The following is a 55,259-nucleotide window of genomic DNA, read 5'->3' as shown; positions in this document are numbered from 1 at the left end:
CCAACTCCTTGGCGACCCGCCCCATGGAGACCGCGCCGAGCCCGTCCGCCGCCGCGACCGCGACCGCCGCGTCGACGATCCGCGTCAGGCCGATGCCGGGCTTGGGTCCCTTGGCCGGGCGATCACGCAGACCCCAGGCGGCCTCGATGCTCGCGGGCAGCCCCGTACCGCCGGCGCCGCCCTTCCCACCGTCACCCTCACCGCTGCGCGTCATCGTCTCCGCCCTTCTCCGCCCGCACCCCGCTTGACGTCCATCCTAGTAATGCGTAACCCTTACACAGTAGCGCGTATGTCATACGCAGTAGATCAAGGGGGATGTCCATGACCGCACACCCGGCCATCGAGGCCACCGGCCTCGAAAAGTCGTACGGAAACGGAAACGCGCGGGTGCGAGTCCTGCGCGGGATCGATCTCCGCGTCGAACGCGGCACGGTCTTCGCGCTCCTCGGCCCCAACGGCGCGGGCAAGACCACGGCCGTGCGGATCCTCGCCACCCTCACCACCGCCGACAGCGGCACCGCCCGGGTCGCCGGGTACGACGTCGTCGCCGAGCGGCGCCGCGTGCGCGGCGCCATCAGCCTGACCGGGCAGTCCGCCGCCGTGGACGAGAAGCAGACCGGCGAGGAGAACCTCCGCATGATGGCCCGCCTCAGCGGGCTCTCCCGGGCCGACGCCCGGCGCCGGGCCGCCGCGCTCCTCGACCGGTTCGGGCTCGCCGACGCGGGCGGCCGGCTCGCCGCCACCTACTCCGGCGGCATGCGGCGCCGGCTCGATCTGGCCGCCGGGCTGGCCGGCGACCCCCAGGTGGTCTTCCTGGACGAGCCGACCACCGGCCTCGACCCGCGCAGCCGCCAGGAGCTGTGGCAGGTCGTACGGGACCTCTCCGCGCGGGGCGCCACCGTCTTCCTGACCACCCAGTACCTGGAGGAGGCCGACCAGTTGGCGGACCGTATCGCGGTGGTCGACCACGGCCTGGTGGTCGCCGAGGGCACGGCGGAAGAGCTGAAGAGCCGGGTCGCGGACCACCGCCTCGATCTCGTACTGACCAGCCACGAGACCTATCTCCGGCTCGCCTCCCGGGCCGTCCACCACGCGCCCGAGAGCCTCACGCTCGGGCTGCCGACCGACGGCACCGCCGCGCGCGTGCGCGCCCTGCTGGACGAGATCGACCCGGACGGTACGGAGGTGGCGCGCTTCACCCTCCGCGGCGCCACCCTCGACGACGTCTTCCTCGCGCTGACCGGTGCGGCCCCGGCCGCCACCGGCCACCACCAGAACCAGAACGAGCACCAGCACCAGCACCAGCACCAGGAGCAGGACCAGGAGCCCACCCATGTCTGACGCACTCGCGCTCGCGTCCTCCCGTACCCACGCCCTCATCCTGGCCGGCCGCGGCATCCGGCTCAGCAGGCGCAATGTCGACGCCGTCATCACCGCGATGATGCTGCCGATCATGCTCATGCTGATCTTCGTCTACTTCTTCGGCGGCGCCATCGACACCGGTACGGAGTACGTGACCTACGTCGTCCCCGGCGTCCTGCTCCTCTGCGCCGGTTTCGGCTCGGCCGGCACGGCGGTGAGTGTCAGTGAGGACATGAAGGGCGGGATCATCGACCGCTTCCGCTCCCTCGACATCGGCGGCGTGCCGATCCTCGCCGGGCATGTGACGGCGAGCGTCGCCCGTAACGTCGTCTCGACGACCCTCGTCCTCGGTGTCGCCCTCCTGATCGGCTTCCGCCCGTCGGCCACCCCCGCCGCCGCGCTCGCCGCCGCCGGGATCCTGTTCGCCTTCATCGCGGCCATCTCCTGGCTCTCGGCGGCGATCGGCCTGCTCGCCAAGTCGCCCGAGGCGGCGGGCGGGTTCACCTTCTTCATGATGTTCCTGCCCTACCCGAGCAGCGCCTTCGTCCCGATCGACACGATGCCGGACTGGCTCCACGGCTTTGCCGACCACCAGCCGGTCACGCCGGTCATCGAGTCCCTGCGGGGACTGCTGCTGGGGCTGCCGGTCGGCTCGGCGCCCTGGGTGGCACTGGCGTGGTGCGCCGGGCTGCTGGCGCTGGCGCTCGGGCTGTCGGGGGTGCTGTTCCGGGTGCGGACGGCGTGAACGCCCCGGGCGGCCGGGCCGTACGGAACCAGCTCCGGTGCGCGAGCCCCGTACCGCGCGCGGCGAGTTGTCGGTCGGACGTCAGAAGACGTCCGGGCACCAAGGACGCCGCGCCGTACGGAACAGCCCCTCCGCGACCGCCGCCGCCCCCGGCCGCTCCTCCGTCAGCAGACCGAGCGCCGCGAGCCGCAGCGCCGATTCGTCCCCCAGGTACAGCGCGCCCAACTCCCTTACGTCCAGGGCGATGTCCGGCGACTGCGTGGTCGGGGCGCAGACCCCGCCCTCCGCCGTCCCCTCCAGCCGGAACCGCCCGCCCGCCAGACCGTCCTTGTCGTGGATCTCCAGCGTCAGGGCGGCCGGCACGGCGTACGTACGCGCCTCCAGGGCCCGTACGGTGTCGAGGATCCGCACCCACAGGAAGTCCGCCTGCGTCACGATCCGGGCCGCGCGGGGGTCCGGGAGGAACCGGGTCAGCAGATCGTCCGGGGCGCGGAGTCCCGTCCTGACCGTGGTGATCCAGTCGATCGAGCAGACGAAGCGCCACAGCGCGCTCTCCGCCGCCGGGGTCAGCGCGATCAGCTTCCGCACCGACGCGGTGTTCAGCGGCTGCTTGGCATCGCCCCAGTGACCGTCGGAGGCGTAGCTGACCAGGCCCTCGATCTCACCGGCCGCCGAGCGGTACACCGCGTTGAAGGGCTCCGTCCACGGCAGGGAGCTCGCCGCCTGGCCGGTGTCGACGCGCCACCAGTGGTCGTCACGGCTCACCGCGCCGGGCTGACGCACCCGGAAGCGCCGATGGAGCTCCGGGCCGAGCTTCCGTACGTCCGCGAGGTCGATCAGATCGATCCGGCCACCGTCGTCCGGCCCGGCCCACCGGGGATCAAGTCCCGTACGCGCCACGTCGATCGCCCACTCGGTGATCCAGGCGGCGGGGCCGAACCCGTACCGTCCGTAGATCGGGTACTCGGCGGCGATCAGCGTCGCGACGGCGTCCCCGCGCTCCTTCGCCGCCGCCAGATCGGCGGCCATCATCCGGCCGAGCAGCCCGCGCCGGCGGTGGGTGGGCGACACGGTCACGTTGGTGACCGCGTCGGCGGGAACCACGGCGCCGCCGACGACCGTGAGCTCCTGCGCGAAGGACCGGAAGGTGGCGACGCAGCGCCCGTCGTCGAAGACCCCTCGCGTACGGGCCAGATCGAAATGGGCGAGCTTGTCCGCCACGTAATCGTCCGGGACGCGCGGCGATCGGAGGAACCCGGTGTAAACGGCCCGCAACCAGTCGGGAAGCTCGGATTCGGTGACCGTACGGACGTCAAGGCTCATGGCCGTCACGCTAAGCGGTCCCGGCGCCCCGCCGCATCCCGGTTTTCGCGGGCTCCCCGGCCCGGGAAATCCCCTGGCCGAGTATGTCCGGCGTGCCGTCCGCCCCCTCAGAACGCCGCGCGCACCGCGCCGACCTCCACACCGCCGCCCAGCAGCGGCTCCCGCCCGATCCGGCCCAGCACCTCGGCCTCCACGCCCAGCAGTTGGAGCGCCCGCGTCAGCACGGGCCCCATCGCACGGCCCCCGCCGTCGTCGATCTTGAAGGCCAGCGCACGGCCGTCCGGCAGCGCCACCGCCTGGACCGCCTCCGCGCCCGTCTTGGCGAGCGTGCCCGGCATCTCCCTCATCAGCCAGGTGTCGGACCTGCGCGTCCCCCCGACGTACTCGGGGTGGGCGCGCATCGCGTCCGCCACCCGCCGCTCGGCCGACCCCGGCGCCGCGAGGACGAAGTGGCGGAAGGCACGGGCGAGTCCGGTGAGGCTGATCGCCATCAGCGGGGCGCCGCAGCCGTCCGTACCGATCGTGGGGACCCGCTCGGCCGCCGTCTCCTCGATCACCGTCCGTACGAGCCGCTGGAGCGGATGCGCCGGGTCCAGATAGCTCGCCGTCGGCCAGCCGTTGCGCACGCAGGCCGCCAGCATCGCCGTGTGCTTGCCCGAACAGTTCATGATGACCCGGTCCCGCACCCCGCCACCGGCGAGATACGCCTCCGCCTCGATCCGGTCGAGCGGCAGATCGGGCGGCGTCCGCAGGTCGTCGGCCGTCAGCCCGTGCTCGGCGAGCATCGTACGGACGAGAGCGAGATGGAACGCCTCGCCCGCGTGACTCGCCGCCGCCAGCGCCAGCCGCTCCCCGGACAGCTCCACCCCGGCCCGCAGCACGGCCGCCGCCTGCATCGGCTTGTTGCTGGAACGGGGGAAGACCGGGGCCTCGGGGTCACCGAGCTCCAGCTCGACCGAGCCGTCCGCCGCCAGCAGCACCAGCGTCCCCCGGTGACTGCCCTCGACGAAACCGGAGCGTACGACCTCGGCGAGCACCGGCGGCACGGCCGGGGATATGGCGTGGGAACTGGAGGACATCATCGGCCTTCCGGGGCTGGGCGGTACCCGCTCGCGCGGTCCGGTACGGATCCGTACGGATCAACGATGATCCACAGGGCCCGATACCGGGTCCCGATACCGATTCCCGACACGGATGGACACGGAATCACTACGTCAGCAGGTCGTCTACTTGCGCTTCACCCTCACGGTACCTGCGGGCGATCTCCGCGCTGCAGTCGTCCGCCGTCCGCTGCAACTGATGGCGCCGGCGCGAGAGCTGCTGCTCGTTGCGCACCAGCCTCCCCATCGCCGTATGCAGCTCCTCGTCCGTACGGGCCGCCAGATCCGACAGCTCCACCTCGGCGAGCGTCTCGGCCGCCAGCAGGCGGTACTCCTCGCTGCGCGGTGTGGAGAGCGTGACATGGCGGGCGGACGAGCGGTGCCGCGAAGGAGAGTCGGTCAGGATCTCCGACAGCCGGTCGACCACCCGGGTCTCGGGCGCGGTACGGCGGGCCAACTCGGCCCGCAGGATGTCGATCCGGCCCTGGAGCAGCCGTCGCAGATAGCTCAGATCGGCCTCGTCCCGCTGCGAGTCACGGCGCAGCGCGCGCAGTTCGGGCAGCCGCAGCACACCGAAGTCGTACGGCCGGGGCGCGGGCAGCGTGCCCTCACCGCCGGTCCGCTGCACGGGCGGCCGGGGCCCCCCGCTCCCCGGGACCGCTCCTCCCGGCCGCGTCCCCGCCCCGTGGTCCGCGCCCGGACCGGCGCCCGGTCCGCTGCCTGTCCCGGTGGTCGTACGGGTCGTCGGTACGGGACCGGGCGGCTGCCCGGCGCCAGATGTGCTCATCGCGCGTACTTCCCCTCACTCCGCTGGAGAGACCCCTGCCCCGATCCGCTGGGAACCCCCATCCCTCGACAGGTACGCAGAACGCACCGCCTCCGTGCATCGTGCCACTCCCACGACCGCGCGTGCGGGCACTCTGCACCCGTTCGGCCCCCGATAGGTTGGTCCGTATGCGTGCGGTAGTGCAGAGAGTCGACGGCGCGAGCGTCGTGGCCATGACGGAGTCCGGGCCGGAAACCGTCGGCGAGATCATCGGTGAGGGCTTGTGTGTGCTGGTGGGAGTCACCCACGAGGACACGGTGGAGCAGGCGGAACGGCTGGCCCGCAAGCTCTGGTCGATACGGCTGCTGGAGGGCGAGAAGTCCTGTTCAGAGGTGAACGCGCCGCTCCTGGTGATCTCGCAGTTCACTCTCTACGGGGACGCCCGGAAGGGCCGCCGCCCGACCTGGAACGCGGCGGCGCCCGGCCCGGTGGCCGAACCGCTGGTCGACGAGGTGGTGGCGCGGCTGCGGGCGCTGGGCGCGACGGTGGAGACGGGCCGGTTCGGAGCGGAGATGCGGGTCTCGCTCACGAATCACGGCCCGTTCACGGTGCTGCTGGACATGTGAGGCGCTGCGGAAAGCTCAGGGACCGGCGGGGCTACGCCTCGACAACCGTTTCCTGCGCCGCCGCGGTGTCCCCGGCCAGCAGCTCCGCGTCCAGCGGCACATTGCGCTTGATCAGGGCCAGCGCGATCGGCCCCAGCTCGTGATGGCGGGCCGAGGTGGTGATGAAGCCCAGCTGACGCCCCTCGGCGCCGTCCGCGGCGAGCCGGACCGGTGTGCCGTGGCCCGGCAGATGGACCTCGCTGCCGTCCAGGTGCAGGAAGACCAGCCGGCGCGGCGGCTTCCCCAGGTTCTGGACACGGGCCACGGTCTCCTGGCCCCGGTAGCAGCCCTTGTCGAGATGGACCGCGGTGCCGATCAGCCCCACCTCGTGCGGGATGGTCCGGTGGTCGGTCTCGAAGCCGAGCCGCGGCCGGTGCCCCTCGATCCGCAGCGCCTCGTACGCGAGGATCCCGGCGACCGGGCCGTGCGCGGCGGCGTACGACTCCAGGTCGGCGCGGGGCAGGAAGAGATCCCGGCCGTACGGGGTCTCCCGTACGGCCACGCCCTCGGGCACCTCGGCGATGGAGCCCGCCGGCAGATGGACCACGGCGAAGTCGTCCGTACGGTCCGCGACCTCGACCCGGTAGAAGAACTTCATCGACTCCAGGTAGGCGATCAGCGCCTCCTGCGTGCCGGGCTCGACATGCGCCCAGACCGTCGCGCCGTCGTCCACGAGATACAGCGCGTGCTCGATATGGCCGTGCGGCGAGAGGATCAGCGCCTCGGTGGCCCGGCCCGCGGGCAGCTCGCTGACGTGCTGGGTGAGCAGCAGATGCAGCCAGCTCAGCCGGTCGTCCCCGGTGACGGTGACGACTCCGCGGTGCGAGAGATCCACCAGTCCTGTGCCGTCGGCGAGGGCCCGTTGCTCACGGAACAGATCACCGTAGTGGGCGGCGACACCTTCGTCCTGTCCTTCGGCGGCGACGGCTCCGGGCAGTGACAGCAGAGGGCTCTTCATGGTGCTCAGCCTACGACTCGCCGTTCGCGGCGCGGGCGGCGCAGTTCCGGCACCTGCCGAAGATCGCGAAGTGCTTCATGTCCGTCGTGAAGCCGAAGTCCGCACGCAGCTTGGCGGTGAACTCCGCGGCCACCTCGACATCCGCCTCGATGACATGCGTGCAGTCCCGGCAGACCATGTGGATGTGATGGTGCCGGTCGGCGAGGTGGTACGTGGGAGCGCCGTGCCCGAGATGGGCGTGCGAGACGAGGCCCAGCTCCTCCAGCAGCTCCAGGGTCCGGTAGACGGTGGAGATGTTCACGCCGGAGGCGGTCCTGCGCACCTCGCACAGGATGTCGTCGGGTGTCGCGTGCTCCAGGGCGTCGACAGCTTCGAGGACAAGCTGCCGCTGAGGGGTCAGCCGGTACCCGCGCTGGCGCAGGTCGCTCTTCCAGTCGGTGCTCGCCACGCCCCCAGTGTAGGCAGGCGCGGCCGCGCGGGTGGCTCTACTTGAAGAAGGCGATGCCGTCGTCCGGGAGGTCGCCGAGGTCCTTGGCCCATGCCTCGACCTGGTCCGGGGACACGACCTTCTTCAGATGCGCCGACATGTACGGGCGCAGCGGGACCTCGGGGGTGGACTTCTCGCCCACCCACATCAGGTCGCCCTTCACATAGCCGTACAGCCGCTTGCCACCGCTGTAGGGCCCGGAGGCCGCCGTACGGGCCACCGCGTCGGTCACCAGGTCGATCTGCGGCTTCTGGTCGGCCAGCTCCCCGTACCAGACCTCCACCACGCCCTGGTCCCTGACCATCACGACCTCGACCTTGCGGTCCTTGTCGATCCGCCAGTAGCCCGCCTCGGACTCGATCGGCCTGACCTTCTTGCCCTCGTCGTCCAGCACCCAGGTGTGCGAGACGTACTCGACGAAGTCCCGGCCGTCGTGGCTGAAGGTGACCTCCTGGCCGAAGTTGGCCTTCTCGTCACCGGGGAAGTCGAAGACACCGACGCCCTCCCAGTTGCCGAGGAGGAAGGCCAGGGGAACAAGGTCCGGGTGCAGGTCGGACGGGATCTCGATCATGAGCAGCTCAGGCGATCTGTAGGGGTGAGGACGGGGTGACCAGCGTGCGGCGACCGGCGCGGGACGTCAGCGCTGACCCTGGTACAGCTTCTTCACGGCCAGAACGGTGAAGGCGAGCACGCCGACGCAGACGAGGACCAGCAGGGAAGTGAAGAAAGCCTCAAGCACGGCGTGCTCCTCGGATGAGCGGTATGGGCGGTAAGGGCCGGGCCCCAGCCTAATGGGTGGTGGCCCGGCCCTCTCGGCGAGGTACTCCGAGGTACGCGGGGACGCCCGGGGGTGCCCGACCGCCTCGGTTTCGTCGGTCTGCCACCTGACCGGCAGACCGGCGGAGTGGTGGGAGCCGCGCGGATTACAGTTCGGCGTATGCACTCCGCGAAGAAGCTCGTGATCAAAGTGACGGCCGGGGCCGACGCCCCCGAGCGCTGTTCCCAGGCCTTCACCGTGGCGGCGGTCGCCGTGGCCAGTGGGGTGGAGGTCTCGCTGTGGCTGACGGGTGAGTCCGCGTGGTTCGCCCTGCCTGGGCGGGCGGCGGAGTTCGAGCTGCCGCACTCCGCGCCGCTGCCCGAACTCATCGAGGCCATCCAGGCGGCCGGCCTGATCACGCTGTGCACGCAGTGCGCGGCACGGCGGGACATCACGGAGAAGGATGTGCTGGAGGGGGTTCGGATCGCCGGGGCCCAGGTCTTCGTCAGCGAGATCATGGCGGACGGCGTGCAGGCGCTCGTCTACTGACCGCCGCCCCTACGGATGGCCGCGCCTGCCGGGGGCCCGTCTGGCGCCCGGCTCGTCGCCGTGCTTCGCGCCGTACCGCTCCTGCCGCTCGTGGTCCTTCCTGTGGTCCAGCTCGTCCAGCCACTTCTCGGACTCGGTCGGGGCGTCGGCCGGTGGTTCGTCCCACCAGCGGTCGTCGGGGTCCTTCGTGTTGCCGACGATGGCCGCGGCCGGCGGAAGCAGCATCGCCACGATGCTCATGGCCACGGCGGCCGGGACCGAGATGTCGCGCACGAAGGTCCAGGCGGAGACGAAGAGGACCAGGCATCCGCCCATGAGCAGGAAGTACCGACGACGGCGTCGCGCGTACATATGTTCAGCGTACGCCCGGGAATGCCCGGATCGGCCCGGTCCGCGTGAACGGCCGGAGGGCCGCACCCCAGGGGGTACGGCCCTCGGCCGGTGAGCGAGAGCGCTCGGTCCGCGAAGAGCTCAGACCGCGATCGCGACCTCGGAGAGGCCCCCGGTCTGCGCGACGACCGTACGGTCCGCCGTGGCGCCCGGGACGAGGGCGCGCAGCGTCCACGTGCCCTCGGCCGCGTAGAAGCGGAACTGGCCGGTCGCCGAGGTCGGGACCTCCGCGGTGAATTCTCCGGTCGAGTCCAGCAGGCGTACGTAACCGGTGACGGGCTCGCCGTCGCGGGTCACGGAACCCTGGATGGTGGTCTCACCGGGCTTGATCGTCGAAGCGTCGGGGCCGCCGGCCTGTGCTCCACACATACTGTTCAGTCCTCCGGGTCGGGGCGTGATTACTTGTTGGCGCCGAGCTCGATCGGCACACCGACGAGCGAGCCGTACTCGGTCCACGAGCCGTCGTAGTTCTTGACGTTCTCGACACCGAGCAGCTCGTGCAGCACGAACCAGGTGAGCGCGGAGCGCTCGCCGATACGGCAGTAGGCGACGGTGTCCTTGGTCAGGTCCACCTGCTCCTCGGCGTAGAGCTCCTTGAGCTCGTCGTCCGACTTGAAGGTGCCGTCGTCGTTGGCGTTCTTGGACCACGGGATGTTGCGCGCGGTCGGGATGTGCCCCGGACGCTGCGACTGCTCCTGCGGAAGGTGCGCCGGAGCCAGCAGCTTGCCGCTGAACTCGTCGGGCGAGCGCACGTCGACCAGGTTCTGCGTGCCGATCGCGGCGACCGCGTCGTCACGGAAGGCGCGGATCGAGGTGTTCTGGGCCTTGGCCCGGTACGTGGTGGCGGCGCGCGTCGGGACGGCGTCGACCAGGTCGCGGGAGTCCAGCTCCCACTTCTTGCGGCCGCCGTCGAGGAGCTTGACGGAGTCGTGCCCGTACAGCTTGAAGTACCAGTAGGCGTAGGACGCGAACCAGTTGTTGTTGCCGCCGTAGAGGATGACGGTGTCGTCGTTGGCGATGCCCTTGGCCGACAGGAGCTTCTCGAAGCCCTCCTGGTCGACGAAGTCGCGGCGGACCGGGTCCTGGAGGTCCTTCTTCCAGTCGATCCTGACAGCGTTCTTGATGTGGTTCTTGTCGTAGGCCGAGGTGTCCTCGTCGACCTCGACGATGACCACCTTCGGGTCGTCGATGTGGGCCTCGACCCAGTCGGCGTCTACCAGGACGTCGCTGCGGCTCATGCTGTTCTCCTCCGGGGCAGTGGGCGGCGGGGTGCTGCGAGATGCGGGGGGCGCGGCTGCTGCCGCTGCTTCCGGGCACGGGGCCCGGGCCGGCGTACGGCGCGCGGGTGGCCCTGAGAATCTCGAAGGGCCGTACGGGAAACGGGACGCGAAAGTCCCGCTCAGACGGTGCGACAGAGCATGGCGGCGACGCGGCACAGGTCAACTGCCCGCCGCTTCGTGAAGTCCGCCTGTTGCGTCATACGTCCGATCGTAGGGACGTCCCGCCGGACATGTCACCGGCGTGTCACATCATGAGACTCGATCATCCGGAACGCGAGACGATCACCGGGCCGGAGCGGTGTCCGCCGACCGGCCGGCCGTCGGCGTCCCGCTGTCATCTGAGGAGCGGACGCCGACGTCTCACCATCCGGCTACCCGCCCTCCGGACCGCGTTGACTCTTCGGGTGCGTCAGCCGGTGAGGGAGACGTTCGTCCCGGCGCCGGAGAAGTGCAGACCGTCCTCGGCCGCCGTGACCTTGTCGAGCTTGATGGTCGACGGCAGCCCGTCGATCTTCAGGTCGTAATCGACCACGTCCCGCACCTGCTCGTCCATGCCCGGCACCGGCAGTTCCGGAAGGGTCGCGGCCGTCAGCCGGACCGTGTCACCGCCCTCCAGCGTCACCGTGCTGTACGCCGTGACGCTCCGGCCCGCCAGCAGCGCCTTGACCGTGTCCGGGATTTCGATGCCCGCGCCCTCCAGCACGTCCGTCAGCGGCCCCGAGACCTTGACCTGCCCCTTCGCGGCCCGCTCGGCACCGGCGTAGCCGACGGTCGCGCCCTTCGGCGCCGACTTGGCGAGGTCCGCGTACGAGATCCGGGCCGAGCCGTTGGCCTGCCCGGCCACGGCGGAGGAGAAGCTGCTGTCGATCGTGACGTCCTTCAGCTGGGCCTTGACCTCGGTCACCTGGACGTCATGGCCGTCAGCCCTGGCGTTGACGCCGTCGAGGCCGATCTCGACCTCGTCCAGCGAGGTGTTGAGGACCTGAGTCAGGAAGGGGAAGCCCTTGATGGACACGTCGGGCTGGGAGCTCAGCCCCGCGCTCGACCTGACCCGGTCGGCGACCTCGCCCTCGGCGAAGTACACCGCCGCCCGGTCCGCGGCCACGAACAGCCCGCCGAAGATCACGACGAATATCAGCAGTATCCGCAGTCCGCGCATGGTTCGGTGTCCCCTGCCCTGATCGTTTCTGCCCCCTGACGACCACGAACATAACGCCAGTCGGGTCGGCCGCGTGTCGGAGTGACCGACGAACGGCGCGGACGTACGGTTCCCCGCCCGTCCCCGCCTGCTGTGCGCCGTGCGTCACTCGGGGCCCGTCAGATCCGGTCAGAGTCCCGGTCAGGCCAGCATGCGGCCCAGCAGATAGACGGCGGGGGCGGCGGCCGTGAGCGGCAGCGCCACTCCGGCGGTCATGTGCACGAAGCGCGACGGGTAGTCGTAGCTCGCCGCGCGCAGCCCGACCAGCGCGCAGACGCCCGCGCCCAGCCCGAGCAGCGCGCCCTGGCTGCCCAGGTCCGTCATGCCGCCCGCGGCGATCCCGGCGCCCGCGCCGGCCAGCAGGGCCACCACGACGGAGGCGGCTCCCGGCAGCGGCAGCGCGCGGGCCACGGTCGCCGCGGCGACCGCCACTCCGCCGACGACCACCGCGTCCGGCACCGCCGCGAGCTGGCCGGTGGCGAGGATGGCGAGCGCGGCCGAGGCGACGGTGGCCATCAGGCCCGTCATCCGCTCGTCGGCGCTCGCGCGGCTGCGCAGCTGGAGGACGACGACCAGCAGCACCCACACACCGAGCGTGCCGATGATCGCGGCGGGGGCGTTCTCCCGGCCCGCCGCGAGCACGGCGATATCGGCGGTGATCCCGCCGAGGAAGGCGAGCGCGATGCCCTGCCTGGCCGGCCACATGCCGTTCAGCCGGAACCAGCCGGCCGCCGTGACGGCCTGGAGCAGGACGAGCGGAACGAGCAGCGCGTACGGCCCGAGGGCCGCGCCACCGGCCAGCAGCAGGCCGAGCAGGGCGGTCAGTCCGGCGGGCTGGATCCCCGGCGGGATGATCGGTGAGCGGCCCTCGGCGCGGGCGCGCTGGGCGTCGGTGATCCGGGCGTTGCCCATGGTGGTGGGCGCGCTGTAGCCGTCGGCGGAGCCGGTCGAGCCGGTGAGGGGTGTCGCGGCCGGGGCCGGGGACTGGGGCGCGTACGGCGACGGGACGGGCGACGGCACCTCCGGCGGTACGTTCGACGGCACCTCCGGAGGCAGCGGGTAGGCGGCCTGCGGCGGCAGATACGCGGTGTCGGCGGCGGCAGCGGCCTGCTGCGGCTGATACGCGTGGGCCTGGGCCGGAGCCTGGCCCTGCGCGGGCTGGTAGTACGGGCCGGGTCCGCCCTGTGACTGGACGTGCGGCTGGTACTGGGTGTCCCAGGTCTGGCCCTCCCACGTCTGCGCGGCGGGCTCCTGCTGAGCCGGGGGGTGGGGCTGGTACCGGGGCTCGGCCCAGCCCTGGGAGCCACCCGGGTCCTGGTACGCCCCGTTCACGCCGTAGGACGGCTGCTGCGGGCGGCCGTACTGGTCGTACGGGGCCTGGTCTCCGTACGGGCCCTGGCCATGTCCCTGGCCGTGACCCTGCCCCTGCCCCTGGCCCTGGCCGTACCGGTACTGCTGATCGTCGTCGCTCATGTGCTGCGGTTCACCCTCCTGCGAACGGCGGGAGCACCTCGACCGTGCCGCCCTCGGCAAGCCGTACGGTCTCATGCCCACGGGTCCCCACGGGGTCACCGTCGACGATGAAGGAACACCTCTGGAGTACGCGGACCAGCTCGCCCGGGTGCCTCACCCGCGCCGCGGCGAGCGCGTCGGCCAGGTTGTCCGCCGCGTACGGCTCCTCCGCCGTGCCCGCGGCGGCCTTGGCCGCGGCCCAGTAGCGGATCGTGCCCGATGCCATGGCGGCGCTCCTTTCGTCGGCTCCCATGATGGCCGACGGCGCCCGCGCGTCCGTCAGCCACTCCCCGAGACGGGCCAGCAGCGCGTCGTCGGCGGCGTTCTCCGCGTGGCCCATACCCGGTTCGAGCCACAGCTCGGCGGCGCCGGGAGCCGCGGCGCCGGCCAGCGCGCGGGGGTGGTCCAGCGGGAAGTACGGGTCGCGGTCGCCGTGTACGACGAGCAGCGGGACCGGCGCGATCAGCGGGACGGACTCGACCGGGGAGAGCGGCACGGGATCCCAGTCCCGGTCATGGATACGCGTACGCAGTCCGTAGCGGCCGACCAGCCGGCCCAGGGGCCGCGTCACCACCCAGTGCAGCCGCCGCATCGGGGCCGTTCCCCGGTAGAACCAGCGCGCGGGCGCACTCACGGCGGCCACCGCGTCGGTCCGCGCACCTGTGCGCCCCCTGTGCGACGCGGCATGGCGCAGCACCACGGATCCGCCCATGGAGAAGCCGACGGTCACGACACGCGAATGGCCCAGCGCGCGGGCCCATTCCACGGCCGCCGCCAGATCGAGGATCTCGCGGTCGCCGACCGTGGAGCGCCCGCCCGAGCGGCCGTGCCCGCGGAACGAGAAGGTGACGACGGCCGCACGCTGCGCGAACACCCGCGCCGCCCGTCGTACGGCGGGTTTTCCCACCGACCCGGTGAACCCGTGCGCGAGCACGATCGCGGTCCCGCCGTCCGCCCGGAAATCCCGCCCGAAACCCGCCGTACACGGCTCGTACACCGCCTCGATGGGGACCCCGTCCACGGTCCTGAGGACCGTGCGCCGGGTGCCCCGGGCACTCGGAGAATCTGGTGATCTGCGGGATTGACCCCCTGGCGCCGAGCACATGTGGGTTATTCTGCTGCGAAGAGGATCCGGGCAATGTAGCCCCCGGGTCCTTTTGTGTTTCCCGTCCGTTGTTACAGACAGATGACACAGACGGAAGACACGGACATCACGGCTGCGGGCCTCATCAGGGCGAGGGAGCCGCGGCCGGCACCACGCAGGACAAGCAGTGCCGCATACGTCCTCGCAGGGACCGAGGAGGAACCGACGTAATGGGCAAGCGAACCGTGTATGACAACAGTCCGGCCGAGGCAGGTGGGCGGCGATGAGTTCTCTGCTGCTCCTGACCAACGCGCTCCAGCCCTCGACGGAGGTGCTGCCGGCCCTGGGACTGCTGCTCCACAACGTGCGGGTGGCCCCCGCCGAAGGGCCCGCTCTCGTCGACACCCCCGGTGCCGATGTCATTCTGATCGACGGCCGGCGCGACCTTCCGCAGGTGCGGTCGCTCTGCCAGCTGCTCCGGTCCACCGGACCGGGCTGCCCGCTGATCCTCGTCGTGACGGAGGGCGGTCTCGCCGCCGTCACCGCGGACTGGGGCATCGACGACGTACTGCTCGACACGGCGGGTCCGGCCGAGGTCGAGGCCCGGCTGCGGCTCGCGATGGGCCGGCAGCAGATCTCGACCGACGACTCCCCGATGGAGATCCGCAACGGCGATCTGTCGGTGGACGAGGCGACCTACAGCGCGAAGCTCAAGGGGCGGGTCCTCGACCTGACCTTCAAGGAGTTCGAGCTGCTCAAGTACCTCGCACAGCACCCGGGCCGGGTCTTCACCCGGGCCCAGCTGCTCCAAGAGGTCTGGGGCTACGACTACTTCGGCGGTACGCGGACGGTAGACGTCCACGTACGGCGGCTGCGCGCGAAGCTCGGCCCCGAGCACGAGTCGCTGATCGGGACCGTACGGAACGTCGGCTATCGCTTCGTCACCCCGGAGAAGGGCGAGCGCGGCTCGGAGAAGTCCGACCGGGCGTCAGGTGACACCCGGTCGAATGCCGCCGCGGAGCCCGCTCGCAACGGGTCCCACAACGGGTCCCACCCCGAGCCCCGGCACGAGAAGGCCGAGACCTCCGGGGACGACGACATGGCCGCGAGACTGGACGCCGCGCAAGAAAGTGCCGTACGACCTGCCAAGCGGTAGGTCACCACGCGTAGACTCCGCGCGTGGCCAAGGTGACGCGAGACGATGTGGCACGACTGGCGGGTACGTCCACCGCCGTCGTCAGCTATGTCATCAACAACGGACCGAGGCCGGTCGCCCCGGCCACGCGCGAGCGGGTGGTCGCCGCGATCCAGGAGCTGGGCTACCGGCCCGACCGGGTCGCCCAGGCGATGGCCTCGCGGCGGACCGACCTCATAGGGGTCGTCGTGCCGGACGCGAGACAGCCCTTCTTCGCGGAGATGGCGCACGCGGTCGAACAAGCCGCGGCCGAGCGCGGGAAAATGGTGCTCGTCGGCAACTCCGACTACCGCAATGAGCGGGAGGTCCACTATCTGCGGGCCTTCCTGGGCATGCGGGTCTCGGGCCTGATCCTGGTCAGCCAGGGCCCGAGCGAGCGGGCGGCGGCCGAGATAGAGGCCTGGGACGCCCGGGTCGTGCTGCTGCACGAGCGGCCCGAGGGCATCGACGACGTGGCGGTCGTCACGGACGACATCGGCGGCGCCCAGCTCGCCACCCGTCATCTGCTGGAGCACGGCCATCCGTACGTGGCCTGCCTCGGCGGGGTCGAGTCCACCCCGGTCGTCGGCGACCCGGTGACCGACCACGTCGAGGGCTGGCGGCGGGCGATGCTGGAGGCCGGGCGGCCGGTGGAGGGGCGTCTGTTCCGGGCGCTCTACAACCGGTACGACGCGTACGAGGTCGCGCTGGAGCTGCTGGCGGGCCCCGACCGGCCGCCGGCGATCTTCTGCTCCACCGACGACCAGGCGATCGGGGTGCTGCGGGCCGCCCGCGAGCTGCGGATCGACGTCCCCGGCGAGCTGGCCGTGGCGGGCTTCGACAACGTCAAGGAAGCCGGGCTCACGGACCCGCCGCTGACGACGGTCTCCTCGGACCGGCCGGCGATGGCGCGGGCCGCGGTGGATCTCGTACTGGACGACGGGCTGCGGGTGGCGGGGTCGCGGCGGGAACGGGTGAAGCAGTTCCCGTCGGCGCTGATCGTGCGGCGCTCCTGCGGCTGCGGCTAGGCCCTGTCCGGGCGGACAGGGCCTAAGCGGTCGGGGCGGCTGCGGACAAGCCGCTGGGGCCTGGTCCCCGGCGGCCTTTATATAGGGCATACGCGCTTTTGTTGCCCTTCTCAGAACGCCCTCAGCTTGTTCTCATCTACGGCGCGGACAGTCGTTCCCATGACCGACTACTACCGCGGCAGCGGCGACGAAGACAGCACGCAGCAGCACCCCACCCAGGGGTACCAGGGACAGGGGTTCCAGGGCTCGGCGTATCCGCCGCCGCCCGCGTACGGTCCCACCATTCCCGGCGGCGGCACCGCCACCGCCACCCCTCACCGGCGCGCCAGGCGGCCGGTGGCCCTGCTCGCCGCGGTGGCCATCGCCGCGGCGGTCGTCGGCGGCGGTACGGCGGCCCTGGTCGGGAACTACACCGGCGGCGGCACGGACAGCGCCGGCACGACGGTCAGCGGGACGACGGTCTCGCAGAGCAGCGCGGGTACGGTGGCCGGGGTCGCCCAGGCCGTGTCCCCCGCCATCGTCGAGATCAACGCGACCTCCACGAGCGGTGAGGCCACCGGCTCCGGCGTGATCATCACGTCCGACGGCGAGATCATCACCAACAACCATGTGATCGCCGGGGCCGACTCGATAAAGGTCCGGCTCAGCACCGGTAAGAGCTACAACGCCAAGGTCGTGGGCACCGACCCGGACAAGGACCTCGCGCTGATCAAGCTGGAGGGCGCGAGCGGCCTGAAGACGGCCACGCTCGGCAACTCCGACCAGGTGAAGGTCGGTGACCAGGTGGTGGCGATCGGCTCGCCCGAGGGCCTGACCGGCACCGTGACCAGCGGCATCATCTCGGCGCTCAACCGCGATGTCACCGTGTCCAAGGAACAGGACCAGGGCCAGCAGCAGCAACCGCCGCGGGGCGGGGGCAACTGGCCGTTCGAGTTCGGCGGGCAGCAGTTCAACGGGGACACCGGCTCCTCGAAGACCACGTACAAGGCGCTCCAGACGGACGCCTCGCTCAACCCGGGCAACTCGGGTGGCGCGCTGATCAATATGAACGGCGAGATCATCGGCATCAACTCCGCGATGTACGCGCCGAGTTCATCGGCAGGGGCCGGTAGCTCCGGCGCCGGCAGCGTGGGGCTGGGCTTCGCCATCCCGGTCAACACCGTCAAGTCGGACCTCGCGGCACTGCGCTCCGGCGGCACCAGCTGAGCGCCGGGACGTGGCGCGAGCCGCCGCGGGAGGGGCGTGCGACGCTGGTAGTACGCGTCGCGCGCCGGCCATGCGACCGTTGTCCGACCGTTCCGCCGAGCCGACTGACGAGGTAGCAGCGACATGAGTCCCGCCGAAGGCGATCCCCAGCGGATCCTGATCGTCGACGACGAGCCCGCCGTACGCGAGGCTCTCCAGCGGAGCCTCGCCTTCGACGGGTACGGGACCGAGGTCGCCGTCGACGGCGTCGACGCGCTCGGCAAGGCCGCCGCCTACGATCCGGATCTGATCGTCCTCGACATCCAGATGCCGCGGATGGACGGTCTGACGGCGGCCCGCAGGCTCCGGGGGAGCGGCTCGAAGGTGCCGATCCTGATGCTGACGGCCCGCGACACGGTCGGTGACCGGGTCACGGGGCTGGACGCCGGCGCCGACGACTATCTGGTCAAACCCTTCGAGCTGGACGAACTGTTCGCCCGGATCCGCGCCCTGCTGCGACGCAGCTCGTACGCGGCGGCCACGGCCGGCGAGCAGCCCGACGACGATGTGCTGGCCTTCGCCGATCTGCGGATGGACCTGACGACGCGCGAAGTGATGCGCGGAAACCGGCGGGTGGAGCTGACCCGTACCGAATTCACCCTGCTGGAGATGTTCCTGGCGCACCCGAGGCAGGTGCTGACCAGGGAGCAGATCCTCAAGGCCGTGTGGGGCTTCGACTTCGAGCCGAGCTCCAACTCCCTGGATGTGTACGTGATGTATCTGCGCCGGAAGACCGAGAGCGGCGGCGAACCCCGGCTGGTCCACACGGTGCGGGGCGTGGGGTACGCGCTGCGCGCCGACACGGGGAGCGCCCCGGGCGGCGGGGCGGGCGCGGGGACGGGCGGCTCGGCGTGACCGGTCCGACGGGCTTGCTCCACCGGCTCCGTACCCTGCCACTGCGCTCCCGGCTCGCGCTGCTGGTCGCCACGGCGGTCGCGGTGGCGGTCGCGGTCGCGGCGGTGGCCTGCTGGCTGCTGACCCGCGCGCAGTTGGAGAGCGAGCTGGACAACTCGCTCAGGAACACCAGCGCCGGAGATCCCGCGGTACGGGACGCGCTCAACAACTGTGGCGCCCCGGTCAGTTCCGAGAACAGGGCCGGCTTCGCCTATGTCCAGGTGGTCCTGAGCGACGGCAGCCGCTGTGTGGCCTCGTTCTCGGAGCCGGTGAAGGTGCAGCCGCAGGATGTGGCGGTCGCCACCGGCACCCTGCGTCAGTCGCTCCACAACAGCGTCACCGACAGCGGCGCCAAGGTCCGCGTCTTCACGAAGGTCACCCCCTACGGGCCCGGCACCCAGGTCGCCGTGACCGTGTCCCGTCCCCTCACCGAGATCGACGCCTCCCTGAACCGGCTCGCCCTGCTGCTCACCGCCGTCGCCGGCGTCGGTGTGATCGGGGCGGGCGCGGCCGGGCTCTGGGTCGCCAGGTCGGGGCTGCGGCCCGTCGACGGTCTGACCCGGGCCGTCGAGCATGTGGCGAGGACCGAGGATCTCGCTGTCCGTATCCCCGTCGAGGGCGAGGACGAGATCGCCCGGCTGTCCCGCTCGTTCAACTCCATGACCGCCGCCCTCGCGTCGTCCCGGGACCGGCAGTCCCGGCTGATCGCCGACGCGGGGCACGAGCTGCGGACCCCGCTCACCTCGCTCCGTACGAACATCGAGCTGCTCGCCCGCAGCGAGGAGACGGGCCGGGCGATCCCGCCCGACGACCGCAAGGCGCTCATGGCGTCCGTCAAGGCGCAGATGACCGAGCTGGCCGCGCTCATCGGCGATCTCCAGGAGCTGTCGCGCCCGGAGGCCGCGGATCCGGGGCCTCTCCAGGTCGTGGCGCTGCACACCGCCGTCGAGAGCGCCCTGGAGCGGGCGCGGCTGCGCGGACCCGATCTGGCCATCAGCGCCGAGCTGAACCCCTGGTACGTACGGGCCGAGCCGGCCGCCCTCGAACGGGCGCTGGTCAACGTCCTGGACAACGCGGTGAAGTTCAGCCCGTCCGGCGGCTCGGTGGAGGTCTCGCTGAGCGCGCGCGGCGAGCTGACCGTACGGGACCACGGCCCGGGTATCCCGGCCGACGAACTGCCGCATGTCTTCGAACGGTTCTGGCGCTCGCCGTCGGCACGTGCGCTGCCCGGCTCGGGTCTCGGGCTGTCGATCGTGGCGCGTACAGTCCAGCAGACGGGCGGCGAGATCGCGCTGCGCCACGCGGCGGGCGGCGGGACGGTGGCGGCGATCCGTATCCCAGGGGCGCCGACGCCACCGCCGGAGACCCCCGGTCTCGGCTGAGCCCCCTGTCTCGGCTGAGCCCCCCGGAACCGGCTGGGATCTCTGTGCGGCCGGTTCCGGAGGGTTTCGCTTCTCGCCGCGTCAGCCGTTCCTACCGCGTCAGCCGTTGTGGCGGATGAGCGACTCGACCAGTCCGGGCCGGGTCGCGGGGAAGTCCAGCGGTACGATCCCGAGCCCGCGCCAGCCGCTCGCCTCGGCCCCGTCGAGGAAGGTGTGGACCTGCGGGTTCAGCCGGTCGGAGTTCCAGCGGGGCGGCAGCAGGGCGGCCGTGCTGACGTAGTTGATGTACATCTTCCCCGGCTGCTGGGCCGCCTTGCGGAAGTGCGCCTCGATCTTGGGGTACTTGGCGCCGGGCTCCGCCTGGTAGTCGTCCTGGATGTCGAAGAGCCCGCCGTCCCCGTAGCGCACCCCCGGCAGTCCCCCGTTGTCCGCGAGCAGGACGACCCGTCCGCGCGCCTCGCCGAGCGTCGGGAGGTTGCCGTCCAGCCGGAAGAGGGAGCGCCAGCCCTTGCCGTCGAGATAGGTGTCGAAGATCCGCCGGAACTCCGCGTCGCTCTCCCCCGAGTACTCCTGCTTGACGCGCATCAGGACGGTCTCGGAGGGGTTGGCCCGGAGGAAGTCCCGGCAGGCGTTCAGCACATCGTCGAAGTTCAGGTTCTGGTAGAACGCGGCGTGGTGGATGGTGAACGCGTTCTCGAACGCGCGGCAGCGGACGTCGAGGAAGCGCACGCCGCTGTTCAACTGCTCGGCGATGGTGGTGTCCTGGCAGGCCACCCAGAGACCGCCGGTGCGCGCGCCGGAGTTGTGCGTGCCGGGGATGGTCAGCCGCTGTACGGGGGTGGAGTCGGCGAAGCCGCCCATCCAGTCGTACGTGGCGAGCGTGCGTCGTGGCGCGGCCTCGGCCGGGGCCGCGCCGATCAGGGCGGCGGAAACAGCGAACGCGCCGGCCAAGAAGCTCCGGCGCGTACCGGTATGCGTGCTCATGCGAGGGTGCCTCCGTCAGGCGTGGGGGGTCAGCCCTCGGATTATGACCGGTACACGACACGCAAGGAACAGCGCGGAAGGTCAGTCTTCCCGTCAGCCCTCGAAGTCGACCGAACCGCTCACGTGCGCCCAGCGTTTGTCCTCGGCGCCGGTCCGCTCCAGCTCGGCGGTGGCGTACCGGAGGGCGTCGCTCCCGAGGAGCAGATGCAGCGGGGGCTCGTCCTCGTCGGCGATGCCGATCAGGGCGCGGGCGGCCTTGACGGGGTCGATGGGCTCCTTGCCGCTGCCGGCACGCAGGCGCTCGGTCATCGCGCCGACGGTCGGCCGATAGGCGTCGCCGAAGGACGGCACCTCCATCGAGGAGCCGGCCCAGTCGGTACGCATGCCGCCGGGCTCGGCCACGGTCACCTTGATCCCCAGCGGCGCGACCTCCTGCCGGAGCACGCCGGAGAAGCCCTCGACGGCGAACTTGGCGCTCTGGTAGGCACCCAGACCCGGCGCGGTGATCCGGCCGCCGACGGAGGCGATCTGGATGAAGTGGCCGCCGCCCTGGCGCCGCATCACCGGCAGGGCGGCCTTGGTGACGAGGACCGTACCGAAGAACACGGCCTCCACCTGGGCGCGGAAGTCGTCCATGGCGACCTCCTCGATGGGGGCCATATTGGCGTAACCGGCGTTGTTGACGACGACATCGATCCGTCCGAAGCGCTCGACGGCGCTCCGTACGGCACTCTCGGCCAGCGCCTGGTCCGTGACGTCCAGGGCCACGGGCAGAACGCTGTCCCCGTACGTGCCGACCAGCCCGGCAAGCGTCTCGGTACGGCGCGCGGTCGCGACGACGCGCTTGCCGGCCGCCAGGGCCTCCTCCGCGAGGGCGAGTCCCAGACCCCGGGAAGCGCCGGTGATGAACCAGACCTGCTCGGACATGCTGCTCTCCGTTCACGAGTCATAACGCACGATGCTTGCGTTAAGCGTAACGCATGACACTTGCGTTATGCGACCGTAGGGTGAGGGCATGGAAACCATTGAGCCCGGCTTCCAGCGGGCCCGCACCCCGGAGCGCAAGCGGCAGCGCGCCGACGATCTCCTCGACGCCGCCCGCCGGCTGGCCCGGGACGAGGGTGTGCGAGCGGTGACCCTGACCGAGATCGCCACCAGCGCCGGCGTGCATGTGTCCGCCGTGCGCAGGTACTTCGAGTCACGCGAGGAGATCTTCCTGCGGCTCGCCGAGGAGGGCTGGCGGGAGTGGGCCGAGGCTCTACGGGACCGGCTCGTCCCGGGGGCGACGGTCACGCCGTACGGCCTGGCGACGGCGCTGGCGGACACGCTCGGCGAACGTCCGCTCTTCTGCGACCTGCTCGCCCACGCCCCGCTCAGCCTGGAACGGGCGGTCTCCGCGGATGTGGTGCGCGCCTTCAAGCTCAGCGCCGTGGCGGCGGCCCACGACCTCGCGGAAACGCTGGCCACCGCGCTCCCGGATCTCGGCCGGGACGCCGCCCTCGACCTCGTGACGACGGCCATGGCGCTGGCGCAGTCCCTCTGGCAGATCTCCCACCCACCGGAGACCCTCGCCACGCTCTACCGCGAGGACCCCCGCCTGGCCCACGCCGCCGTGGATTTCACACCACGCCTGACGCGCCTGCTCCATGCGACGGTGCTGGGCCTGATGGCCGCCGGGGCCGGGGCCGGGACCGAGGCGTAGTCGGGGTCACCCGCGGCCGGCGGGCCGACGGCCCGCACGCCGAAGGGCGGTGAGCCCATGGCCCACCGCCCCTCGGTGTTACGCGACGTCCGCCGGCGCTACTTCAGGATCGTGATCCTGTTCGCCGCCGGCGGGGCCAGCGGCGCCTGCGCCGAGGAGTTCGCCGCCAGGTAGGCGTTGAAGAGGTCCAGGTCCGACGGGCCGACCAGCTTGTTCTTGCCCTGGGCGAACACCGTGAAGCCGTCGCCGCCGCCGCCGAGGAACTCGTTCATCGCGACGCGGTACGTCTTCGCCGGGTCGATCGCCTCACCGTTCAGCTTCACCGTGTCGGTGAGGACACGGTCCGCGCCCGTCTTCCTCAGGTCCAGGGTGTACGTGAAGCCGTCCGACACCTGAAGGTACTTCGGGGAGGCGGCGTTCGGGCCGCTCACCTGCTGCTGGAGCGCGGTGATGAGCTGAGCACCCGTCAGGTCGAGCACATTCATCATGTTGGTGAACGGCTGGACCGTGAAGGCCTCGCCGTAGGTCACCACGCCGTCGCCCTCCTTGCCCGACGCCGTGTAGACCAGGTCCGCCCTGATGCCGCCCGGGTTCATGAAGGCGATCTGCGCGCCGCCCTTGTCGGCCGGCGCCGTGCCCGCGAGCTGGGCGTCCGCGATCACATCGCCGAGCGGGGTCTCCTCGGTCGTCGCGCCGCGGCCGTTGATGTCCGCGGAGATGAAGCCCTGCGGGGCGCCGGCGATCGGCGCGGCCAGCTTGTTCCAGTCCTCGATCAGCGTGGTCATGTCCTTGGCCTTGGCCTGGTCACGGCTGACGATGTGGTTCGCCGACTTCACGCTCGTCCGCACGATGTCGTTGGTGCGACGGTCGTAGGTGAGCGTGGTGTCCGTGTAGAGCTTGCCGAACGACGAGGCGGACGTGACCAGACGCGGGTTGCCGGACGGGTCCGGGATCGTGCACGCGTACGCCTGGTGCGTGTGGCCGGTCACCAGCGCGTCGACCTTCGGCGAGATGCCCTTGGCGATGTCGACGATCGGCCCGGAGATGCCGTCACCGGCGCCGGGGCTGTCGCAGTCGTAGTTGTACGCGGTGGACGCGGGCGCGCCGCCCTCGTGGATCAGCGCGACGATCGACTTGACGCCCTGCCGGTCCAGCTCCTGCGCGTACTTGTTGACCGTCTCGATCTCGTCGTGGAACTTGAGTCCCTTGACGCCCTCGGCGGTCACGACGTTCGGGGTGCCCTCCAGGGTCACTCCGATGAAGCCGATCTTGACGCCGTTCTTCTTCCAGACCGTGTACGGCTTGAGGACCGGCTTGCCGGTCTTCTCCGACGTCACATTGGCGGCGAGGTACGGGAAGTCGGCGCCCTTGAACTTACGCCCCTTCTGGTAGCAGCCCTCGGTCGGGTGGCAGCCGCCGTTCTGGAGGCGGGCCAGCTCGGTGGCGCCCTCGTCGAACTCGTGGTTGCCGACGGTCGTCACATCGAGGTCGATCTTGTTGAGCGCCTCGATGGTGGGCTCGTCGTGGAAGAGGCCGGACAGCAGCGGGCTCGCGCCCACCATGTCGCCGCCGGCCGCCGTGATGGAGTACTCGTTGCCCTTGCGCGCGTTGCGCAGCGAGGTCGCGAGGTACTCGATACCACCGGCGGGGGAGGTCTTGGTCGTACCGTCGGCCAGCTTCTCGGTGACGTTGGCGGCGGAGCCCGTGGGCGCCTCCAGGTTGCCGTGCAGGTCGTTGAAGGACAGCAGCTGTACGTCAACGGTGTTCGGCTTGTGACCGCCGTTGCCCTTGTCCTGGCCGGCCATGGCCGGCAACGCGGCGACGAGCGCGCCAACGGTGGCGAGGCCCGCGGCGGTGGCGAGTATCCGCCTCGCCTTGCGCTTCTTGTGCGGTCTCGGTGACATTGGTCCCCTTGTGAATCGTGCTGTGAGCTGTGCGCGCTGCGGCGCCGGGTTTTTCAAGATCGCGCGTCTCTTGAGAATCATGAAAAGTCAGACTCTGATGAAGACTGCGAGCGGCAGCCTAGAGTCAACGCGCGTAGCACGACAGGGGGTGCTGGGTTACAAGCTGGTTGCCGTTACGCGTGCGGCAGCTGTCGTGGCCGGGGCCATACCACCTCCCCCCGCACGCCGGGCCGTACCCTCGACCCATGACTGACGCAGTAGCCCACGAGCCCGGCCGGCAGATCCAGACCCTCGACGCGCTCACCCCCCAGCAGGCCGAGGACGTACTCGCCCTGCTGGCGGAGGCCGCCGCCTCGGACGGGGTGCAGGCGGTCTCCGAGCAGGGCCGGCTCCAGTTGCGCGGCGGGCGCCGGGAGGGCGTACGGCACTTCCTGCTGACCGTCGACGGCGAACTCGTCGGCTACGGACAGCTGGAGGACACCGACCCCATCGAGGCCCCGGCCGCGGAGCTGGTCGTACGTCCCGGGCTCCGTGGCCGGGGCCATGGCCGGGCGCTGGGTACGGCGCTGCTGGGCGCGTCCGGGAAGCGGCTGCGGGTGTGGGCGCACGGCGGCAGGTCGGCCGCCCGGCATCTGGCCCAGGTGCTCGGGCTGACCCTCTTCCGTGAACTGCGCCAGCTGCGGCGCCCGCTGGTCCCGCCGGCGATCCCCGAACCGGTGCTGCCCGCCGGGGTCACCGTCCGTACGTTCGTCCCCGGCCAGGACGACGCGGCCTGGCTCGCGGTCAACGCCGCGGCCTTCGCCCACCACCCCGAGCAGGGCGCGCTGACCCAGCGGGACCTGGACGACCGTACCGCCGAGCCGTGGTTCGACCCGAAGGGCTTCTTCCTGGCCGAGCGCGACGGCGAGCTGGTCGGTTTCCACTGGACCAAGGTGCACGCCGAGGAGCAGCTCGGTGAGGTGTACGTCCTCGGCATCAGGCCCGACGCGCAGGGCGGCGGGCTCGGCAAGGCGCTCACCGCGATCGGGCTGCGGCATCTGGCGGCGCAGGGGCTGCCGACCGCGATGCTCTATGTGGACGCCGACAACACGGCGGCCCTGACGGTGTACGAGCGGCTCGGCTTCAGCACGCACGAGGTCGATCTCATGTACCGCACGGAGTCCTGAACCCGCGGATACAGGGAGTTAAGGGGCGGCGTCCTTGACGCCGCCCCTTTCTTGCAGGACCCTTTCACTACTTCCCTAGTGAAAGGGTGGTTGCGGGTGATCGAATACCGCATCGACCGGCGCAGCGGGGTGGCCACCTACCTCCAGATCGTCCAGCAGACCAAACAGGCCCTGCGTCTGGGCCTGTTGGAGCCCGGCGACAAACTGCCCACCGCGCGCGAGGTGGTGGCGGCCACCGCCATCAACCCCAACACCGTGCTCAAGGCGTACCGCGAGCTGGAGCGCGAAGGGCTGGCCGAAGGGCGCCGCGGGCTCGGCACATTCGTACGGGGCACCCTCGGCCGGGGCTCGGCCGACAGCGCGCTGCGGACGGAGCTGGCCGCCTGGGCGGACCGCGCCCGCGCCGGGGGACTCGACAAGGAAGACGTGACCGCGCTCTTCACCTCCGTGGTCGAAGAGCGCTTCGAAGAACACAGCAAGGGGGACGACGCATGACTGTGGCGGCGATCGAGGCGACCGGCCTCGGCAAACGCTTCGCGGGAGGCAGACGGCGCGAGCGCTGGGCGCTGCGCGGCTGTTCGTTCCGGATCCCCGCCGGGCGCGTCTGCGCCCTCGTCGGCCCGAACGGCGCCGGCAAATCCACGCTGCTCGCCCACGCGGCCGGGCTGCTCGCTCCCACCGAGGGATCCGTACGCGTCCTGGGCACGGCACCGGCCGACGCCCGCGCGCACCTCGCGTATGTCGCCCAGGACAAACCGCTGTACCCGCAGCTGACGGTCGGTGAGACGCTGCGCATGGGCCGCGAGCTGAACCCGGAGCGCTGGGACGCGGGCGCCGCCGAGCGGATCATCGAGGGCGGCGGCCCGGGGAGCGCGCTCGATCACGGCCTGCGGGTCAGGTCGCTCTCCGGCGGCCAGCGCACCCGCGTCGCGCTCGCCCTCGCGCTCGGCAAGCGGCCCGAACTGCTGCTGCTGGACGAGCCGATGGCGGATCTCGACCCGCTGGCGCGCCATCAGCTGATGGGCGCCCTGATGGCGGGCGCGGCGGAACACGGCACCACCGTCGTGATCTCCTCGCACATCCTCACGGAACTGGCCGACGCCTGCGACTATCTGCTGCTCGTGGACGGCGGCCGGGTGCGGCTCGGGGGCGAGGTGGAGGACATCCTCGGCGCGCACCGGCTGGTGAGCGGGGCGGCCCGGGATCTGGACGATCTGGCGCCGCACACAGTCGTCGAGTCCCGTACGGCGGGGCGCGGACGGACCGCGCTGATCCGGCCGGAAGGACCGCTGGACAGCGCCTGGCAGACCACCGAACCCTCCCTGGAGGAACTGCTGTTGGCGCATCTGCGCTCCCCGGACGCGCCCGTCCTGCTCACCCCGAGCGCCGAACCTCCCCCGGGCGACGGGAACGGGAACGGAACCGGCGAGCGCGGCCGTACGGCGGTGGCGGCATGAGCGCACCGATCCTGCGCGGCCCGGCCTGGGTCGCCGTACGCCAGCACCGGCGCGCACTGTGGGCGGGACTGGCGCTCCTGGTGCTCACGATCGGAGTCCAGGCCGCGGCTCGGCTCTGGGTGAATTCGGCGGAGACCACCGGCAGCTGCGACAGCGGGGAGCGGAAGGCCTGTGCCGCCCTTTCGACCGCGGACGGCTGGTATCGCTGGGCTGAGACCTACGGCGGAGCGGCCGTCGTCCTGCTGCCGCTGCTCGTCGCGGCGTTCGTCGCGGGCCCGCTGATCGCGCGGGAGCTGGAATCCGGAACGTACAAACTGGCCTGGACCCAGTCGGTGCCGCCCGCCCGCTGGCTCGCCTCGAAGCTCGCCGTGTCCGCCGCTGTCACCGTCGTCGGCACGGCCCTCCTCGTCATTACGTTCCGCTGGACCAGGTCCTATGTCCGGCTCGGCTGGGTCTTCCCGCGCAGCTGGAGCGACGGTGGCTACCCCGCCCTCGGCCCGACCGCCATCGCCTATGTCCTGCTGGCGGTCGCCGTCGGCGCCCTCGTCGGCATGCTCACCCGCCGTACCGTCGTGGCGATGGCCGCCGGCGTGCTCGCCACGGGAGCGGTCGTGGCCGTATTCGACGTGGTGCGCCCCTTCCTGTGGCCGGTCGTCACGGCCTCGGGCGGGGCACGCTTCCCGGATGACGCCTGGCACGTGCAGCAGGGCGTCATCCTCGCCGACGGCAGCCGGATGACCAACGAGGAATGCTGGGACATCGGACTCTCGACGTCGCCGTGCGCGAAGTCCCCGAGGGACGCGTTCTTCACCGACTTCCACCCCGCCTCCCATTTCTGGCCCCTCCAGCTCATGGAGACCGGGATCGTCCTGGTCCTGGCCGCCGTGGTCGTCTTCGCGGCCTTCCGGGTGCTGCGCCGCAGCCACGCCTGACGTCCGGGTCCGACGCCCGCGTCCGAGCACCGGCCCGAGGCGGTGGCCCCCACCCGGGGCCACCGCCTCACCCAGCGCTACGGTGGGGTTCCCCAGAGGCACACATCGCCCCCGGGGAGCCCCGTCCCGCTTCCCTTCACGTCATGTCGCCGTTACCAGCCATTCAGACGCTCTTGCGACCCTCTCTGAATGCAGCCCGCTGTGCCCCCCACGCCGAACGGCAGGACCAACGGCAGGATCCATCTCGCCCCTGCTCTCTCCGACGCGCCCGTCGTGCCCTCGGCGCGGAACAATAGGGACATGAGCCAGCAGCCCGCCGAGGTACCGGTCCAGCACACTCAGCCGTCCGTAGGCTTCATAGCCGCCCACCGGCCGCACACCGTGGCCGCGACCAGCTCCGACCTCGAACCCGATCTCGACGCCGATCTGGACGCGTACGAGGAGGAGCCCGGCCCGGACGGCACCGACCTGCCCCAGGGCAGGTTCCTCGACCGTGAGCGCAGCTGGCTCGCGTTCAACGAACGGGTCCTGGAACTCGCCGAGGACCCCACCACACCGCTCCTCGAACGGGCTAACTTCCTCGCCATCTTCGCGTCCAACCTGGACGAGTTCTTCATGGTCAGGGTGGCCGGCCTGAAGCGGCGCATCGCGACCGGTGTCGCCACCCGCTCCGCCTCCGGCCTCCAGCCGCGCGAGGTGCTGGATCTGATCTGGACCCGCTCGCGCGAGCTCATGGCCCGGCACGCCGCCTGCTACCAGCAGGATGTCGCCCCTGCCCTGGCCGACGAGGGCATACACATCATCCGCTGGCCCGAGCTGACCGAGAAGGAGCAGGCGCGGCTCTTCACGCTCTTCCGCCAGCAGATCTTCCCGGTCCTCACGCCCCTCGCCGTGGACCCGGCGCACCCCTTCCCGTACATCTCCGGCCTCTCGCTCAACCTGGCCGTGACCGTACGCAACCCGGTGAGCGGCCACCGTCACTTCGCGCGGGTCAAGGTGCCGCCGCTGCTCTCCCGCTTCCTGGAGGCGTCCCCCTCGCGGTACGTGCCGCTGGAGGACGTGATCGCCGCCCACCTGGAGGAGCTGTTCCCCGGGATGGAGGTGCTGGCGCACCACATGTTCCGGGTCACGCGCAACGAGGACCTGGAGGTGGAGGAGGACGACGCCGAGAACCTCCTCAAGGCGCTGGAGAAGGAGCTCATGCGGCGCCGCTTCGGCCCGCCGGTCCGGCTGGAGGTCGAGGAGGACATCGCCCCGGACATCCTCGACCGGCTGGTGCGCGAGCTGAAGGTGACCGACGCGGAGGTCTACCCGCTGCCGGGGCCGCTGGATCTCACCGGGCTCTTCGGGGTCGCCTCGCTGGACCGGCCCGAGCTGAAGTACCCGAAGTTCATCGCGGGGACGAACCGCCAGCTCGCCGAGGTGGAGTCCGCCTCCGCGCCCGACATCTTCGCGGCCCTGCGCAACCGTGACGTGCTCCTGCACCACCCGTACGACTCGTTCTCGACCTCCGTCCAGGCGTTCCTGGAGCAGGCCGCGGCCGACCCGGACGTCCTGGCCATCAAGCAGACGCTGTACCGCACGTCCGGCGACTCCCCGATCGTGGACGCGCTGATAGACGCCGCGGAGTCCGGCAAGCAGGTCCTCGTCCTCGTCGAGATCAAGGCCCGCTTCGACGAGCAGGCCAACATCACCTGGGCGCGCAAGCTGGAGGAGGCCGGCTGCCATGTGGTCTACGGCCTGGTCGGACTGAAGACGCACTGCAAGCTCTCGCTGGTGGTACGGCAGGAGGGCGAGTCCCTGCGCCGCTACAGCCATGTCGGCACCGGCAACTACCACCCGAAGACGGCGCGGCTGTACGAGGACCTCGGCCTGCTCACCGCGGACCAGCAGGTCGGCGCGGATCTGTCCGACCTGTTCAACCGGCTGTCCGGCTACTCGCGCCGGGAGACCTACCGGCGGCTGCTGGTCGCCCCGAAGTCGCTGCGCGACGGGCTCATCTCCCGGATCAACAAGGAAGTGGCGCACCACCGCGCCGGCCGCCCGGCCTCCGTCCGTATCAAGGTCAACTCGATCGTGGACGAAGCGTTCATCGACGCCTGTTACCGGGCCTCGCAGGCCGGGGTGCCGGTGGACATCTGGGTCCGCGGGATCTGTGCCGTACGCCCCGGGGTCGCCGGCCTCTCCGAGAACATCCGGGTCCGCTCGATCCTCGGCCGCTTCCTGGAACACTCCCGGATCTTCGCCTTCGGCAACGGCGGGGAACCCGAGGTCTGGATCGGCAGCGCCGACATGATGCACCGCAATCTGGACCGCCGTATCGAAGCCCTCGTCCGGATCACCGATCCGGCCCACCGCGCGTCGATAACCCGGCTGATGGAGACAGGGATGTCCGACACCACGTCCTCCTGGCACCTCGGCGCGGACGGCAACTGGACCCGGCACTCCACGGACGCGGAGGGCCAGCCGCTGCGGAACGTACAGGAAATGCTCATAGACGCCCGGAGGCGCCGGCGTGCAGCACCATGAAGTGGACACCGACCGGCTTACCGCGTCCGGCCCCGACGGGCTGACCGCGGGCGAGGTCCTGGCCGGCTATCTGCACTCCCACGCCGGTGACTTCCTGCGCGGCCTGCGGCTGTACGGGGAGAGCGGCGCGGACACGGCGGCGGCCGACTCGGCCGCCCTGACACTGCGCGGCGCGGCGCGCCGGATCGGGGGCGGTCTGCATACGTTCCGGCCGCTGCTGGACCCCGGCTGGGCCGACCAGCTCCGTACGGAACTGGGCTGGCTGTCCGGCACGCTGGCCCAGGAACACGCCTGCACGGCCCGGTTGCACCGGCTGGTGGGAGCGTTGGCCAGGCTCTCGGGCGCGGCGCCCGTGCCCGTCGCCGTACCGGCCTCCGCGCTCGGTTCCGTACCCGGCGCGCGGGCGGGGGCCGACCCCGGCGGGCCGCCCGGGACGCTCACCGTCGGCGCGTCCCGCGCGGGCGCGCTGCTGGAGCGACAGCTGACCCTCGCCCGGACGCGTGCCCACTCGGCGGCGCTCCAGGCGCTCGGCTCGTCCCGCTTCCACGCGGTGGCGGACGCGGTGGCCGTACTGGCCTCCGAAGTACCGCTGGCACCGCTCGCGAGCGCCCCGGCCGTCGAGGTGCTCGCCGGACCCGGCGAGGCCACCGAGCGGCAGCTGCTGGACGCCGTCGCCGCCCTGCCGCTGGCGCGGGCCGCCCATCCGTACAACGCGGAGGCGCTGGTCCACGGCCTGGCGACCTCGTCGGAGGGCGAGACGCAGGACGCCCCCTGGCATCAGGTACGGCAGTTGCTGCGGCTGCACCGGTACGCCCAGGAGGTGTGGTGCCCCGGCGGCGCCCCCGACCCGGTGCTGCTGGGCGCGGGCCAGGCGCTGGACCGGCACCGCGACGCGGCCGAGGCGGCGGCTGCCGCGGCGAACGCGGCCCGCACCCCGCGGATCGCGCCGACCACGGCGTACGCCCTGGGCGTGCTGCACGCGGACCAGCGCCATGAGGTGGAGGCGGCGCGCTTCGCGTTCCAGCAGGTGTGGCAGCAGGCGGCGGTGGCGCGGTGAGCACGACGCCGGGCACCGGACCGGGCACCGGGCCCGAGGGCCGCTCCGGGCCCGAGCGGCGCGGGCAGGGCCTCGTCCGCGCGGGCGGGTGCGTGCTCTGGCGCCGCTCGCCGTACGGGGACGGCGGTACGGAGATCTGTCTCGTGCACCGCCCCAAGTACGACGACTGGTCCCACCCCAAGGGCAAGCTCAAGCGCGCGGAGGACCCGCTGGCCGGGGCGCTGCGCGAGGTCCTGGAGGAGACGGGCCACCACTGTGTGCCCGGGTCCCGGCTCGGCACCGTGCGCTATCTGGCACAGGGCCGCCCCAAAGAGGTCACGTACTGGGCGGCCGAGGCGACGGAAGGGACGTTCATCCCGAACGACGAGGTCGACCTCATAGCGTGGCTGACCCCGCCGGAGGCCCGCGACCGGCTGACGCAGCCCCGCGACCGGCTGCTGGTGGACGCGCTCCTGAACGCGCTGCACGCGACGTAGGGCCTGTCCGGCGAGTACGTCCGAAGCAGCCCCCCGGCACGGCTTATCGCCCCTCCCGCCACGGAGCGCACTCGTACCCCGTACGCACCCCCCGTAGGCCGGCCGGGTGACCCCCACGCCCGCCAGAACCACACCGCCCCGCGAGGTTCACCTTCCGTTCACTCGCCCCCGTCGGCGGCTTCACCTGATCTGCCTAATTTCGGCCTTACACGGTGACGGTGACAGTGCCGCACCAGCCACCCCGACGCACGCCGCCGTAAAAAGACTCGGACCGGCGGCTCCTGGAAGGAAACACCCGAAGTGAAGCTTCAGCGCAAGAACGGGCTGCGCGCCACCGCGCTCGGTGCCCTCGCCGTCTCCGGCGCCCTGGTTCTCACGGCGTGCGGTTCGGACAACAACGCCGAGGGCGGCGACGCGTCCTCCAAGCCCTCCGCCGCGACGAGCGCGGTGTGCAAGGACGCCAAGGGCCAGCTGCTCGCGTCCGGTTCCAGCGCACAGAAGAACGCCATGGACCTCTGGGTCAAGAACTACATGGCCAGCTGCACCGGCGTCGAGGTCAACTACAAGTCCTCGTCGTCCGGCGAAGGCATCGTCGCCTTCAACCAGGGCACGGTCGGCTTCGCCGGCTCCGACTCGGCGCTGAAGCCCGAAGAGGTCGCCGACTCGAAGAAGGTCTGCACCGGCGGCCAGGGCATCAACCTGCCGATGGTCGGCGGACCGATCGCGATCGGTTACCACCTGGAGGGTGTGGACAGCCTCGTCCTCGACGCCCCCACGCTCGCCAAGATCTTCGACAGCAAGATCAAGAGCTGGGACGACGCCGCGATCAAGGCGCTCAACCCCGACGCCAAGCTCCCCAAGAAGCCGATCCAGGCCTTCCACCGCTCCGAGGACTCCGGCACCACGCAGAACCTCGGCAAGTACCTGGGCGCCACGGCCGCGTCCGACTGGAAGTACGAGGCCGAGAAGAAGTGGCCCGCCCCCGGCGGCCAGGCGGCCTCCGGCTCCTCCGGTGTCGCCACCCAGGTGAAGCAGGTCGACGGCTCGATCGGTTACTTCGAGCTCTCCTACGCCACCTCGCAGCAGATCTCGACGGTCAAGATCGACACGGGTGCCGCGGCCCCGGTCGAGGCGACCTCCGAGAACGCCTCCAAGGCCATCGCCGCCGCCAAGATCAAGGGCACCGGCAAGGACCTGGCTCTCGACCTCGACTACGCCACCAAGGCCGACGGTGCCTACCCGATCGTCCTGGTGACCTACGAGATCGCCTGTGACAAGGGCAACAAGCCCGAGACCCTGGCCACGGTCAAGTCCTTCCTGACCTACACCGCCAGCGCCGACGGCCAGAAGCTGCTCTCCGAGGCCGGCTACGCGCCGATCCCGGCCGAGATCAACGCCAAGGTCCGCGAGACGGTCGCCTCCCTCTCGTAACCACAGAACAACAGGTGACGGCCGCCGGTCCGGGGGATCTCTCCGGACCGGCGGCCTCCACCTCATCCGGTGCACCGCCGCCAGGGGAGCCAGCACTCCCCCACACAGACCGGAAAGACCATGGCTTCCACCACATCGATAGACACCCCACCGCCCCCGCAGCCCCCACAGGTCGCCCCGCCGAAGGCCGGCACCTCCACCGGGCGTGCGGGCGACAAGATCTTCTCGGGCCTCTCCAAGGGCTCGGGCATTCTGCTGCTCGTCATCATGGCGTCGATCGCGGGGTTCCTCGCCTACCGCGCCGCCATCGCCATCTCCAAGGACGAGGGCAACTTCTTCACGACCTTCGACTGGAACCCCGCCGCGTCCCCGCCGGTCTTCGGCATCGCGGTCCTGCTCTTCGGCACGGTCGTCAGCTCGATCATCGCGATGGTCATCGCGGTTCCGATCGCTGTCGGCATCGCGCTGTTCATCTCGCACTACGCGCCGCGCAAGGTGGCCGCGCCCCTCGCCTATGTCGTGGACCTGCTGGCCGCCGTGCCGAGCATCATCTACGGCATCTGGGGCGCGCTCGTGCTCGTGCCGTATCTCGGCGGCCTCAACGCCTGGCTCGACCAGTACTTCGCCTGGACGTACATCTTCGACCAGACCCAGCCCGGCGTGGCGCGCAATATGCTCACCGTCGGCATTCTGCTGGCGATCATGATCCTGCCGATCGTGACCAGCGTCAGCCGGGAGGTCTTCCTCCAGGTCCCGCGCATGAACGAGGAAGCGGCGCTCGCCCTGGGCGCCACCCGCTGGGAGGTCATCCGGCTCTCGGTCCTGCCCTTCGGACGCTCCGGAGTCATCTCCGCGTCGATGCTGGGCCTGGGCCGCGCGCTCGGCGAGACGATGGCCGTCGCCACGGTCCTCTCGCCGAACTATCTGATCTCGCTCCATCTGCTCGACCCGGGCGGCGGCACGTTCGCCCAGAACATCGCGGCGAAGTTCGACGAGGCCGATGAGTTCGGGCGCGACGCCCTGATCGCCTCCGGTCTGGTCCTCTTCGTCCTCACCCTGCTGGTGAACGGCGCGGCCCGTCTGATCATCGCGCGCCGCAAGGAGTACTCGGGGGCCAACGCATGAGCCACGCAGCTGTTCAGGACACACCGACCCCGTTGCCGCCCTCCGGCGGGCGGGGCAGCCTCAGCGAGCGCAGGCTCCCCCGCTGGGCTCCGGCCGGCTTCGCCCTCCTCGGCGTCCTCGTCGGCGCGGGCACCGGCACCGCCGCCGGTCTCGACAGCAAGGTCCAGTGGGGCCTGATCGCGGTCATCGCCTTCATCGTCATCTCGTACGTCGTCACGACGACCGTCGAGAACCAGCGCCAGGCCAGGGACCGGCTGGCCACCAGCGTCGTCTGGGTCTGCTTCGTCCTCGCCGTCATCCCGCTGTTCTCACTGCTCTGGACGACCATCCGCCGCGGCGTGACAGCCCTCGACGGGTACTTCCTGTCCCACTCCATGGCCGGTGTGCCCAGCACCGAGGTGGGCGGTGGTGTCTACCACGCGCTCGTCGGCACGCTGGAGCAGGTCGGCATCGCCACCGTGATCTCGACGCCGATCGGCCTGCTGACCGCCGTGTATCTGGTCGAGTACGGCAAGGGCGCGCTGGCCAAGGCCGTCACGTTCTTCGTCGACGTCATGACCGGTATCCCGTCCATCGTCGCGGGTCTCTTCATCCTGTCGATCATGCTGATGACCAAGACCCAGCCGTCCGGTCTGATGGGCGCGTTCGCGCTGGCGATCCTGATGATCCCGGTCGTGGTCCGCTCCACCGAGGAGATGCTCAAGCTCGTACCGAACGAGCTGCGCGAGGCGTCGCTCGCCCTCGGCGTACCGAAGTGGCGCACGATCCTCAAGGTCGTCCTGCCGACCGCGATCGGCGGTATCACCACCGGCGTGATGCTCGCGATCGCGCGTATCGCCGGTGAGACCGCGCCGATCATCCTCCTCGTCTTCGGCAGCCAGCTGATCAACCCGAACCCCTTCGACGGTGCGCAGTCCTCGCTGCCGTTCTACATCTACGAGCAGTACAAGGCCGGCGAGGTGGCCTCGATCGACCGTGCCTGGGCAGCGGCCCTGGTGCTGATCGCGTTCGTCATGATCCTCAACCTGGTGGCGCGCGGCATCGCCCGCTGGAAGGCCCCGAAGACCGGCCGCTGAGGCCCGATATCCGGCTCCGCCGCGCGGGGCCACGAAAGAAGCAGTGATTGACATGGCCAAGCGAATCGACGTCAGCGGTCTGACCGCCTACTACGGCTCCCACCGGGCCATCGACGACATCTCGATGACCGTGGAGCCCCGCTCCGTGACGGCCTTCATCGGCCCGTCCGGCTGCGGCAAGTCCACCTTCCTGCGCACCCTCAACCGCATGCACGAGGTCACCCCCGGCGGCCGGGTCGAGGGCAAGGTCATGCTGGACGACGAGAACCTGTACGGGGCGAACGTCGACCCGGTCGCGGTGCGCCGTACCGTCGGCATGGTCTTCCAGCGTCCGAACCCGTTCCCGACGATGTCGATCTTCGACAACGTCGCGGCGGGCCTGCGGCTGAACGGCAAGGTCCGCAAGAGCGAGCTGGCCGAGGTCGTGGAGAAGTCCCTCAAGGGCGCCAACCTCTGGAACGAGGTCAAGGACCGCCTGAACAAGCCCGGTTCCGGCCTCTCCGGCGGCCAGCAGCAGCGGCTGTGCATCGCCCGCGCGATCGCGGTCGAGCCGGACGTCCTGCTGATGGACGAGCCGTGCTCCGCCCTCGACCCGATCTCCACCCTCGCCATCGAGGACCTGATCGGGGAGCTGAAGGAGCGCTTCACGATCGTCATCGTGACGCACAACATGCAGCAGGCGGCGCGGGTCTCGGACCGTACGGCGTTCTTCAACCTGGCCGCCGTCGGCCAGCCCGGCAAGCTCATCGAGATAGACGAGACCGAGCGGATCTTCGCCAATCCGTCCGTGCAGGCGACCGAGGACTACATCTCGGGACGCTTCGGATAGGCGACAGCCGTCCTGCGGTGCTGCATGGCGGTGCCACCGCACGGCGAAGGGCCCGCCCCCTCTCCCAGGGGGGCGGGCCCACTTCTTTGTACGGCGCGGATTTGTACGGGCTTCCTCGTACGGCTTCCTCGTACGGCTTCCTCGTACGGCTTCCTCGTACGGGGTTCTTCGTACGGGGTTCTTCGTACGGTGCGGCTCGGCCGTTCGCCGCGGCGCGGCTCAGCCGAAGGCCAGGTTCACGATCCAGAAGCTCAGCGCCGCGACCAGGGCCGCCGCCGGCATCGTGATGAACCAGCCGAGAACGATGTTCTTGGCGACCCCCCAGCGGACCGCGTTGACCCGCTTCGTCGCCCCGGCGCCCATGATCGCCGAGGTGATGACATGCGTCGTGGAGATCGGCGCGTGGAACAGGAACGCCGAGCCGAACATGATCGACGCGCCGGTCGTCTCCGCCGCGAACCCCTGCGGCGGGTCCAGCTCGATGATCTTCCGGCCGAGCGTCCGCATGATGCGCCAGCCGCCCGCGTACGTACCGAGGGACAGCATCAGCGCGCAGACGATCTTCACCCAGACCGGGATCGCGTCGCCGGAGTCCTCCACATCGGCGATGACCAGGGCCATCACCACAATTCCCATCGTCTTCTGTGCGTCCTGCAGACCGTGCCCGAGCGCCATACCCGCCGCCGAGACGGTCTGGGCTATCCGGAAGCCGCGCTTGGCCTTGTGCGGGTTGGACCTGCGGAACATCCACATGATCGCGACCATCACCAGATATCCGGCGACCAGACCGACGACCGGGGAGACGAACATCGGGATGACGATCTTCTCCAGCACCCCGGTCCAGATGACCTCGGTCCCACCGGCCAGCGCCGCGCCCACCATGCCGCCGAACAGCGCGTGGGAGGACGAGGACGGAAGCCCGAAGTACCAGGTGACCATGTTCCAGACGATCGCGCCGACCAGCGCGGCGAAGAGGATGCCCATCCCCCGCGATCCGTGCGGCGTGGCGATCAGGCCCTCGCTGACGGTCTTGGCGACCCCCTGGCCGAGGAACGCGCCCGCGAGGTTCATCACCGCGGCCATCGCCAGAGCCGCACGCGGGGTCAGTGCCCGGGTGGAGACCGAGGTGGCGATGGCGTTGGCGGAGTCGTGAAAGCCGTTGGTGTAGGTGAAACCGAGCGCGACAGCGATGGTCACGATCAGCGCGAAGGTGTCCACGTGGTTCAGGACTCCTTGACCGCGATGGTCTCCACCGTGTTCGCGACGTGCTCGAACGCGTCGGCGGCCTCTTCGAGCACGTCGACGACCTGCTTGAGCTTGAGCACCTCCATCGCGTCGTACTTGCCGTTGAAGAGATGGGCCAGCAGCTTGCGGTGGATCTGGTCCGCCTGGTTCTCCAGCCGGTTGACCTCGATCCAGTACTCGGTGAGGTTGTTCATCGTCCGCAGATGCGGCATGGCCTCGGCGGTCAGCTCGGCGGCGCGGGCGAGCACCTCGATCTGCTGCTCGACACCCTTGGGAAGCTCTTCGATGTTGTACAGGACGACGAGATCGACGGCCTCCTCCATGAAGTCCATGATGTCGTCGAGCTGGGACGCGAGGCTGTAGATGTCCTCACGGTCGAACGGCGTGATGAAGGAGGAGTTGAGCTGGTGGAAGATCGCGTGAGTGGCGTCGTCGCCCGCGTGCTCCGCCGCCCTCATCCGCTCCGCGATCTCGGCCCTGGCGGAGGAATCCGCCCCGAGGAGTTCCATCAGGAGCTTGGAGCCCGTGACGATGTTGTCCGCGGACGCGGCGAACATGTCATAGAAGCTCGTCTCCCTGGGGGTCAGACGAAATCGCACCTGGGGTCCTCGGGTTACATGGGTTTCGGTCAGGGGTGATGCTAGGCGCAACATCCGGCCACGGCTAACCGGCAAGTTCCCAGTGTCACCCATGGTGGCAAGCCCGTGTTCACAGGCCCCTGCCCCAGGAACCGGAGACGGGTAACATATACCCAGGTAGGGTATACACCCCTTTTCGGACAGCATCATCGGCACCACATCAATCGGCACCAATCATCGGTATCAGCTGACAGCACAACGGAGGACGCGATGACGACCACTGAGGCGGCCGGCGCGACGGGCACCGCCGACGCCGTCACCACCGATCACGACCGCGGGGTGCACGGCTACCACAAGCAGAAGGACGAGCACCTCAAGCGGCTGCGCAGGATCGAGGGCCAGATCCGCGGCCTCCAGCGGCTGGTCGACGAGGACGTCTACTGCATCGACATACTGACCCAGGTCTCCGCCTCGACGAAGGCACTCCAGTCCTTCGCGCTCCAGCTCCTCGAAGAGCACCTGCGCCACTGCGTGGCCGACGCCGCGGTCAAGGGCGGGGAGGAGATCGACGCGAAGGTGGAGGAAGCGACGAAGGCGATCGCACGGCTGCTGCGCACCTGACGCACCTGTGACATACCCGACACGTCAGCTGTACGTGATGTGCGCGACATACCTCGCGACATACCGGACGTACGTGACGCCGGCCCGCCGTTCCTGACGCCGGCCGCCCCGCGGGCCGGGGGCGGCCCCGGCGGTCGCTCCCGCGGTCACTCGCCGCAGGCGTCTCTTCGCCGCGGGCCGCGTGACGTGCCGGGATGGCGAGGGGCGGCGGGCCGTTCGGCCCTCACGTTCAGCACCTCGTCGATACGGTCCGGGCTGAGCCGTTCCCCGTCCGCGGCCGACGCCGCGATCATCAACTCCCCGCACCATTCGATCTCGGCGAGGGCCACGTGGTCCTGGACGTTCGGCGTGCGCAACAGAGCCACGTGCATTCACCTCTTCCTACCGGTGTCGACTTCCTAGCGTAGGGAGCGTGATACACACCGCGCATGGCACGTCCGGACCATTTCCGCCTTGGTCCTCTGTGGTTACGGCTTGATTTGATCTTGCCGATTCAGCCGGACCCGGGCTCAGGACTTGATCTCGCCGGCGAAGATGTCGTCCTGCGGCGGCAGCGTGACGGCGACCCGCTCCCCGAACGCGTACAGCAGCGTCGTCGAGGCGACCGCGACCGTACGCCCCTGGTTGACATAACTGAACCGGTGCCTGACCTTGCGCAGCCGCCCGGCGTCGTCCAGATACGCGTCGAACGGCACCGCGTCCTCGCCGAACCCCTTCGCCGCCGCGCCCAGCGCCCCGCGCGCGAACGCCGACGCGGCCTTCGCGGCCCGCCCGATGTCGGTGACACCCTTGTAGTGCCACACGCGCGTGCCGGCGAGATCCTGCTCGGCGACAAAGGTCACATCCCTGGCGGCGCGCAGCAGTTCGGCCGCGGTCAGCGGATCCGTCGCCCCGCCCGTGACCAGATTCCCGTCCTCCAGCGTGGTCGAGTCGACCCTGACCCACTTGTCGGCGGGCACCCCGGCCCCGCGGTTCTTCATGTACAGCGCGCTGGGCGAGAGCAGTTCGGTGATCGGCCGGTGCTCGCTCGCGCCCGCGGGCTCCTTGGGCAGTACGACCCGGAGCCGCCCCATCCGCTTGCCGAAGTCGTAGCCGCCCTCGCCCCGGATGGTCACGCGCGTCCCGCCGGCCGCCATCTCCATGGACGTCGTGGCCTTCGAACTGCCCGCCGCGAGCAGCGCGTCGGCCGCCCTGCGCACGGCGGCGGGATCACCGCGCGGCCGGTCGTCGGCCGCGGCCCCGCCGCTCCCGGAACAGCCGGCGGTCGTGGCCACGACCCCCGCCATGGTCACGACGGCGAACGCCACGCCCCTGCGTCTGTGCTGCTGCACCACCATCGCCTGCCAACCCCCAACACCTGACCGCCGCTTGTCCGAAGCCCACCCGTTCCGGATAACGACGCCCGGCGTTCCTCGTCACGCCGGTCCCGGTTACGGGACGCGCACACCCCGGTACCGTGGAGATGTGTGCGAGCAAGACACTTCTGATCCCCCCACCGCCGCCTCATCTCCGGCCTCCTCCAAGGCCACTTCCGATTCCCCCCGGGCCGCTTCCCGCTCCGCCCCGCCACCCCACGAGGCCACGACCGTCGAGCGCGGCTCGTTCTGCACGGCGCGCTGCACCTGCGGCTGGTCCGGCCATGCCCGCAGATCGCGCGACCTCGCCCGTACCGACGCCGCGAACCACGCCGCGAACCGGACGGCGGAGAGCTGAGAGCTGAGGCGGATGGAACGGCGCACGCTTCTCACCGCCGCGGCGGGCCTCCTGGTCACCGCCGCCACGACGACCGCGTGCACCGGCGGCGGTACGGACACGTCGAGTGGCAGGAACGGAACGGGCGCCGGTACCGCCACCGCGACCACCACGAAGCCCACGGCGACCTCCCCGCCCGGCGCCCCGAGTTGGGACGCGCTGGCGAAGGGCCTCGACGGGGATCTCGTACGGCCCGACGACGCCGCGTACGAGACGGCCCGGCAGCTCTACAACACCCGCTTCGACAGTCTGCGGCCCGCGGCCATCGCCTATGCCCGGGGCGAGGACGACATCAGGGAGTGCCTCGCCTTCGCCAGGACGCACGGCACGCCCGTCTCCATCCGCGGCGGCGGCCACTCCTACGCGGGCTTCTCCAGCGGTGACGGCCGGCTCGTCATCGACGTGACGCGGCTCGACTCGCTGCGGGACGCGGCCACGGACGGCACGGTCGGAGCCGGAGCCCGGCTCGCCGATGTCTACCGGGCGCTCGCGGAAGCGGGCCGTACGATCCCCGCCGGGTCCTGCCCCACCGTCGGCATCGCCGGACTCACCCTCGGCGGCGGACACGGAGTCGCCACCCGCGCCTACGGCCTCACCTGCGACAGCCTCGACTCCGTCACCCTCATCACGGCCGACGGCACGCGGCTGACCGCCGACTCCGAGCAGCACACGGACCTCTTCTGGGCACTGCGCGGCGCGGGCAACGGCAACTTCGGGGTCGTCACCGAGCTGCGCTTCCGTACGCACCCGGCGCCCCCGGCCGTCGTCGCCTTCGCGAGCTGGCCGTGGTCGAAGGCCGACGCCCTGCTCGGCGCCTGGCAGGAGTGGGGCCCCGACCAGCCGGACGAGATCTGGTCCTCGCTCCATCTCAACGCGGGTCCTGGCGGCGTCGCCCCGACGCTGTCCCTCTCCGCCTTCTCCCTGGGCGGCGAGGACGAACTGAAGAACGCGCTCGACCGGCTCGCCGACGGCCCGGACGGACCCGGCCCGGCGAGCTCCATCTCGGTCCGGCAGCGCGATTACGGGGAAGCGATGCGGATCTTCGCGGGCTGTTCCGGCTTCACCGAGGAGCAGTGCCGGCTGCCCGGTACGGTCCCCGGCCGAGGTGAAGAGGGCGTGCTCCGGCGCGAGACCTACGCCGCCGCCTCCGACTTCTATATCCGCCCGCTCTCCCCCGCCGGCCGGCGCGCCCTCCTCTCCGCCTCGGAGACCTTCACCCGGCTCCCGGCGTCCGGGGGCGGCAGCGGCTCGCTCACCCTCACCGCGCTCGGCGGCGCCGTCAACCGGGTGGACCCGCTCGCGACGGCCTTCGTCCACCGGGGTTCGCGGGTGCTGGCGCAGAACATCGCCGGCTGGGAGCCGGGCACCTCCGGCTCGGCCCAGCGGGCCTGGCTGAAAAACACTCATGGATCGATGCGCCGGCACGCCTCGGGCGCGGCGTACCAGAACTACACCGACCCGGCGCTGCCCGACTGGCGCACGTCGTACTACGGCGCCGGCGCCGCCGCGGACCGGCTGGCCCGGCTGAAGAGGCGGTACGACCCTGACCGCCTGTTCGACTTCCCGCAGGCGCTGTGAAAGCCGTCGGCTGTTCCCCGTAGCCCGTACGGCTCACCGAGGTGGCCGTAAGGGCCAGTTGACGATGGCCTGTACCTAGCACCCCCGCCGCAATGTCTGCCCGGTCGCGGCACTGGGGCCTGTCAAAGACAGGTCGTGGCAGGCGGGGGCCCGACAAGCAGGGGGGCACATCCCGACTCGCAAGGGCGTAGCCATGCACGGACACGGACCCCGGATAGCCGCGCTCGCCGCGGCCACCGTTCTCCTTATCGCGCTCGGCGGTGGCGCCGCCACAGCTGTGGACAGGCCCACCGACCCGCGTCAGCTGACCCTCATCAACACCGCCGTCGGCAGGGTGCTCGCGGACAGGTTCGGCTATCCGCTCTATATGCGGACGGCCGACGAGCCGGACAACCCGGACTGCACGGGCGAGTGCGCCGACGTCTGGCCGGCCGCGGTCGGTTATCCGACGAAGGGGCGGGGTGTCACCAACGACACCGCGCAGACCGTGCTGAACGCGGAGAACAGCGATCAGCCCCAGGTCATCTACAACACGCACCCGCTGTACTACTACTCGAACGACCGCGCGCACCTGCCCCGCGGACAGCACGTGGACGGCTTCACTCTCATCTCGCCGAACGGCACCGCGATGGACCTGCCGCTGAGTGCGGGCCCGGACCCGGACCCGACGGTGTCGGGGACGATATCGTCCACGTCCAGGGCGAAGCCCGCGGCGACGCCGAAACCCAAGCCGAAGCCGGCCAGGACGACCCGCACTCCGCCACGTGCCGCCACGAAGGCGCCCACAAAGGCGCCTACGAAAGCCCCCACGAAGGCGGCGAAGAAGGCCCCGACGAAGGCCCCGAAGGCTCCCACCAGGGCAGCGACGAAGCCCGCGGCGAAGACACTGCCGAAGTTGCCGACGAAAGCGCCGACAAAGGCAGCGACAAAGGCCGCGACGAAGGCACCGGCGAAGCCCGCCACCAAGCCGGCGGCCAAGCCCGCGACGAAGCCGGCGACCAAGGCACCCACCCCCGCCGCCCGCGTGACCCCCACGCGTACTGCCGCCCCCACCGTCCCCCGTACGGCCACCGCGAGGTCCACCCCCTCGGTCGGGGCCCTGAAGATCACGCCGTCCGGCGCGGCGCGCGGAGGCGCGGACCATATGGCCGCCGTCGACTCGTCGGGCAGCTACGGCGCGGCCGAACTCTCCCTCGCCATCGGCGCCACCGCCGCGGCCTCCGCCGGCACGGTCCTCGTGGTGCGCCGATTCCAGCGCCGTTCGACGGGGGGACAGCACTGACCGGAAAGGCGGGTCGGGGCGGCATATCCAGCAGCGGCGACGGCAGGACCGGCGAGCCGGCCACGGCGGCCGAGCCGGTCAAGCCGGCCAGGTCGAGCGGGTCGGGCAGGCCGGCCACGGCGATCAAGGCCCTCTTCGTCATAGCGGTCCTGTGCGCGACGGCCGCCGTACTGCTGCATATGTTCCCGCTCCGGCCCGCACCACGGACAGGGGCCCTCCGCGAACCGCGCACCGTCGAGGTCACGGACCTGCCGTCGGCCCCGGTACGACTGCGCATCCCGGCACTCGGTGTCCGGGCGGAGGTCCTGCCGCTCGCGCTCGACGACGAGGGCACGCTGGACGCGCCGGGCTTCCGGAACGCGATGAAGGTCGGCTGGTTCGCCCTGGGACCCCGCCCCGGCGAACGCGGCCCGGCGGTCCTGATCGGCCACCGGGACGCCCCGGCGAACCCCGGTACCGTCCCGGTCCGCAACGGACGCGACGACATCAAGAACGCCGTCTTCGCCAAGCTGGGCCGGCTGAGCCCCGGCGACGCGATCGAGACGGAGCTGGGCGACGGGCGGCGGCTGACGTTCCGGGTGACGGCCGTCGATACGTACCGTACGAAACGATTCCCCACGGAACGGGTCTACGGCCCGGTGGAGACCCCGCAGCTACGGCTGATCACCTGCGGGGGAGTCATCGACGCCAACGGCCACTGGGACTCGAACGTGGTGGTCAGCGCGGTCGCGGACTTCTAGAGGAGACCTAGGGCCCGTCTTCAAAGTCCCGCCTGCCTGGCGGGCGGACGGCGCTTCTTCGAAGACAGGCCCTAGGCCGCGAGATTGTTGTCGTCGGGGCGCGGCTCGGGGATTTCGAGCGGCCGCGTCCCGCCGACCGCCCCGGCGCCCGCACCGGCCGCCAGATCCGCCTCGCGGGCGGCCCGCGACCGTACGAACCACCCGCCGCGCGGCGACCGGGCGACCGCCGACACCAGCGGGGTGAGCAGGGCGAGGGCGAGCGGGGTGAGCAGCAGGGCGACCGCCGTACCGAGGGCGAAGCCGCCGATCACATCGGTCGGGTAGTGGACCCCCATGTAGACCCGGCAGAAGCCTTCGAGGAGGGCCAGGCCGATCGCGGCGAGACCGAGCTTGCGGTGGGCGATGAAGACGCCGACGGCGAGGGCCATCGCCATCGTGGCGTGGTCGCTGACGAACGAGTAATCCGTCTTGCCCGCCACCAGGACCTCCAGGCCCTTGTGGTCGAGGAACGGTCTCGGCCGTTCGACGAAGCCCCGGATCGGGATATTGATCAGCAGCGCGATCCCGGCCGCGAGCGGCGCCCAGACCAGCCCGGCGACGGCCGTGACCGAATCCTCCGCGGACCCGCGCTTGCGCACGCTCCACCAGCCCCAGAGCCCGATGAGCACGAGCCCGAGCATGATCCCGTACTCACCGACGAACTCCATCACGCGGTCGAACCACGTGGGGGCGTCCTTCGCCAGTCCGTTGATGTCGTAGAGCAGGCTGACGTCGGGGTTCGACCCATCCAGTACGAGTCCAGCCATCTGCCGCGGCCCCTTGCCTTCTTGTCGCCTGCCGCCTCACACCTTCGTGGGCGATGCCTCTACCAACCTCCGCGGTCAGTACGGAACATGCTGCGTGATCAGTACCGCAGCTGTCGTCCAGGGAACGGCCTACGCGCCGCGTACGTTCCGCTCTCCACCGAACGATCACCATGACGTTATCGAAGAGTGACACATAGTCGCAGCTCAGGGCCGCGCCCGGACGCAGAGATCCGGCCACGGCCGTCTGCCGGACCCTCGGTGATCAGGCGTCGGGCCGGTTCGAGGGCAGGTCGGTGGGCAGCGATTTCGCGCCGTCCTCGGTGACGCGGGTGGCCCCGAAGTAGTCCGGGGTGTCGATCTTGTCGAACCGGATGACGGCCCCGGTATACGGCGCGTTGATCATGTACCCGCCGCCCACGTACAACCCCACGTGCCGGATCGCCCGCGAATTGGTGAGATCGTCCGAGAAGAAGACGAGGTCACCGGGGAGCAGCTCGTCCCGCGAGGGATGCTCGCCGGCGTTGTACTGATCATTGGCCACCCGCGGCAGCTCGATCCCCACGGTCCGGTACGCGGCCTGCGTCAGCCCGGAGCAGTCGAACCGCCCGCCCTGCTCGGCGGTCCCGTTCCCGCCCCAGAGATACGGCGTTCCCAGCTTCTGCTGAGCGAAGTAGATCGCCGCGGCGGCCTGCTTCGAGGGCTCGACCCGCCCGACGGGCCTGGCGAAGCTCTTCTCCAGCGTCCGGATGACCTTGACGTAATTCTGCGTCTCCCGGTATGGCGGCACCCCGCCGTACTTGATGACGGCGTACGCCCCGGCGTTGTACGCCGCCAGCATGTTGCTGGTCGGGTCACCGGGCACGTCCTTGACGTATCCGGCCAGTTCGCAGTCGTACGAGGCGGCCGAGGGAATCGCGTCACGCGGATCCCAGATGTCCCGCTTCCCGTCCTTGTTCCCGTCGATGCCATGGGCTTCCCAGGTACCGGGGATGAACTGCCCGATGCCCTTGGCGTTGGCGGGGCTCTGGGCGGTCGGATTCCAGCCGCTCTCCTGGTACAACTGCGCGGCGAGCAGAGCGGGGTTGATGGCGGGACAGAGATTGCCCCACTGCTGCACGAGCGGCTGATAGGCGGCGGGCACGGCCCCCTTGGCCAGCCCCACGGCCCGCCCGCCCCCGCCCACACCCCCGACGAGCCCGGCGGCGGCGGAGTAGGTCCCGACGACGAGCAGAGCGACAAAACTCAACCCGAGCCCCCCGACAGCGGCTACGAGGAGCCATGTCTTACGCACCGTCACACACCCTCCGCGTCAGGGCCACTGTCGTCGGCCAGTGTAGGCGCGGAGGTGACGGATCAGGAGGCGGCGGACGAGGACGTCGGAAGAGGGACCTTGGATGACCAAAAGTCGTCGTGGACGCCGGGACGCGGGAGGGGAGACCGCCGGAGCAGCCGGAACGGTCCGGGCCGTTGGGCCCGTCCGCAAAGGTGTAACAACGACAGTCATTGCCCGGAGTCACGCTCCGTGATACACAGAGTAACCATACGCGTACTCGCATACCCGATCCGCGACTGATCGGGGCACCGTCGTCGGTCATATGTGCGGGGATCGGGTAAAGAGACCCGCCAAGCGGCTTACGAGGGCGGTTCCATCAGCGAAGATAGAGCGTGACCCGTGCCATGGGGCCCGGGCGTGAACGACCCAACAGGGGCGGTGAGTTACATGTACCTGGCGGCCGAGAAGGGCGACATCACCACCATCATCGGTGGCATCGCCCCGAACTGGGGGCCTTTCGGGACACTTGGCAACGAGGCCCGGATCATGATCGAGGTCGTGATGGCGGTGGCCATCCTGCTCTGCCTCGGCATCGCGATCTGGGGCGCGGCCAAGCAGCGGATCGGAGCGACAGCGCTACGGGACACGTTCAGCGCCGAGCAGGGCAAGGGCCTGATCGTCGCCGGACTCACCGGCGTCTTCATCATCGGTTCGCTGGGCACACTCTTCACGATCGTGTACGGGATGGCCGTCTGACCCGCGTCCACTTCCTCTCGCCCTTCCTCTCCCCGTCCCCTTCCGTCTCCCTCTGTCCGGGCGTGCCCGGGTTCACCCTCAACACCACCCGTCCGTCGCACCCACCGGCTGAGGTTGCGTCTCCCTGATGTCGAGTCACCACACCGCGCCCGCGCGGGAACCAGCACGGCTACCGTCGTACTACGTGGACCCCGCGGACACCGCGGATCCGCACACGGCTGAGGGGGCGTACGCGGCATGAGCTTCGGCGACGAGCACGGCTACGGCGGCGACCCGGGCCGTACGGACGACGGCTTCGGCGGTACGGGCCAGACCCGTACCCGCCTGCCCGACGGCAGAGGCGGCGACACGTACGGCGGCCCCCGCCGCCCGGCACGCGGCTCGCGCTCGCTCATCACGGTCGTGGGCGTCGTGGTCCTGCTCATCGCGGCCATCGCGTTCGCGAACCGCGGCGGCGGGGGCGACGCCTCCGGCGGCGGCAAGGGCGCGGGGTCGGGACCGGGCGCGGACCCGACGGCGGCGACGGGGGTGAAGCCGGTGACGGGGAAGAACGGGGAAGTCCCCTCGGGATTCGCACGGAACGAGCAGGGGGCGGCGAGCGCGGCGGCGAACTACGCGGTGGCGCTGGGTTCCGACGGCATGTTCCGCGCCGCTTCCCGGCAGGACATCATTCGCGCCACGCACGATCCCGCCACGGCTGAGGGCCTCCTGCGCGACCTCGACGAAGCCTACTCGCCTGCCTTCCTCAGGAATGTCGGCCTCAATGAGGACGGTTCCGCGCCTGCGGGCCTCACCTTCGTATCCAGGACCGTGCCGGTCGGTACCGACGTCACCGAAGTAAGTTCAACCGCGGCGACCGTTGAAGTGTGGTTCACCGGGCTCGTGGGGCTGGCCGGCGAGGGCTCGACCAAGCCCGTGACCGAAACCTGGTTCACGATCACGGAGAAGCTCAAGTGGGTCGACGGTGACTGGAAGATCTCCTCTTCGAGCCAGACCGAAGGTCCCACACCGGTCAACGGCGACAACAGAGCCTCCACCGCCGACGAGATCGCCAAGGCCGTTCAGGGATATGGAGGCTTCACCTATGCCCGGTAGCCGCCGTCTCAGTGTTTCCTCGCTCGCAGCGTCCGTGGCCGGTGCGTTCACGCTCCTCACCGCTCTCGCCACCCGCGCGTCCGCCGCACCGACCCCTCCTCCCTCCCCGTCGCCCAGCGCGAGCGACAACCCATGCGACCTCATCGTCGGACTGGCCAAGGACTACTGCGAGGAGGGTGAGAAGGCCGCCGGCGCCCCGCGCAGTGGCATCTCAGACCCCGCCAGCGCCCTCGACCCCCTCTCCTCCCTCGCCCGCGGCTGCGCCGACGCCGCCGCCTGGATCGTCGGCAAGCTCAGCGACGCCGTCAAAGAGACCGCCAACGTCGACTTCACCAACCCCGCGTTCCTCCGCCAGTACGCCGTCGTCTTCGCCGCCTCCACCGTCCTCACCCTCGTCCTCTGGCTCCTCGCCGTCGCCAAGCGCGCCATCCGCGGCGTGCCCCTCACCACCGCGATCTCCGAGGCCATCGGGTTCCTCTGGCTGACGGTCCTCGCCTCCGCCTTCACCCCGCTCATCCTCTTCACGATCGTCTCCGCGACCGACGGCGTCACCCAGGTCGTCTCCGGCTCCACCGGCGGCCAGACCGACGTCTTCTTCGGCGGCTTCGCCGAGGCCCTCAAGAAGGGCGACGACATCGGCGGCGGGCCGATCATGCTGATCGTCGTCTCGCTCGTGTCGATCCTCGCCGCCGGTGTGCTCTGGCTGGAGCTGGTGATCAGGGCCGCGCTCCTGTACGTCGGGGCGCTCCTCGGCACGGTCGTCTACGCCGGGCTCGTCGACAAGAACATGTGGGGGCATGTCCGCCGCTGGGCCGGGATCATGATCGCCGTCATCATGGTCAAGCCCGTCATCGTGATCGTCCTCGGCCTCGCCGGCGCGCTCTCCGCCGACAGCGGCCCCGACGCGGTCTCCGCCGTCGTGTCCGGTCTCGCCATCATCCTGCTCGCGATCTTCGCCTCCGCGATGATCTACCGCTTCGTGCCCGGCTTCGGCGACGAGATCGCGGCCTCCCGTTCCAACCGGAAGCAGGCCACGGACGGCTCCCAGGCCGCCGCCGTCATCAGCTCGCCCGCCGCGCTCGTCTCCCAGGGCATCAAGACCCACAGCAGCCGCAACCACCAGCAGGGCGACGGAAGCGGAGGCGGCCGGCCCGCCAACACCGTCTCCGGCGGCGTCGCCGCGCACAGCTCGCGCGGCTCCTCGTCCGGGGGCGGATCGGGCGGCGGCTCCGGCGGCTCGGGTGTCGGGCCCCTGCCGTCCCCCTCGCCCCCGCCCCGCGGCGGCGGACCGACCAGCGGCACCCCGCACAGCTCACGCGGCACCGGTAACGGCAACAACAGCACAGGAGGTAGAGGGCGTTGACGACCCAGTCACCACCGATCGCGCCCCGTCGCACGTATCTCATCGGCCGCGCCAGGCCGAACGCGATCGTCGGCAAGAACCGCGAGACCGGCGAGATCGCCCTGATCATCGCCGGCGCGTTCGTCGGCATGATGTGCGGTCTGCTGGTCCCCGTCCTGTCGCTGCGGATCGTGACGCTGACGGGCTTCCCGCTCCTCGCGCTCGCCGCGGTGTACGTGCCGTACAAGCACCGCACGTTCTACAAGTGGTTCGAGATCAACCGCAGCTACAAGCGCAGCCTGCGCCGCGGTACGGTCTACCGCTCCGGGGCCATGGAAGCCGGTACGAGCCTCGACGGCCGCGAGGTCGAGGTCGGCCCGCCCCCCGGCATCGGCCGTATCAACTGGCTGGCGGCGCCCTTCGGCCCGGACGAGATCGCCGTCCTGCTGCATGCCGACCGCCGCACCGTCACCGCGGCCATCGAGATCGAGGGCCCCGGCGTCGGGCTGCGCGACAGCGAGGACCAGGAGGCCCTCGTCGACCGCTTCGGCACCCTCCTCAAGCACGTCGCCAACGGCGACGGCTTCGTCACCCGGCTCCAGATGCTCGCCCGTACGCTGCCCGCCGACCCCGACGCGCACGAGAAGGACGTGGCCCAGCGCGGCGACTCCTCCTCGCCCGGCTGGCTCCGGGATTCGTACGACCAGCTCCAGTCGATGGTCTCCACCTCCAGCGAGCAGCACCGCGCGTATCTCGTCGCGTGCATGCACTACACCCGCGAACTGGCCGCCGAGGGCCAGGCCATGGCCCGCGCCGCCCGCCAGGCCTCCGGCGCGAAGAGGCTCGACCGGGACGCGGGCCTCGCCGTCGTGATGGCCCGTGAACTCACCGACATCTGCGCCCGGCTCGCCGAGGCGGACATCCGGGTACGCCAGCCGCTCGGCCAGGGCCGGCTGTCCTCGCTCGTGCACTCGATGTACGACCCCGACCATCCCATCGACCACATCCAGGCCATGACGAAACGAAACGCCTGGCCGGCCGAGCTGGACGCGATGGAACCGACGTACCTCCAGGCCAAGACGCGCGAGTCGTCCACCCGCGCGCCCTGGTGCCACTCCACCGCCTGGGTCAAGGAGTGGCCGATGACCCCGGTCGGCGTCAACTTCCTGGCGCCGCTGCTCGTCCACACCCCGGATGTGATCCGTACGGTCTCGGTCACCATGGACCTCGAACCGACCGAGATCGCCATCGAGCGGATGCTGACGGAGAAGACGAACGACGACGCGGAGGCGAGCCGCGCCGCGAAGATGAACCGCACCGTGGACCCGCGCGACATCGCCGCGCACGGCCGGCTGGACCAGCGGGGTGAAGATCTCGCCAGCGGGGCGGCGGGGGTCAACCTCGTCGGGTACATCACAGTGTCGTCCAGGTCGCCCGAGGCTCTGGCCAGGGACAAGCGGACGATCAGGGCGTCGGCAGGCAAGTCGTATCTGAAACTGGAGTGGTGCGACCGCGAGCACCACCGCGCCTTCGTGAACACCCTGCCGTTCGCGACCGGCATCCGCCGTTAGCCGCGTTTCCCCGCCTCCGACCGACCCGTACCGTCACTGACACCGTCACCGACACCGCCGATAGCCGACGAGCCGAAAGGGGCCTGTGGTGCGAGATCCGCTGTCCGTCCTCACGGATGCCTTCACCAGCTTCCTCTTCGGGAAGGTGGAGACGACCCGGCTGCCCGTCCGTACGTCAACGGGCCAGGCCCAGGCCGTCTATCTGCCGACCGCGGCCCCCGGCCTCGGTGACTCCGGCGTGATCATCGGCCGCGAGGTCTACAGCGGCAAGGGATACATCTACGACCCGTTCCAGCTGTACGGGCAGCAGCTCCCCGCCCCGCACTGGCTCGTCCTCGGCGAGTCCGGCAACGGGAAGTCGGCGCTGGAGAAGACGTACGTCCTGCGCCAACTGCGCTTCCGTGACCGCCAGGTCGTCGTCCTGGACGCCCAGGGCGAGGACGGCGCGGGCGAATGGAACCTGATCGCCCAGGAGCTGGGTATAACCCCCATCCGGCTCGACGCGATGGCGGCCCTGGACGACGGCATCCGGCTCAACCCCCTCGACCCGGCGATCACCACGACCGGTCAGCTCGCCCTGCTCCGTACGATCATCGAAGTCGCCATGGGACACGGCCTGGACGAGCGCTCCGGCTTCGCGCTCAAGGTCGCGCACGCCTATGTCAACGAGACGATCATCGACCGCCAGCCCGTGCTGATGGACATCGTCGAGCAACTGCGCCACCCCGAGCCCGAGTCGGCCGAGGCCATGAATGTCGACCTGGACGACGTACGGGCCTGGGGCCTGGACGTCGCGCTGGTCCTCGACCGGCTGGTCGACGGTGACCTGCGGGGCATGTTCGACGGACCGACGACGGTCGGGATCGATCTGGACGCCCCGCTGATCGTCTTCGACCTCTCGCACATCGACCGCAACTCGATCGCGATGCCGATCCTGATGGCGATCGTGGGCGTCTGGCTGGAGCACACCTGGATCCGCCCCGACCGCAAGAAGCGCATCTTCCTGGTCGAGGAGGCCTGGCACATCATCAACTCCCCGTTCGTCGCCCAGCTCTTCCAGCGGCTGCTCAAGTTCGGCCGGCGGCTGGGTCTGTCGTTCGTGGCAGTGGTCCACCATCTCTCCGACGTGGTCGACGGCGCGGCGGCCCGGGAGGCCGCGGCCATCCTCAAGATGGCGTCGACCCGGACGATCTACGCCCAGAAGGCGGACGAGGCGAGAGCCACGGGCCGGGTGCTCGGCCTGCCCCGGTGGGCGGTGGAGATCATTCCGACCCTCACCCCCGGTATCGCGGTCTGGGACGTCAATGGCAACGTCCAGGTCGTCAAGCATCTGGTGACGGAAGCGGAACGGCCCCTGGTCTTCACCGACCGGGCGATGACCGAGAACTCCCAGGCGTCGGAGGCCGCGGACGCCCTGGAACTGGAAGGCAGACTGCCGGACGATATGCGGGCCGCGGAGTGGGAGGCGGAGCAGCGGGCGGCCCTCCTGGAGAGGCAACGGCAGTTGAACGAGTCCTCCTCCGAGTCGACGGTGGCGTGACCATGTCGCGCCACCACGAAGGCCGGGACTACCGGGGCGGCCCGGGATACCAGGACGGCCAGGGGGGCGCCCGGGGCGGGATCCCCGACGGCCTGCTGGTGGGCCTGCTGGGCTTCCTGCTCGGGCTGGCGCTGCTGGTCTGGACGGCCACCGGGCTGGCAGGGCTGTTCACCCACGGCGCCTGGCCGCAGGGGGTGACCTTTACCCGTACGCCGCTGGCGATACGTCAGCTCGCGCAGGCACCGCACGACATCGCGGGCGCGTGGCCGGAGACCCCGCCCGGCGAACTGTCCGGGTACGGCCTTTTCTGGGGCCTGTTGATCAGTCAGATGATGGTCCTGGTCGTACTCACGGTGTTCGTCCTGGGTGTGACGGCCCGCTATCGGGTGGTACGGGCGCGACGACGGGCGGCCGTACCGAACCGGGCGCCGGCCCCGGCCTCGGCGCCGAGCAAGGAGCAGTACCTGCCGGACGCGGCGACGACGGCCGCACCCGTACCCCAGCCCGTACCGGAGCCGGCACCGACAGCTCCACCGACACCCGACCCCGTCGAGACCGCCACGCCCACGCCCACGCCCTCACCGGCTCCTGTTCCCACGCCCGCTTCCGCTGCCGCCATCGCGCATGCCGCCGCCGTCCCCGCCCCTCGCGTGCGGTACGGCGATCCCCTCACCCGCCGTCCCGCCGCCGTCCAGGCCGTCCTGGACGCCGAGGGCCCCGCACTCGTCGTCACCTCCGACCCGACCGTGTGGTCCGAGACCAAGGACGCGCGGGCCAAGCTCGGCCCCGTCCTCGTCTACGACCCCGGCCATCTCTGCGACACCCCGGCCCGGATCCACTGGTCCCCCACCGCCGGATGCGACGACGCCGCCACCGCCGCCGCCCGCGCCACCGCGCTGCTCGCCCCCGTACGCCCGCACGCCCTGCTGGACGCCGCCATGGCCGATACGGCGGAGACCCTGCTGCGCTGCTGGCTGCATGCCGCCGCGGTGGAGTCGCGGCCGTTCAAGCAGGTGCACCGCTGGGCGCAGGGCGGCAGCGCCCATGAGGCCGTCCGGATCCTCCGTACCCACCCCAAGGCCGCCTCCGGTCTCGCCGGACTGCTGGAGTCCGCACTCACCGCGCATCCCGAACGCCGGGAAGTGGCACAGCAGTTGACGGTCCGTGCGCTCTCGTCCCTCTCCTCGATCCATATCCGCGACGCCTGCACACCCAACCGAAACGATGCCCTCGCGCTGGATTCTTTTGTGAACGAGGGGGGCACCCTGTATGTGGTGGGCGAGCCGATCGAGGATCCGCGCTCCCGCCCGGGTGCGATGCCACTGCTCACCGCACTCGTCTCGAACGTGGTCGAGCACGGCCGCCGCATGGCCGCACGGTCATCTGACGGTCGGCTCGACCCACCAATGACATGCGTCCTGGACGATGTCGCCGCCGTCGCTCCGCTGCCCCAGCTTCCGGAGCTGCTCTCCACCGGTCATGACCGCGGCCTGCCGACCCTGGCCCTGCTCCGGTCGCGGCAACAGGGCGTGGACCGCTGGCCGCACTACGAACTGCCGCTCCCCGACAGCGTCCAGGACCGGACAGGTCCTAGGGGCGGTTGACCGCCCACTCCAGTTCCCGCCCTGGGGCCGCCGAGGGATACCCGTCCAACGCCAGAGACGTGCCGGTCGGTACGAACCCCAGCTTGCGATAGGCGGCCTGGGCCCGCGGGTTCCCCTCGTGGACATGGAGCCGCACCCGCGCGAGCCATGGCTCCTCCAGCGACCACGCCCAGTCGAGGGCCGCGTCGACCAGCGCTCCCAGCAGCCCGGCACCCCGCTGCTCGGGACGTACGAACACCCCCACGAGATGCCCCTGCGCCCGCTCGGACGTGGCCCCCAGGAAGTCCATGTCGCCGGCCTCCTCGATCAGCAGCGTCACCGTGCCCGACCACGTCCCGTCCGGCGCCTCGGCGATGAACTGCCCGGCCCTGGCGGCCCGCTCCTGCCAGAAGGCATCGGGCCGCGCCAGGGCCTGTTCATACGTCTCCAGGAAGGCCACCGGCGCTGCCGGATCCTGGAGCGAAGCGAGACGGATGTCCTTGACCTTGGCCCATTCGTCGGACCGTACGGCACGAATCACGTGGTTCATCCACCGATCCTCCGCGCCCCACGCCCTCACGCGCAAACGGAATATCCCCCGTTGAATCCCATAGAACGCAGAAATGCCCCGCACCAGAGGTGCGGGGCATTCCCACAATGATTGTTCGGCGGCGTCCTACTCTCCCACAGGGTCCCCCCTGCAGTACCATCGGCGCTGTGAGGCTTAGCTTCCGGGTTCGGAATGTAACCGGGCGTTTCCCTCACGCAATGACCACCGAAACACTATGAAGTTGAACACCGGACACAAACACGGCTGTTCGTTACTTCAGAACTAACACAGTGGACGCGAGCAACTGAGGACAAGCCCTCGGCCTATTAGTACCGGTCAACTCCACCAGTCACCTGGCTTCCATATCCGGCCTATCAACC

At 70.6% G+C, this 55,259-nt stretch carries 55 protein-coding genes, 1 rRNA gene and 1 pseudogene (1 of these 57 running past the window's edge); 32 read left to right on the top strand and 25 right to left on the bottom strand.

Going from position 1 to position 55,259, the window contains the following annotated elements; all coding sequences use genetic code 11:
- On the bottom strand, positions 1-214 hold the 5' portion of the coding sequence (locus ACFRKB_RS14810; protein ID WP_383106115.1) for a TetR/AcrR family transcriptional regulator. The gene continues 593 nt to the left of window position 1, outside the view; 214 of the gene's 807 nt are visible here — the first part of the coding sequence; it begins with the start codon at positions 212-214; its stop codon lies beyond the left edge, outside the window.
- Between the two features lie 107 nt (positions 215-321).
- Between ACFRKB_RS14810 and ACFRKB_RS14805 the strand changes: the two genes are divergently transcribed.
- Positions 322-1,341, top strand: a complete 1,020-nt coding sequence (locus ACFRKB_RS14805) for an ATP-binding cassette domain-containing protein (RefSeq protein WP_383106114.1) — start codon at positions 322-324, stop codon at positions 1,339-1,341.
- Positions 1,334-2,107 (top strand): ABC transporter permease, encoded by a 774-nt coding sequence (locus ACFRKB_RS14800; RefSeq protein WP_383106113.1) that lies wholly within the window; start codon positions 1,334-1,336, stop codon positions 2,105-2,107. Before ACFRKB_RS14805 ends, ACFRKB_RS14800 begins: the two co-directional genes overlap by 8 nt.
- Before the next feature lie 81 nt (positions 2,108-2,188).
- Here ACFRKB_RS14800 and ACFRKB_RS14795 read toward each other — a convergent pair whose 3' ends face one another.
- The 3 genes from ACFRKB_RS14795 to ACFRKB_RS14785 form a co-directional block, all read right to left on the bottom strand.
- Positions 2,189-3,430: a GNAT family N-acetyltransferase gene (locus ACFRKB_RS14795; RefSeq protein ID WP_383106112.1), complete on the bottom strand. Its 1,242-nt coding sequence runs from the start codon at positions 3,428-3,430 to the stop codon at positions 2,189-2,191.
- A 107-nt stretch (positions 3,431-3,537) separates the two neighbouring features.
- Positions 3,538-4,512, bottom strand: coding sequence for an asparaginase (locus tag ACFRKB_RS14790; RefSeq protein ID WP_383106111.1), 975 nt, complete (start codon positions 4,510-4,512; stop codon positions 3,538-3,540).
- A gap of 127 nt (positions 4,513-4,639) precedes the next feature.
- Positions 4,640-5,317 (bottom strand): RsiG family protein, encoded by a 678-nt coding sequence (locus tag ACFRKB_RS14785; RefSeq protein ID WP_383106110.1) that lies wholly within the window; start codon positions 5,315-5,317, stop codon positions 4,640-4,642.
- 167 nt (positions 5,318-5,484) lie between these two features.
- On the opposite strand from ACFRKB_RS14785, the gene dtd reads away from it, so the two are divergent.
- The gene (gene dtd, locus ACFRKB_RS14780; protein WP_383106108.1) at positions 5,485-5,922 is read left to right on the top strand and encodes a D-aminoacyl-tRNA deacylase; all 438 of its coding nucleotides are present in this window, start codon (positions 5,485-5,487) and stop codon (positions 5,920-5,922) included.
- Between the two features lie 31 nt (positions 5,923-5,953).
- Here the strand turns inward: dtd and ygfZ are convergent, their stop codons facing one another.
- Genes ygfZ through ACFRKB_RS14765 form a run of 3 tightly spaced genes read right to left on the bottom strand, consistent with a single transcriptional unit; the run spans position 5,954 to position 7,977 of the window.
- The gene (ygfZ, locus tag ACFRKB_RS14775; protein WP_326611608.1) at positions 5,954-6,919 is read right to left on the bottom strand and encodes a CAF17-like 4Fe-4S cluster assembly/insertion protein YgfZ; all 966 of its coding nucleotides are present in this window, start codon (positions 6,917-6,919) and stop codon (positions 5,954-5,956) included.
- A gap of 10 nt (positions 6,920-6,929) precedes the next feature.
- Positions 6,930-7,367, bottom strand: a complete 438-nt coding sequence (locus ACFRKB_RS14770) for a Fur family transcriptional regulator (RefSeq protein WP_383106107.1) — start codon at positions 7,365-7,367, stop codon at positions 6,930-6,932.
- Between the two features lie 37 nt (positions 7,368-7,404).
- Entirely contained in the window at positions 7,405-7,977 is a 573-nt protein-coding gene (locus tag ACFRKB_RS14765) for a heme-binding beta-barrel domain-containing protein (RefSeq protein WP_383106106.1), read from the bottom strand.
- A gap of 366 nt (positions 7,978-8,343) precedes the next feature.
- On the opposite strand from ACFRKB_RS14765, the gene ACFRKB_RS14760 reads away from it, so the two are divergent.
- Positions 8,344-8,712 carry a DsrE family protein gene (locus ACFRKB_RS14760; protein WP_365975934.1) on the top strand — a complete coding sequence of 123 codons (369 nt, stop codon included), beginning with the start codon at positions 8,344-8,346 and terminating at the stop codon, positions 8,710-8,712.
- A 9-nt stretch (positions 8,713-8,721) separates the two neighbouring features.
- On the opposite strand, the gene ACFRKB_RS14755 is transcribed toward ACFRKB_RS14760, so the two are convergent.
- The 7 genes and pseudogenes from ACFRKB_RS14755 to ACFRKB_RS14725 form a co-directional block, all read right to left on the bottom strand.
- A complete protein-coding gene (locus ACFRKB_RS14755) occupies positions 8,722-9,063 on the bottom strand; it encodes a hypothetical protein (RefSeq protein WP_383106104.1) in 342 nt (113 codons plus the stop codon).
- A gap of 120 nt (positions 9,064-9,183) precedes the next feature.
- Positions 9,184-9,471, bottom strand: a complete 288-nt coding sequence (locus ACFRKB_RS14750) for a DUF1416 domain-containing protein (RefSeq protein ID WP_030353448.1) — start codon at positions 9,469-9,471, stop codon at positions 9,184-9,186.
- Positions 9,472-9,500: 29 nt separating this feature from the next.
- Positions 9,501-10,340 (bottom strand): sulfurtransferase, encoded by an 840-nt coding sequence (locus ACFRKB_RS14745; protein WP_383106103.1) that lies wholly within the window; start codon positions 10,338-10,340, stop codon positions 9,501-9,503.
- 451 nt (positions 10,341-10,791) lie between these two features.
- Complete coding sequence (locus ACFRKB_RS14740; RefSeq protein ID WP_383106102.1) at positions 10,792-11,541, bottom strand: LmeA family phospholipid-binding protein; 750 nt, start codon at positions 11,539-11,541, stop codon at positions 10,792-10,794.
- A 180-nt stretch (positions 11,542-11,721) separates the two neighbouring features.
- Positions 11,722-13,053, bottom strand: a complete 1,332-nt coding sequence (locus tag ACFRKB_RS14735; protein WP_383106101.1) for a hypothetical protein — start codon at positions 13,051-13,053, stop codon at positions 11,722-11,724.
- Positions 13,054-13,063: 10 nt separating this feature from the next.
- On the bottom strand, positions 13,064-13,318 hold the full coding sequence (locus ACFRKB_RS14730; protein ID WP_165840681.1) for a MoaD/ThiS family protein: 255 nt from the start codon (positions 13,316-13,318) through the stop codon (positions 13,064-13,066).
- Positions 13,319-13,369: 51 nt separating this feature from the next.
- Positions 13,370-14,197 (bottom strand): annotated as a pseudogene (locus ACFRKB_RS14725) (alpha/beta hydrolase); the annotation flags it as partial.
- 262 nt (positions 14,198-14,459) lie between these two features.
- Here ACFRKB_RS14725 and ACFRKB_RS14720 point away from each other — a divergent pair.
- From ACFRKB_RS14720 to ACFRKB_RS14700, 5 genes are all read left to right on the top strand, one after another.
- Positions 14,460-15,332, top strand: coding sequence for a winged helix-turn-helix domain-containing protein (locus ACFRKB_RS14720; RefSeq protein ID WP_383106100.1), 873 nt, complete (start codon positions 14,460-14,462; stop codon positions 15,330-15,332).
- Positions 15,333-15,355: 23 nt separating this feature from the next.
- Complete coding sequence (locus ACFRKB_RS14715; protein WP_365975929.1) at positions 15,356-16,378, top strand: LacI family DNA-binding transcriptional regulator; 1,023 nt, start codon at positions 15,356-15,358, stop codon at positions 16,376-16,378.
- 159 nt (positions 16,379-16,537) lie between these two features.
- Entirely contained in the window at positions 16,538-17,584 is a 1,047-nt protein-coding gene (locus ACFRKB_RS14710) for a S1C family serine protease (RefSeq protein ID WP_383106098.1), read from the top strand.
- A gap of 123 nt (positions 17,585-17,707) precedes the next feature.
- Entirely contained in the window at positions 17,708-18,478 is a 771-nt protein-coding gene (locus ACFRKB_RS14705) for a response regulator transcription factor (RefSeq protein ID WP_383106097.1), read from the top strand.
- Complete coding sequence (locus ACFRKB_RS14700; protein ID WP_383106095.1) at positions 18,475-19,899, top strand: sensor histidine kinase; 1,425 nt, start codon at positions 18,475-18,477, stop codon at positions 19,897-19,899. The genes ACFRKB_RS14705 and ACFRKB_RS14700 overlap by 4 nt, the downstream gene beginning before the upstream one ends.
- A gap of 99 nt (positions 19,900-19,998) precedes the next feature.
- Here ACFRKB_RS14700 and ACFRKB_RS14695 read toward each other — a convergent pair whose 3' ends face one another.
- Positions 19,999-20,883: a phosphatidylinositol-specific phospholipase C gene (locus tag ACFRKB_RS14695; protein WP_383106093.1), complete on the bottom strand. Its 885-nt coding sequence runs from the start codon at positions 20,881-20,883 to the stop codon at positions 19,999-20,001.
- 93 nt (positions 20,884-20,976) lie between these two features.
- Positions 20,977-21,810: an oxidoreductase gene (locus ACFRKB_RS14690; protein ID WP_383106092.1), complete on the bottom strand. Its 834-nt coding sequence runs from the start codon at positions 21,808-21,810 to the stop codon at positions 20,977-20,979.
- An 88-nt stretch (positions 21,811-21,898) separates the two neighbouring features.
- Here ACFRKB_RS14690 and ACFRKB_RS14685 point away from each other — a divergent pair, with 88 nt between their 5' ends.
- Complete coding sequence (locus ACFRKB_RS14685; RefSeq protein WP_383106091.1) at positions 21,899-22,585, top strand: TetR/AcrR family transcriptional regulator; 687 nt, start codon at positions 21,899-21,901, stop codon at positions 22,583-22,585.
- 98 nt (positions 22,586-22,683) lie between these two features.
- Here ACFRKB_RS14685 and ACFRKB_RS14680 read toward each other — a convergent pair whose 3' ends face one another.
- On the bottom strand, positions 22,684-24,489 hold the full coding sequence (locus tag ACFRKB_RS14680) for a bifunctional metallophosphatase/5'-nucleotidase (RefSeq protein WP_383106090.1): 1,806 nt from the start codon (positions 24,487-24,489) through the stop codon (positions 22,684-22,686).
- Positions 24,490-24,734: 245 nt separating this feature from the next.
- On the opposite strand from ACFRKB_RS14680, the gene mshD reads away from it, so the two are divergent.
- The 11 genes from mshD to pstB all read left to right on the top strand — a co-directional run bounded on the left by mshD (position 24,735) and on the right by pstB (position 36,567).
- Positions 24,735-25,655 carry a mycothiol synthase gene (gene mshD / locus ACFRKB_RS14675; protein ID WP_383106089.1) on the top strand — a complete coding sequence of 307 codons (921 nt, stop codon included), beginning with the start codon at positions 24,735-24,737 and terminating at the stop codon, positions 25,653-25,655.
- 96 nt (positions 25,656-25,751) lie between these two features.
- A complete protein-coding gene (locus tag ACFRKB_RS14670; protein ID WP_383106087.1) occupies positions 25,752-26,150 on the top strand; it encodes a GntR family transcriptional regulator in 399 nt (132 codons plus the stop codon).
- Positions 26,147-27,112 (top strand): ABC transporter ATP-binding protein, encoded by a 966-nt coding sequence (locus ACFRKB_RS14665; RefSeq protein WP_383106086.1) that lies wholly within the window; start codon positions 26,147-26,149, stop codon positions 27,110-27,112. The genes ACFRKB_RS14670 and ACFRKB_RS14665 overlap by 4 nt, the downstream gene beginning before the upstream one ends.
- A complete protein-coding gene (locus ACFRKB_RS14660) occupies positions 27,109-28,044 on the top strand; it encodes an ABC transporter permease subunit (protein ID WP_383106084.1) in 936 nt (311 codons plus the stop codon). The genes ACFRKB_RS14665 and ACFRKB_RS14660 overlap by 4 nt, the downstream gene beginning before the upstream one ends.
- Positions 28,045-28,344: 300 nt before the next feature.
- Positions 28,345-30,573 (top strand): RNA degradosome polyphosphate kinase, encoded by a 2,229-nt coding sequence (locus ACFRKB_RS14655; RefSeq protein WP_383106082.1) that lies wholly within the window; start codon positions 28,345-28,347, stop codon positions 30,571-30,573.
- On the top strand, positions 30,560-31,630 hold the full coding sequence (locus tag ACFRKB_RS14650; RefSeq protein ID WP_383106081.1) for a CHAD domain-containing protein: 1,071 nt from the start codon (positions 30,560-30,562) through the stop codon (positions 31,628-31,630). The genes ACFRKB_RS14655 and ACFRKB_RS14650 overlap by 14 nt, the downstream gene beginning before the upstream one ends.
- 92 nt (positions 31,631-31,722) lie before the next feature.
- Positions 31,723-32,106: an NUDIX hydrolase gene (locus ACFRKB_RS14645; RefSeq protein WP_383106385.1), complete on the top strand. Its 384-nt coding sequence runs from the start codon at positions 31,723-31,725 to the stop codon at positions 32,104-32,106.
- Between the two features lie 300 nt (positions 32,107-32,406).
- On the top strand, positions 32,407-33,537 hold the full coding sequence (pstS, locus tag ACFRKB_RS14640) for a phosphate ABC transporter substrate-binding protein PstS (RefSeq protein ID WP_383106079.1): 1,131 nt from the start codon (positions 32,407-32,409) through the stop codon (positions 33,535-33,537).
- 120 nt (positions 33,538-33,657) lie between these two features.
- Complete coding sequence (gene pstC, locus ACFRKB_RS14635; protein ID WP_383106077.1) at positions 33,658-34,662, top strand: phosphate ABC transporter permease subunit PstC; 1,005 nt, start codon at positions 33,658-33,660, stop codon at positions 34,660-34,662.
- Positions 34,659-35,738 (top strand): phosphate ABC transporter permease PstA, encoded by a 1,080-nt coding sequence (pstA, locus tag ACFRKB_RS14630; protein WP_383106076.1) that lies wholly within the window; start codon positions 34,659-34,661, stop codon positions 35,736-35,738. Before pstC ends, pstA begins: the two co-directional genes overlap by 4 nt.
- 52 nt (positions 35,739-35,790) lie before the next feature.
- Positions 35,791-36,567, top strand: coding sequence for a phosphate ABC transporter ATP-binding protein PstB (gene pstB / locus ACFRKB_RS14625; protein ID WP_365975913.1), 777 nt, complete (start codon positions 35,791-35,793; stop codon positions 36,565-36,567).
- 219 nt (positions 36,568-36,786) lie between these two features.
- Here pstB and ACFRKB_RS14620 read toward each other — a convergent pair whose 3' ends face one another.
- Both ACFRKB_RS14620 and ACFRKB_RS14615 read right to left on the bottom strand, forming a co-directional pair.
- A complete protein-coding gene (locus ACFRKB_RS14620; protein WP_383106074.1) occupies positions 36,787-37,785 on the bottom strand; it encodes an inorganic phosphate transporter in 999 nt (332 codons plus the stop codon).
- A 5-nt stretch (positions 37,786-37,790) separates the two neighbouring features.
- Entirely contained in the window at positions 37,791-38,411 is a 621-nt protein-coding gene (locus ACFRKB_RS14615) for a DUF47 domain-containing protein (RefSeq protein WP_030353473.1), read from the bottom strand.
- Positions 38,412-38,660: 249 nt separating this feature from the next.
- Between ACFRKB_RS14615 and ACFRKB_RS14610 the strand changes: the two genes are divergently transcribed.
- Positions 38,661-39,011 carry a metal-sensitive transcriptional regulator gene (locus ACFRKB_RS14610; RefSeq protein WP_030353474.1) on the top strand — a complete coding sequence of 117 codons (351 nt, stop codon included), beginning with the start codon at positions 38,661-38,663 and terminating at the stop codon, positions 39,009-39,011.
- Positions 39,012-39,157: 146 nt separating this feature from the next.
- On the opposite strand, the gene ACFRKB_RS14605 is transcribed toward ACFRKB_RS14610, so the two are convergent.
- Both ACFRKB_RS14605 and ACFRKB_RS14600 read right to left on the bottom strand, forming a co-directional pair.
- Positions 39,158-39,382 (bottom strand): hypothetical protein, encoded by a 225-nt coding sequence (locus tag ACFRKB_RS14605; RefSeq protein WP_383106072.1) that lies wholly within the window; start codon positions 39,380-39,382, stop codon positions 39,158-39,160.
- Positions 39,383-39,520: 138 nt separating this feature from the next.
- Complete coding sequence (locus ACFRKB_RS14600) at positions 39,521-40,348, bottom strand: SCO4651 family lipoprotein (protein WP_383106071.1); 828 nt, start codon at positions 40,346-40,348, stop codon at positions 39,521-39,523.
- Positions 40,349-40,475: 127 nt separating this feature from the next.
- Here ACFRKB_RS14600 and ACFRKB_RS14595 point away from each other — a divergent pair, with 127 nt between their 5' ends.
- From ACFRKB_RS14595 to ACFRKB_RS14580, 4 genes are all read left to right on the top strand, one after another.
- Positions 40,476-40,724, top strand: a complete 249-nt coding sequence (locus tag ACFRKB_RS14595) for a hypothetical protein (protein WP_383106070.1) — start codon at positions 40,476-40,478, stop codon at positions 40,722-40,724.
- A gap of 12 nt (positions 40,725-40,736) precedes the next feature.
- A complete protein-coding gene (locus ACFRKB_RS14590; RefSeq protein WP_383106069.1) occupies positions 40,737-42,341 on the top strand; it encodes an FAD-binding oxidoreductase in 1,605 nt (534 codons plus the stop codon).
- Between the two features lie 193 nt (positions 42,342-42,534).
- On the top strand, positions 42,535-43,623 hold the full coding sequence (locus ACFRKB_RS14585) for a COG4315 family predicted lipoprotein (RefSeq protein ID WP_383106067.1): 1,089 nt from the start codon (positions 42,535-42,537) through the stop codon (positions 43,621-43,623).
- Between the two features lie 179 nt (positions 43,624-43,802).
- Positions 43,803-44,363, top strand: coding sequence for a sortase domain-containing protein (locus tag ACFRKB_RS14580; RefSeq protein ID WP_383106066.1), 561 nt, complete (start codon positions 43,803-43,805; stop codon positions 44,361-44,363).
- Positions 44,364-44,434: 71 nt separating this feature from the next.
- Here ACFRKB_RS14580 and ACFRKB_RS14575 read toward each other — a convergent pair whose 3' ends face one another.
- Together ACFRKB_RS14575 and ACFRKB_RS14570 are read right to left on the bottom strand one after the other, a co-directional pair.
- Positions 44,435-45,169, bottom strand: a complete 735-nt coding sequence (locus ACFRKB_RS14575) for a phosphatase PAP2 family protein (RefSeq protein ID WP_383106065.1) — start codon at positions 45,167-45,169, stop codon at positions 44,435-44,437.
- A gap of 262 nt (positions 45,170-45,431) precedes the next feature.
- On the bottom strand, positions 45,432-46,460 hold the full coding sequence (locus ACFRKB_RS14570) for a C40 family peptidase (protein ID WP_383106063.1): 1,029 nt from the start codon (positions 46,458-46,460) through the stop codon (positions 45,432-45,434).
- A gap of 429 nt (positions 46,461-46,889) precedes the next feature.
- On the opposite strand from ACFRKB_RS14570, the gene ACFRKB_RS14565 reads away from it, so the two are divergent.
- The 6 genes from ACFRKB_RS14565 (at position 46,890) to ACFRKB_RS14540 (ending at position 54,350) form a co-directional block, all read left to right on the top strand.
- Positions 46,890-47,198 carry a hypothetical protein gene (locus ACFRKB_RS14565; protein WP_030353484.1) on the top strand — a complete coding sequence of 103 codons (309 nt, stop codon included), beginning with the start codon at positions 46,890-46,892 and terminating at the stop codon, positions 47,196-47,198.
- A gap of 237 nt (positions 47,199-47,435) precedes the next feature.
- Positions 47,436-48,293 (top strand): hypothetical protein, encoded by an 858-nt coding sequence (locus ACFRKB_RS14560; RefSeq protein ID WP_383106062.1) that lies wholly within the window; start codon positions 47,436-47,438, stop codon positions 48,291-48,293.
- The gene (locus ACFRKB_RS14555) at positions 48,283-49,656 is read left to right on the top strand and encodes a hypothetical protein (protein WP_383106061.1); all 1,374 of its coding nucleotides are present in this window, start codon (positions 48,283-48,285) and stop codon (positions 49,654-49,656) included. The genes ACFRKB_RS14560 and ACFRKB_RS14555 overlap by 11 nt, the downstream gene beginning before the upstream one ends.
- Positions 49,653-51,206 carry an SCO6880 family protein gene (locus ACFRKB_RS14550; RefSeq protein WP_383106060.1) on the top strand — a complete coding sequence of 518 codons (1,554 nt, stop codon included), beginning with the start codon at positions 49,653-49,655 and terminating at the stop codon, positions 51,204-51,206. The genes ACFRKB_RS14555 and ACFRKB_RS14550 overlap by 4 nt, the downstream gene beginning before the upstream one ends.
- Before the next feature lie 88 nt (positions 51,207-51,294).
- Positions 51,295-52,746, top strand: coding sequence for an ATP-binding protein (locus ACFRKB_RS14545; RefSeq protein WP_383106059.1), 1,452 nt, complete (start codon positions 51,295-51,297; stop codon positions 52,744-52,746).
- 2 nt (positions 52,747-52,748) lie between these two features.
- The gene (locus tag ACFRKB_RS14540) at positions 52,749-54,350 is read left to right on the top strand and encodes a type IV secretory system conjugative DNA transfer family protein (RefSeq protein WP_383106058.1); all 1,602 of its coding nucleotides are present in this window, start codon (positions 52,749-52,751) and stop codon (positions 54,348-54,350) included.
- Here ACFRKB_RS14540 and ACFRKB_RS14535 read toward each other — a convergent pair.
- Positions 54,337-54,879: a GNAT family N-acetyltransferase gene (locus ACFRKB_RS14535; RefSeq protein ID WP_383106057.1), complete on the bottom strand. Its 543-nt coding sequence runs from the start codon at positions 54,877-54,879 to the stop codon at positions 54,337-54,339. The genes ACFRKB_RS14540 and ACFRKB_RS14535 overlap by 14 nt on opposite strands.
- A 113-nt stretch (positions 54,880-54,992) precedes the next feature.
- Positions 54,993-55,109, bottom strand: a 5S ribosomal RNA gene (gene rrf, locus ACFRKB_RS14530).
- Between the last annotated feature and the right edge of the window lie 150 nt (positions 55,110-55,259).

Source organism: Streptomyces scopuliridis (assembly GCF_042790125.1).
GTDB lineage: Bacteria > Actinomycetota > Actinomycetes > Streptomycetales > Streptomycetaceae > Streptomyces > Streptomyces scopuliridis_A.
This window is presented reverse-complemented; position numbering and strand designations above follow the sequence as displayed.

Excerpts from the sequence above, each read along its gene's own strand:
- ACFRKB_RS14600 (WP_383106071.1), bottom strand. The coding sequence starts at position 40,348 with ATGGTGGTGCAGCAGCACAGACGCAGGGGCGTGGCGTTCGCCGTCGTG.
- ACFRKB_RS14740 (WP_383106102.1), bottom strand. The coding sequence starts at position 11,541 with ATGCGCGGACTGCGGATACTGCTGATATTCGTCGTGATCTTCGGCGGG.
- ygfZ (WP_326611608.1), bottom strand. The coding sequence starts at position 6,919 with ATGAAGAGCCCTCTGCTGTCACTGCCCGGAGCCGTCGCCGCCGAAGGA.
- ACFRKB_RS14760 (WP_365975934.1), top strand. The coding sequence starts at position 8,344 with ATGCACTCCGCGAAGAAGCTCGTGATCAAAGTGACGGCCGGGGCCGAC.
- ACFRKB_RS14695 (WP_383106093.1), bottom strand. The coding sequence starts at position 20,883 with ATGAGCACGCATACCGGTACGCGCCGGAGCTTCTTGGCCGGCGCGTTC.
- ACFRKB_RS14755 (WP_383106104.1), bottom strand. The coding sequence starts at position 9,063 with ATGTACGCGCGACGCCGTCGTCGGTACTTCCTGCTCATGGGCGGATGC.
- pstC (WP_383106077.1), top strand. The coding sequence starts at position 33,658 with ATGGCTTCCACCACATCGATAGACACCCCACCGCCCCCGCAGCCCCCA.
- ACFRKB_RS14800 (WP_383106113.1), top strand. The coding sequence starts at position 1,334 with ATGTCTGACGCACTCGCGCTCGCGTCCTCCCGTACCCACGCCCTCATC.
- ACFRKB_RS14710 (WP_383106098.1), top strand. The coding sequence starts at position 16,538 with ATGACCGACTACTACCGCGGCAGCGGCGACGAAGACAGCACGCAGCAG.
- ACFRKB_RS14605 (WP_383106072.1), bottom strand. The coding sequence starts at position 39,382 with ATGCACGTGGCTCTGTTGCGCACGCCGAACGTCCAGGACCACGTGGCC.
- ACFRKB_RS14795 (WP_383106112.1), bottom strand. The coding sequence starts at position 3,430 with ATGAGCCTTGACGTCCGTACGGTCACCGAATCCGAGCTTCCCGACTGG.
- ACFRKB_RS14690 (WP_383106092.1), bottom strand. The coding sequence starts at position 21,810 with ATGTCCGAGCAGGTCTGGTTCATCACCGGCGCTTCCCGGGGTCTGGGA.
- ACFRKB_RS14565 (WP_030353484.1), top strand. The coding sequence starts at position 46,890 with ATGTACCTGGCGGCCGAGAAGGGCGACATCACCACCATCATCGGTGGC.
- ACFRKB_RS14745 (WP_383106103.1), bottom strand. The coding sequence starts at position 10,340 with ATGAGCCGCAGCGACGTCCTGGTAGACGCCGACTGGGTCGAGGCCCAC.
- ACFRKB_RS14560 (WP_383106062.1), top strand. The coding sequence starts at position 47,436 with ATGAGCTTCGGCGACGAGCACGGCTACGGCGGCGACCCGGGCCGTACG.
- mshD (WP_383106089.1), top strand. The coding sequence starts at position 24,735 with ATGACTGACGCAGTAGCCCACGAGCCCGGCCGGCAGATCCAGACCCTC.
- ACFRKB_RS14750 (WP_030353448.1), bottom strand. The coding sequence starts at position 9,471 with ATGTGTGGAGCACAGGCCGGCGGCCCCGACGCTTCGACGATCAAGCCC.
- ACFRKB_RS14805 (WP_383106114.1), top strand. The coding sequence starts at position 322 with ATGACCGCACACCCGGCCATCGAGGCCACCGGCCTCGAAAAGTCGTAC.
- ACFRKB_RS14575 (WP_383106065.1), bottom strand. The coding sequence starts at position 45,169 with ATGGCTGGACTCGTACTGGATGGGTCGAACCCCGACGTCAGCCTGCTC.
- ACFRKB_RS14655 (WP_383106082.1), top strand. The coding sequence starts at position 28,345 with ATGAGCCAGCAGCCCGCCGAGGTACCGGTCCAGCACACTCAGCCGTCC.
- ACFRKB_RS14730 (WP_165840681.1), bottom strand. The coding sequence starts at position 13,318 with ATGGCATCGGGCACGATCCGCTACTGGGCCGCGGCCAAGGCCGCCGCG.
- ACFRKB_RS14685 (WP_383106091.1), top strand. The coding sequence starts at position 21,899 with ATGGAAACCATTGAGCCCGGCTTCCAGCGGGCCCGCACCCCGGAGCGC.
- ACFRKB_RS14705 (WP_383106097.1), top strand. The coding sequence starts at position 17,708 with ATGAGTCCCGCCGAAGGCGATCCCCAGCGGATCCTGATCGTCGACGAC.
- ACFRKB_RS14785 (WP_383106110.1), bottom strand. The coding sequence starts at position 5,317 with ATGAGCACATCTGGCGCCGGGCAGCCGCCCGGTCCCGTACCGACGACC.
- ACFRKB_RS14735 (WP_383106101.1), bottom strand. The coding sequence starts at position 13,053 with ATGAGCGACGACGATCAGCAGTACCGGTACGGCCAGGGCCAGGGGCAG.
- pstA (WP_383106076.1), top strand. The coding sequence starts at position 34,659 with ATGAGCCACGCAGCTGTTCAGGACACACCGACCCCGTTGCCGCCCTCC.
- ACFRKB_RS14765 (WP_383106106.1), bottom strand. The coding sequence starts at position 7,977 with ATGATCGAGATCCCGTCCGACCTGCACCCGGACCTTGTTCCCCTGGCC.
- ACFRKB_RS14720 (WP_383106100.1), top strand. The coding sequence starts at position 14,460 with ATGAGTTCTCTGCTGCTCCTGACCAACGCGCTCCAGCCCTCGACGGAG.
- ACFRKB_RS14540 (WP_383106058.1), top strand. The coding sequence starts at position 52,749 with ATGTCGCGCCACCACGAAGGCCGGGACTACCGGGGCGGCCCGGGATAC.
- ACFRKB_RS14660 (WP_383106084.1), top strand. The coding sequence starts at position 27,109 with ATGAGCGCACCGATCCTGCGCGGCCCGGCCTGGGTCGCCGTACGCCAG.
- ACFRKB_RS14555 (WP_383106061.1), top strand. The coding sequence starts at position 48,283 with ATGCCCGGTAGCCGCCGTCTCAGTGTTTCCTCGCTCGCAGCGTCCGTG.
- ACFRKB_RS14590 (WP_383106069.1), top strand. The coding sequence starts at position 40,737 with ATGGAACGGCGCACGCTTCTCACCGCCGCGGCGGGCCTCCTGGTCACC.
- ACFRKB_RS14535 (WP_383106057.1), bottom strand. The coding sequence starts at position 54,879 with ATGAACCACGTGATTCGTGCCGTACGGTCCGACGAATGGGCCAAGGTC.
- ACFRKB_RS14580 (WP_383106066.1), top strand. The coding sequence starts at position 43,803 with ATGTTCCCGCTCCGGCCCGCACCACGGACAGGGGCCCTCCGCGAACCG.
- ACFRKB_RS14790 (WP_383106111.1), bottom strand. The coding sequence starts at position 4,512 with ATGATGTCCTCCAGTTCCCACGCCATATCCCCGGCCGTGCCGCCGGTG.
- ACFRKB_RS14585 (WP_383106067.1), top strand. The coding sequence starts at position 42,535 with ATGCACGGACACGGACCCCGGATAGCCGCGCTCGCCGCGGCCACCGTT.
- ACFRKB_RS14665 (WP_383106086.1), top strand. The coding sequence starts at position 26,147 with ATGACTGTGGCGGCGATCGAGGCGACCGGCCTCGGCAAACGCTTCGCG.
- pstB (WP_365975913.1), top strand. The coding sequence starts at position 35,791 with ATGGCCAAGCGAATCGACGTCAGCGGTCTGACCGCCTACTACGGCTCC.
- dtd (WP_383106108.1), top strand. The coding sequence starts at position 5,485 with ATGCGTGCGGTAGTGCAGAGAGTCGACGGCGCGAGCGTCGTGGCCATG.
- ACFRKB_RS14610 (WP_030353474.1), top strand. The coding sequence starts at position 38,661 with ATGACGACCACTGAGGCGGCCGGCGCGACGGGCACCGCCGACGCCGTC.
- ACFRKB_RS14680 (WP_383106090.1), bottom strand. The coding sequence starts at position 24,489 with ATGTCACCGAGACCGCACAAGAAGCGCAAGGCGAGGCGGATACTCGCC.